Genomic DNA, 55,595 nt, shown 5'->3' with positions numbered 1-55,595 from the left:
GCCGTCGAGCCGAGGCGAAGCAGATCGAGAAGAGTCGAGAGGACACCCGTGGCGGAACTAGAATGGAACCATATTCAGGCGAGAATTCCTGATCAGGTCGAGTTCTTTCGAGGCGTTCCCGCGCGATTCACGTCGCCCTATGGGTCAATGGAGAATCGAACCCATGTGAGAAGGTCGTGGGTTCGATTCCCACAGGCGGCTCCAACACCCTGATCCACCAGGAGCCTCACCCCGAGCGGGAGTGAGGGCCTGGTGGATTCGGCGTTTTCAGGCTCTGCTCCATCGGCCGCTGACCGGCGAAGCGCCGGCTCCCATGCAGTCCGTCTGGGCGCCGCCAGGCCCGGAGCGCGTCGGCGACGGCTCGGGGAGCGGTCTGCTGCACGACGTGGTTCCGCTGGGGCACGACGACGGGCGAGCCGCGCGGCGCGCGGTCACGCAGTCGACGGCACCAGACCGCCCCTGCGATGGGGTCGTCGCCGCCGCGGACGACGAGCAGCGGCATCCGCAGGTCGCGCACGCGGTCCTCGAGTCGGTACGCCAGCATGTGCGCGGCCTGTCGCAGGTACCACCGCGGACCGCAGCGCAGGTAGTCGGAGAGCACCGTCGCGTTGACCGATGGCGGCTCGCCGAGGGTGTCGACCGCGAGCGCGACGGATTGCGCGCGAAGCGATCGGTGCCGTTCATCAGCGACCGGTCCCACGATGACGACGCCGTGCACGAGGTCGGGACGCTCCGCTGCGAGTTCGACGGCCCACTGGGCGCCCATGGAGTGGCCCACCAGGATGATCTCGTCCGCAGTCAGGGCCACCGTCGTGTCCAGGACCCCGCCGAGCGCGGCGGCCATCGCGGGGACGTCGAGATCGGTGCCGGGCTTCGGGAGGCCCCCGAACCCGGGCAGGTCGACGGAGTAGACGTCGTCGGTCCCGGCGAGCTCCTCGTGCAGGCGCGAGAAGTACCGGTGCGACATCCCGACGCCGTGGATCAGCACGTAGGCGCGCGAACTCTGTGAGGCCTGCGCCGCGGTCGAGGCGAGCACCCGGAACCGGAGGCCATGCGATCCGGACCCGCTCGGGGCGCGGGAGACGAAGAACCGCGCGGAAGTCGTGCGGCCGAACTGCGCGCGGACGTCGGGCATGTTCCCTTGTAGCATCGGCGAGCCGTCGATCTGCAGGGCTTGACAGTCTCGCTCGTGACAGGCGTTCATGCCGCCCGGGAACGCACGAACTGCGCGCCTGCAGGCGCCATCGCCCCGAAATCGAGCGTCGCCGACGGGCGCACTGCTACCGCGTTGCGGTGCGCTCGCGCAAGGCCCTGCCGGCAACGCGGGCGACGGGGATAGCGTGCGAGCATGAGAATCGTCTTCACGGGCTGGTTGGTCTTCATCGTCGCCGGGCTGGCGTACATGCTGGTGATCGGTCTCCTGGGGAGGTCGGTCTGATGCGGATACGACAGCATGCGCTGAGCATCTTCTTCGCGGTCATCTTCGTGGCGGCGCTCATCGGCCAGGCCGTCACGGGCCTCGCCCTGACCAACGAGGAGCAGGCCTCGCACGGACTCCCGCCGGTCGGCTTCGGCGAGTACCTCCTCTCCTCCCAGTTCGTCGTCGACGTGGCGGAGAACTGGCAGTCCGAGTACCTCCAGTTCTTCCTGTTCATCCTGACGACCATCTGGCTGGTGCAGCGCGGCAGCCCCGAGTCCAAGAAGCCGGGCGACGAGGGCATCGACTCCGATGAGGCGCAGCTCGTCGGCCGATTCGCCAAGCCGGACTCGCCGGCGTGGGCGAAGGCGGACGGGTGGAAGCGCTGGATCTACTCCAACTCGCTCCTCATCGTCATGGGCGCCATCTTCCTGCTCTCGTGGCTGGCGCAGTCCATCGCGGGGATGGTGGCCCTCAACGCCGAGCAGGCCGAGCACGGGCAGCCCGCCGTCGACTGGGCGGCGTACCTCGTCTCCGCGGACTTCTGGAACCGCACGCTGCAGAACTGGCAGTCGGAGTTCCTCGCGGTCGGCAGCATGGTCGCACTCTCGATCTTCCTCCGGCAACGCGGCTCGGCCGAGTCCAAGCCGGTCGGAACGCCGCACGAGCAGAGCAGCGTCGAGGCCGAGTGATCGTGACGACCATGGCCGGATGCCCTGGCCGGAAGGGATGACCGATGTCGCGCAACGTCAAGTCCATGGACTGCACCCCGTCAGCCGTCTTCGCCGTGCTCGCGGACGGCTGGCTCTACCCGACGTGGGTCGTCGGCGCGTCGCGGATGCGTGACGTCGAGGCCGCATGGCCTCAGGCGGGCAGCAGCCTCGCGCATTCCGTGGGCGTCTGGCCCGCCCTCATCGACGACGAGACCGTGAGCCTCGAGTGGGACCCGCCGCGTCGCGCGGTGTTCCGTGCCAAGGGATGGCCGATCGGCGAGGCCCGCGTCACCATCGACGTACGCCGCCACGGCGACGGATGCCTCGTCCGGATCCAGGAGGAGGCCGTCGAGGGGCCCGGGTCGTGGGTGCCCCGAGCGCTCACCGAGCCAATGCTGTACGTGCGCAACCGCGAGACGCTGCGCCGCCTGGCGTTCGTGGCGGAGGGCCGGCAGCAGAACGGCGAGTCCTGATGGCCCCGGTGGCCGTGGTGCTCGGCGGATCCGCCGGCCTCGGTCGCGCCGTCGTCCGCGAGCTGGCCGATGCGGGGTGGGACGTCGGCGTGATCGCGCGCGATGAGGCGCGGCTCGCCTCGACCGTCGCCGAGGTCGAGCAGCGCGGGCGACGTGGGCTCGCGGCATCCGTGGACGTGGCCGATGCCGAGGGCGTCGAGGACGCAGGTGCGCGTGTCCAGGCCGAGCTCGGACCCATCGACCTCTGGGTGAACGGCCCGATCGGCGCCGTGCACGGGGAGTTCCTCGACGTCGAGGCGGAGGACTTCCGACGGGTCACCGAGGTGACGTACCTGGGCCTCGTGAACGGCACGCGTGCGGCACTGCGGCGGATGGTGCCGCGCGATCGCGGCCACGTGATCCAGATCTCCTCGGCGCTCGCGCATCGCGGCATCCCGCTGCTCTCGTCGTACTGCGCGGCGAAGGCGGCGAGCCGGATCTTCACCGAGTCGGTGTCGACCGAGCTGCTCCACCACCGGAGCCGTGTCCGGCTCTCGCAGATCGACATGCCGGCGCTGAACACCCCGTTCTACAGCTGGGTGAAGAACCTCACGCCCGCGCGCTCACGCCCGGTGCCCGTCATCTTCCAGCCCGAGGTCGGCGCGCGCGCCGTCATGGCCGTGGTGCGCCGCCCGCGCCGCCGGTCCTGGGTCGGCGAGCCGACGGCGTTCGCGATCCTCGGCAATCGCATCTCGGGTCGGGTGCTCGACTGGGGCGCGGCGACGTTCGGCTATCGCGTCCAGGAGGCCAGGCGGGCGCGCGGCGCGATACTGCCCCCGAACCTGTACGCGCCATCGCCGGGCGACGTGCAGGCGCGGGGCGGCTTCGGAGCGCAGTCGCTTCCGTGGTCGCCACAGGTCTGGGCGGTCACGCACCGCCGTGCCGCGGCCGGGATCGGGGCTGCCGCCGGGGCGGTGGTCGCAGCCTGGGCGCTCGCGATCGGACCGTGGTCGCGAACGGGGGGCGCGCGGTGACGGACGCCGACGCCGTCGTCGTGGGTGCGGGCCCGAACGGGCTCGCGGCCGCGGTGACCCTCGCGCGCGCGGGGCTGCGGGTGCACGTCCTCGAGCGGGACGACACCATCGGGGGCGGTGCGCGCACGAAGGAGCTCACGCTGCCCGGATTCCGCCACGACGTGTGTTCGGCGGTGCATCCGATGGCCCTCGCATCGCGGTTCTTCCGCGAGTTCCAGTTGGGCCGACGCATCGAGCTGCGCCATCCGGAAGCCGCCTACGGGCATCCGCTCGACGGGGGCCGAGCCGCCGTCGCCTACCGCGACCTCGACCGAACGGCCGCCGGACTCGGGCGCGACGGGCCGGCGTATCGACGCCTGATGGCGCCGCTCGTGGACCGGGCGGATGGCGTCGCGGCGTTCACCGGGAGCAACCTGCTCGGAGTGCCGCCCGACCCGCTGACCGCCGTGCGATTCGGGCTGCGGGCCCTCGAGCAGGGGTCGCCGCTCTGGAACCTGCGCTTCGCCGAGGATGCCGCGCCCGCGATGCTGACCGGCGTCGCCGCGCACACGATCCTGCCGCTGCCCGGGCTCGCGCCGGCCGGCGCCGGGCTCGCGCTCGCGACCTACGCGCACGCGCGCGGCTGGCCGATCCCCGTCGGCGGCAGCCAGGCGATCGTCGACGCGCTCGCCGACGACCTCCGCGCGCACGGCGGCACGATCACCACGGGCGTCGAGGTCGCCGACCTCGCCCAACTGCCTCGGGCTCGGGCGACCGTGTTCGACGTCACCCCGAAGGCGCTGCTCGCGATCGCCGGTGACCGGATGCCGCACGCCTACGCCAGGGCGCTCGGAAGGTTCGCGTACGGCAACGGGGTCGCCAAGGTCGACTTCGCGCTCTCCGGGCCGGTGCCGTGGACCAACCCCGAGCTGCGCTCGGTGGGCACGGTGCACGTCGGCGGAACCAGGGCCGAAATCGCCCGGGCGGAGCGCGATGTCGCCCGGGGCCGGCATGCGGCATCCCCCTACGTGCTCGTCGCGCAGCCCTCGATCATCGACGGGACCCGCGCGCCCGAGGGAGCGCAGGTCCTCTGGGCGTACACGCACGTGCCGCGCGGATCGGGCCTCGACCAGCGGGAGGCCGTCACAGCGCAGCTCGAGCGGTTCGCCCCGGGGTTCCGCGACCTGATCCTCGCGGCGGCCGGCCGCACCGCGATGCAGATGGAGCAGTACGACCCCAACTACGTGCTCGGCGACATCGCATCGGGCGCGCCCACTATCGGTCAGCTGCTGCGGCGGCCCGTGGTCTCCACGGACCCGTGGCGCACCCCGATCGAAGGCGTCTTCCTCGCCTCGGCGTCGACGCCGCCCGGGCCGGGGGTGACCGGCCTCAACGGCTGGTACGCCGCGCGCAGCGCGCTGCGACATCGCTTCGGCATCCGGGCGCTGCCGAACCTCTCGCTCGACTGAACGGCGGGCCCCTACGCCGACTCGCGCCAGACGATCGCGGTCTCGACCATGATGCCGTCGACGAGGGGCTGCTCGCCGCCGAGCTGGGCGAGCACGCTCTCGGCCGCGGCCCGCCCGAGTCCGGCGGCGGGCTGCCGCACGGTCGAGAGGCCGGGGTGCGTGCGCCTGGCCCAGGCACTGTCGTCGAATCCGACGACGCCGACGTCGTCGGGGATGCTCCGGCCGGCTTCGCGGAGCGCCTCGATGGCCCCGGCGGCGACGGCGTCGGATGCCGCGAAGACGCCGTCGATCTCGGGCCGGCGGGCGAGGAGGGCGCGCATGCCGTCGACGCCGGCGGAGTAGGAGTACAGCGGGACCGACTCGACGAGGTCGCTCCGGAACCGGTCGCCGAGTGCGTCGGTGAAGCCCTGGAGCCGGTCGACGCCCGAGTCGCGGTCCAGCGCGGCGGCGATCATGCCGATGTGCCGCCGTCCGGTCGCCACGAGGCGTTCCGTGACGGCACGTGCGGAGCCGCGATTGTCGATGCCGACCCACGCCGCGGTGAGGCCGGGCGGGTGCCCGACGAATGCGGCGGGCAGTTCGAGCTGCTCGATGACGCGGGTGATGGGGTCGTCGGTGCGGGCGGAGACCATGATGAGCCCGTCCACGAAGCCACCACGGAGGAACCGGGCGACGCGTTCGGTGTCTCGCTCGGAGTCGACGACGAGGATCGTCATCTGGTAGTCCGCAGCGGAGAGCGTCGCGTTGGCGCCGAGCAGGATCTCGCCGATGTTGGGGTCTTCGACGAAGAGGGGACCGGGCTCGTGGACGATGAACGCGACGGCCTGGGTGCGCTGCATGACGAGGTTCCGGGCGGCGGTGTTCGGCACGTAGCCGACCTTCACGATCGCGGCCTCGATGGCCGCCCTGGCCTCGTCGGAGACGTAGCGCTCGCCGTTGACGACGCGGCTGACCGTGCCGCGGGAGACGCCGGCCTCGATGGCGACGTCGTGCACGGTCGCCCGCTTGCGGCGTGGTGATTGCGTCGACATGGCAACACTGTACCGGCGGCGGGCGCGCCCACGGGTTGACATTCCGAAGCCGGTCTGGATACTCTGTGCACGTTCACAGAAATCTCAGCGCGGAGACGAAACCGGCTGATCTGTGCACGTTCACAGAAATCTGAACGAAGCCGGAGAACACATGCAGCCCTCGACCACCGAGCGGCCCGACCGACGCCGCTGGCGCCACGACGGCATCGCCTTCGGCTGCGACTACAACCCCGAGCAATGGGATGCCGCGGTCTGGCCCGAGGACGTCCGGCTCATGCGCGAGGCGGGCGTGGACCTCGTCGCGATCAACATCTTCGGCTGGTCGCAGGTCAACCCGCGCAAGGGCTCGTTCGACTTCACCGCGCTCGACTCGATCATGGAACTGCTGGCGGATGCCGGAATCCGCGTGAACCTCGGCACGGCCACCGCCTCGCCGCCGCCGTGGCTGACCACGCGGCATCCCGAGATCCTCCCGGTCGCCGACGACGGCACCACCAGGTACCCCGGCGGGCGACAGGCCTGGTGCCCGTCATCGCCCGTCTTCCGGCGCTACGCGCTCGCCCTCGTCGCGCAGGTCGCCGAACGCTACGGCTCGCACGGGAACGTCGAGCTCTGGCACGTCTCGAACGAGCTCGGCTGCCACAACGCCCTCTGCCACTGCGCCGAGAGCACCGCGGCGTTCCGTCGCTGGCTCGAACGGCGCTACGGCAGCATCGAGGCGCTCAACCGTGCGTGGGGCACGAGCTTCTGGAGCCAGCGCTACGACGACTGGGCCGAGATCCTGACCCCGATGCGCACCCTCTCGACGCGCAACCCCGGGCAGGTGCTCGACTTCCACCGATTCAGCTCCGATGAGCTCCTCGACTACTACCGTGCCGAGGCCGAGGTCATCCGCGCCCGCAGCGCGGCTCCCATCACCACGAACTTCATGGTCACCGCGCACATCCGCAATCTCGATTACTTCTCCTGGGCGGCCGAGATGGACGTCGTTGCGAACGACCACTACCTCGACAACCGGCTCGCCGATCCGACCACCGAGCTCGCCTTCGCGGCGGACCTCACCCGCGGCATCGCGGCGGGGGAGCCGTGGATCCTCATGGAGACCTCCACGAGCGCCGTGAACTGGCAGCCCCACAACATCGCCAAGGCGAGGGGCGAGATGACTCGCAACGCCGTGCAGCACATCGCCCGCGGCGCCGACGGCATCTGCTTCTTCCAATGGCGTGCGTCGGCTCAGGGGTCCGAGAAGTTCCACTCCGCGCTGCTGCCGCACGCCGGCACCGACAGCGACGTCTGGCGCGAGGTCGTCGACTTCGGCGGGCTCGTCGGACGCCTCGGCGAGGTGACCGGGACGCGCGTCGTGGCCGACGCGGCCGTGCTGTTCAGCTGGGACGCGTGGTGGGCGACCGACGCCGACAACCGCCCGAGCCACGCGGTCGAGTACCTCGACCAGGTGCACGCGGCGTACGCGGCCCTCCGGGGCGCGGGTGCGACGGTCGACGTCGTGCACCCGGATGCCGACCTCACGGGGTATCGGCTCGTGGTCGTCCCCGCGCTCTACAGCGTGACGAACGCCGCCGCGGCGAACCTCGCGTCCTTCGTGGCCGACGGCGGGACGACGCTCGTGACCTTCTACAGCGGCATCGTCGACGAGAACGACCGTGTCCGCCTCGGCGGGTATCCCGGGGCGTTCACCGACCTGCTCGGCATCCGCGTCGAGGAGTTCGCCCCGCTGCGACCCGGTGCGGACGCCCGCCTGGCGTCGGGCGGGACGGCCCGGCTGTGGTCGGAGCACCTCGCGCTCACGACCGCCGAGTCGCTGGAGGCCTTCGTCGACGGCCCGGTCCCGGGTCTCCCGGCCGTGACCCGGAACGCGCACGGGACGGGTGCCGCCTGGTACCTCGCCACGCAGCCCGACCCCGCCGCATACCGCGACCTCGTCGTTCGCATCGCCGACGAGGCCGGCGTCGGCCGGCCCGCCGGCGCGGGGCCCGACCTCGAGGTCGTCCGGCGCTCGGGCGACGACCGCAGCTACCTCTTCGCCATCAACCACGGGGCGGCGCCCGCCGCGGTCGACGCGGTCGGCTTCGATCTCGTGACCTCGTCGCCCGTCGCCGGAGCGGTCACCGTGCCCGCCTACGGCATCCGCATCATCAGAGAGGAGGCGGCATGACCACCGCACCAGCCGAGATCGCCACCCGCGCGTCCGGAGACCGACCGGCGGGGCGCCGACGGATCCCGGTGCGCCACAAAGGCGCGATCGCCGTGTTCATCGTGCCGTTCGGCATCCTGTTCGTGCTCTTCTACCTGATCCCGATCCTGCAGGCGGTCTGGCAGTCGATGCTCGTCGTCGAGCGCGAGGGCACGTTCGGCGAGGCGACCGAGGTCTTCGGCGGATTCGCGCAGTACGCGCTCGTGTTCCAGAACGGGCCGTTCTGGGCATCAGTCGTCCGGGTGCTGACCTTCGGCATCGTGCAGGTGCCCGTCATGCTCGGCCTCGCGTTGCTGTTCGCACTGCTCCTCGACTCGCCGCTCGTGAAGGGCAAGCGCTTCTTCCGGCTCGCGTTCTTCGTGCCCTACGCGGTGCCGGGCGTGATCGCCGCCATCATGTGGGGCTTCATGTTCAGCCCCAATCTCTCGCCGTTCACCGCCCTCACGCAGAACGTGGACTTCCTCGGTGCGGACCTCGTGCTGTGGTCGATCGCCAACGTCGTCACGTGGGTCTTCGTCGGCTACAACATGCTGATCATCTACTCCTCGCTGCTCTCCATCCCGACCGAGCTCTACGAGGCGGCGCGGCTCGATGGCGCGAGCCAGTGGCGTATCGCCTGGTCGATCAAGATCCCGCTCGTGCGCCCGGCGATCCTGCTGACCGCGGTCTTCTCCATCATCGGCACGCTGCAGCTGCTCGCGGAGCCGCAGGTCTTCGCCTCGTTCTCGTCGGCCGTGATCAGCACCTACACGCCGAACATGACCATCTACGCCACGGCGTCGGTGCCGAACTCGAGCCTCGCGGCCGCCTTCTCGGTCGTGCTCGCGCTCGCGACGTTCGCCCTCAGCTTCACCTTCCTGAAGATCACCCAGCGCAAGGATGCCGCCGAATGACCGCAACGACCGCCATGCCCGGAGTCGTCGGGTCGAAGGGCGCCCCCCGTGCGCGGGGGCCTCGGGAGAAGCTGATGTCGCGCACCGCCGCCATGCTGGTGATGGCCGTGTTCACGCTGTACTTCCTGGTGCCGATCTGGTGGCTGCTCGTGGCCTCGACCAAGAGCCCCGGCCAGTTGCTCACGACCCCCGGGCTCTGGTTCGCCGACTTCAACTTCATCGAGAACGTCACGGCCCTCTTCGAGTACCGCGGCGGCGTCTACTGGAAGTGGCTCGGCAACAGCGTGCTCTACGCGGGCCTGGGCGGCCTCATCGGCACCCTCATCGCGGCCATGTGCGGGTACGCGCTGGCGAAGTACCGCTTCCCGGGCCGGGAGGTCATCTTCAACGTCGTGCTCGGCGGCGTCCTCGTGCCCGCAACTGCGCTCGCCCTTCCGCTCTTCCTGCTGTTCAGCACGGTCGGACTGACGAACACCTTCTGGGCGGTGTTCCTGCCGTCGATCGTGAGCCCGTTCGGCGTCTACCTGACACGCATCTTCGCCGCCGCATCCGTGCCCGACGAACTCATCGAGGCGAGCCGTATCGACGGCGCCGGCGAGGTGCGCACCTTCTTCACGGTGTCGATCCGCCTGATGTCGCCCGCCCTCGTGACGGTGTTCCTCTTCCAATTCGTGGCCATCTGGAACAACTTCTTCCTGCCGCTGATCATGCTGCGCAGCGAGGAGCTGTTCCCGGTGACGTTCGGCCTCTACACGTGGAACTCGCAGCTCAACCAGATCCCCGAGCTCCGCAGCTACGTGCTCATCGGGGCGTTGCTCTCGATCGTCCCCCTCATCGTCGCCTTCCTCGCCCTGCAGCGCTTCTGGCGCAACGGGCTCGGAGCGGGCGCGCTCAAGTAACACCCACGTCGCCCGGACTCGCCGGGCGGCATCCCCACCAAGAGAAGGATCAGTATGCAGCACACGACGAAGGCCCTCGCAGCGTTCGCGCTCGTCGGCACGCTCGCACTGGCCGGATGCTCGACGGCGAGCGGGGACGGCGGCTCAAGCGCTGCCGGCGACTGCACGCCGAGCGACGGCAAGGTCGACCTCACGTTCACCTCGTGGATCCCCGGCATCGAGGATGCCGTGCAGATGTGGAACGAGGAGAACCCCGACATCCAGGTCGCGGTGCAGACCGGGCCGAACGGCAACTCGGGCACGTACCAGAACTTCTTCAACCAGCTGAAGGCCGGCAACGCGCCCGACCTCGGCCAGATCGAGTACGACGCGCTGCCGAACTTCCGCGTCCAGGACGGCCTCGAGGACCTCGCCGCGTGCGCCGACGTCGTCGCCGCCGAGGAGCAGTTCGTGCCGTGGACCTGGGGTCAGGTCACGCTCGGCACGGACGACGAGATCTACGGCGTGCCGCAGGACTCCGGCCCCATGGGCCTGTTCTACCGCTCCGACCTCTTCGAGGCCAACGGCATCGCCGTGCCCACCACGTGGGACGAGTACAAGGAGGCCGCGAAGCAGGTGCGCGCCGCCGGCGGGTACATCACGAACTTCTCCCAGACCGACATCAACCAGTTCGCCGGATTCGTCTGGCAGGCCGACGGGCAGTGGTTCCAGAACGACGGTGACGAGTGGACCGTCGACCTGACGGGCGAGGCCTCCAAGACGGTGGCCGACTACTGGCAGGAGCTCCTCGACGAGGACCTCGTCTCGACCTACCCGGCCTGGACCGACGAGTGGAACAACGCCTACAACTCGGGCGAGGTCTGGTCGTGGAACTCCGCCGTGTGGGGCGCGAACTCCATCGCCTCCGGTGCGCCGGACACGGCGGGCAAGTGGTCGGTCGCGCTCGCGCCGCAGTGGAACTCGGGCGAGGCGAAGGCCGGCAACTGGGGCGGCTCGTCCGTCGCGGTCTTCAAGGGCAGCGAGCACGTCTACGAGGCCACGAAGTTCGCACTCTGGCTGAACACCTCCGACGAGGCGCTCACGGCGCTCAACACCTCGGCCAACATCTATCCCGCCACCGTCGCCGGCCTGGACCTGCCGTCGCTGCAGGAGGGCGTCGAGTTCTACGGCGGGCAGAAGATCTACGACGTGTTCAAGGAGGCCGCGACCCAGGTCAACCCCGACTTCGTGTGGGGACCGACGATGACGCAGACCTACGCCGACGTCGCCGACGGGTTCAAGGCGGCCGCGAGCGGCCAGGGCACGCTCTTCGAGTCCCTCGAGAACGCGCAGAAGACGACCGTCGACGCGCTGAAGGCGCAGTCGATTCCGGTCGCGGGATAATCACCGGCATGATCCATCACCTCCGTGCCGCGGGCGTCAGCGTCCTCGTCGACGCCCGCGGCGCGGGAGTGCCCGCCATCCTGCACTGGGGTCGCGATCTCGGCGACCTCGACGCCCGTTCCCTCGGGCAGATCGCGGATGCCGCCGTCACGGCCGTGCCGCCGAGCTCGATCGACCGGCCGCCCAGGCTGTCGCTCGTCCCGTCGCTGCGCGAGGGCTGGAGCGGTCGCCCGGGGGTCTCGGTGGCCGGGGACCGGCCCATCGACTTCGGCCTCGAGCTGCGCTCGGCGGATCGTGACGGCGGCCGGCTGTCGATCGAGCTGACGGATGCCGCGGCATCCGTCGATCTCGCGGTCGAGCTCGAGCTGCTGCCGGAGGGCGTGCTCCGCCTGCGGCACCGGCTCGTGAACCGGGGCGGGGCGGCGTTGCGCGTGGCATCCGCCGCTCCCGTCGTCCCCGTGCCCGACCGGGCCCGCGAGGTACTCGACTTCTCGGGGCTCTGGGCGGGCGAGCGCCGTCCGCAACGGTTCACCCCGGGTCACGGCGTCTGGTCGCGGGAGAGCCGGCACGGGCGCGGCGGGCACGACGACGCCTTCCTGCTGGTCGCCGGCACGCCGGGCTTCGGGTTCCGGGCCGGCGAGGTCTGGGCGGCGCATGTCGCGTGGAGCGGCGACCGCGCACTCTGGTTGGAGCGAAGCCCCCTCGGGAGTTCGGCGATCGGCGGCGGCGAACTGCTCGCGCCCGGTGAGCTCGAACTGGGTCCCGGCGAGCACCACGCGTCGCCGTGGCTGGTGCTCGCGTGGTCGGACGACGGCCTCGACGGAGCATCCGATCGCCTGCACCGCTGGGTGCGATCGTGGCGCCCGGCCGACCGTCCGCCCCTGACCGATCGCCCGCGGCCCGTCGTGCTGAACACCTGGGAGGCGGTCTACTTCGACCAGTCCCTGGAGGCCCTCGAGCCCCTCGTCGACGCGGCCGCCCGCGCGGGGGTCGAGCGGTTCGTGCTCGACGACGGCTGGTTCCGCGGGCGCCTCGACGACCGCGGGGCGCTCGGCGACTGGTTCGTCGACGACGAGAAGTGGCCGCACGGTCTCGGTCCGCTCATCGAGCGCGTGACCGCATCGGGCATGGACTTCGGGCTCTGGATCGAGCCCGAGATGGTCAACCGCGATTCCGACCTCGCCCGCGAGCACCCCGACTGGGTCATCCAGCCGGCGTCGGCACCGACCTGGCGCTGGCAGAACACGCTCGACCTGGCGAACCCCGCGGCCTTCGCGTACGTCCTCGAGCGGTTGGATGCGTTGTTGAGCGCGCATCCGATCGCCTTCCTCAACTGGGACCACAATCGCGACCTGCTCGCCTCGGACTCGCACCGCCAGGTCCTCGCGTACCTCCGGCTCGTCGACGCCGTGCGGTCCGCCCACCCGGGCGTCGAGATCGAGGCCTGCGCGTCCGGCGGCGCCCGCGTCGACCTCGGGATCCTGCCGCACGTCGACCGCGTCTGGACGAGCGATTCGAACGACCCGCTCGTGCGGCAGCGCGTGCAGCGCTACACGTCGCTCGTCGTGCCGCCCGAGTACCTCGGCAGCCACCTCGGCGCGGCGAGGGCGCACACCACCCAGCGCACCGCGTCGCTGTCGTTCCGCATGCTCACGGCCCTCTTCGGGTCGGCGGGCATCGAGTGGAACCTCGCCGAAGCCGCCCCCGACGAGCTCGAGGCCGTCGCCGAGTGGACCGCCCTCTACCGGCGCCTGCGCGCCCTGCTGCACTCGGGCACGGTCGTGCGAAGCGACCCGTCGGACGACGCCGTGGACGTGCACGGCGTCGTCGCCCATGATCGCGCCGGCGCCCTGTTCGCCTACGTCGTGCTCGACTCACCGCAGGCAGCGGTGCCCCCGCCGGCCCGCCTTCCGGGGCTCGACGAGGCTCGCAGCTACCTGGTCCGCCGCGTCGACGTCGGGGGACCCGTCGCGACCATCGCGGATGCGCCGCCGCCATGGTGGAGCGCCGGCGAGGTCACGCTGCCGGGTCGGGCGCTCGCCGAGTTGGGGCTGCCGATGCCGCTGCTGGCGCCCGAGAACGGGGTGCTGCTCGAGGTCTTCGCCGTCTGAGCGCCCGCGGGCGGCCCCCGTCGCCGGGCGGCCCGTGCCGCCGCTCGGCCGGACGGCCGTGCTCAGTTCAGGTCGCCCCTGACGATGGAGTCGCCCGAGTGCGCCGGCACCCCGTCGAGCGGCTCCGCCGAGACGTCGACGATCGTGAACTCGCCGAGGTCGATGTCGGCCGGCAGCGCGAACCTCCCGGAGGCGCCGTCGAGCAGGCCGAGGCTGACCAGGCCCGACGCGTCGGACCGGATGAGCCAGACCTCCTGCACCGCATCGGCCGTCGGTGCGACGTCGAGGTCGACCACGATCGAGCGTCGTCCCTCGTCGTCCTGCTCGACGATCGCGTCGCCGCTCGCATCCCAGCCCGGGAACGGGTCGAGGGTCGCGCGCGCCAGCACCTCCTGCGTCGCGGATGGGCGGGCCACGGCCAGCCCGACCGTGACGCCCGCGACGATGCCGATCACGGCGGCAGCCGCGGCCAGTGTCCACCAGCGGGCCCTGCTGGGCAGGGTGCGCACGGGACGCACTGCCGGCGCGTCGGGGTCGGACGCTGTCGTGGTCGTGGTCGGGGTCCCGGTCGGCGGGGCGGCGGATGCCTCGGGCGTGGCCTCGACCCGGCCGTCGACCTCTCGGGCCGTCGTCGCCGGGGCGAGGCGTGCGGTGATCGGATCCTCCGCGAGCGCGGGGTCGAGTCCGAGCTCTCCGTGGATGCGCTGCCACACCGAGGGGGAGGGCAGGTCCTCGTCGGCAGCCAGGCCCACAGCACCGACGGCTCCTGGGCTGCCCTGGGGGCCGCCGAGTCGGGGCGAGCCGGCGACCGCGTCTCGCGGGGCCGCACCGCCTCGCCCGGCCGCGACGATGCCGGCGAACGACTCGTAGTCGCCGCGGCACTGCGCGCAGCGCTCGAGGTGCGCGGCGACGGCGTCGCTCGGCTCCTCACCGTCGACGGCGAGGACGGCGAGCTCGTCAGGTTCGATGTGCTCCATCGTCCACCTCCCATCTGGTGCGCATGCGGATCAGGCTACGTCGGATGTGGCTCTTCACGGTGCCGATCGGCAGGTCGAGGGTCTCGGCGATCTCGCTGTGCGTCAGCTGCTCGTAGAACGCGAGCCGCATCACGTGCCGCGCCGTGGGCTCGAGCCGGTCGAGTTCCTCGACGATCATGGCGCGCTCGGCGAGGTCGTCGGGCTGCTCCGGCGGAGCGACGGATGCCTCGCTCACGAGTTCGTCCTCGAGCCGGCGATGCCGGGCACGGGCCTCGTGCGCATCGGCGATGCGATGGCGCGTGATGCCCACGATCCACGCGCCGAGCGCCGTCTTCCCGGGAAGGTAGTTGCCGCGCGATCGCCACGCCGCGAGAAAGACCTGCTGCGTGACGTCTTCCGCGTCCGCGCGGTCGCCGAGCGAGCGGAGGGCGAGCCGGAACACGAGCGCGCCCCAGCGCGCGTACGCCTCACGGAGGGCGAACTCGTCACCCTCGAGGAATGCCCTGGCGAGCGCATCCTCGCCGAGGATGCCGTCTTCACCTCGGCCCGAATCCGAAGTCGCTGTGCTCACGTCGCGGCAGTCACTCCTTCGTCGACCGACGGCGTCGTGCCGTCGTGAAGGAACCTGCGGCAGCGCGACGCCGGCTCGTGCCAGCTCTTCGATCAGCATAACGACTCACCGCGCTCATCCGGTGGGTTCCGCGGTCACGAGCACGTTGCTCAGGTACCGGCGGGCGTCGTAGTCGAAGTCTCCTCCGCAGGTGACCAGCGTCAGCCGCGGTGCCCCATCGCGTGCGAAGGCCGCGGACCAGTCGACCTGTTCCTTGGGGACGACCTCGGTCATGGTGAGCGCGTACTCGTGGGTCGTGCCGTCGGCCGTGGTCACGAGGAAGCGGGTGCCGGCCGGCGCCGCGGCGAGCCGTGCGAACGGCCCGATGTCGTACTCGAGGGAGTCGACGTGGGCCGCGACCACGACCGAGCCAGCCGCCGCGCCCGGCGCGGCCCCGAAACGGTACCAGGCCGCGATCGACGGGTTCGCGGGAAGCCCCATGGCGCCGCGGTCGTCCAAGCCCACCGCTTCGACCGCGACGTCGATGCCGAGGTCCGGCGCCTGGAATCGCACGGGTGCGGGCCCGGTGAGGGCGGGTCGGTCCTCCAGCGCGGCCGAGGACACGGGGATCTCCGGCAGCGGCGTAGCGGGCGCCTCGGCCGGCGGCGAGGTCGCCAGCCCGGTCGCCTGCAGGTCGCGGCCCGAGGCTGCCGCACTCGTGCCCTCGCCGGTGCCGCCGGTGCCGGTGCCGGTTCCGGTCCCGCATCCGCCGAGCGCGAGCACGACCGCGAGGACGGCCACCGGTACCCAAAGGGAACCGATGACCGACCTCGCTCGCATCATCGTGCTCAGTGCTCGACCCGGGCGCCCGCGCGACGCCGCAGGAGGATGGTGACGCCCGCCGCGGCGGCGAGTACCGCCGCGCCGAGGACTGCGGTCCACGATGCAGCGGACTCGGGTGCGTTGGTCGCCACCAGGCCGGCGGATCCGGCCGGGACGCCGTCGGGGCTGGAGTGCATGCCCGCGATCGCGACGGTCTGCACGGCGAGGTCGAGGTTGTCGTCCTCGAGGCTGCCCCAGGCGTACGCGATGGTGTTCGCACCCTCGGCGACCTCGACATCGGCCGGCCCGATCACGGGGTCGGTGGTCCCGGTGGCCGCGACCGACACCGACTGCGTGCCCGCCGGCAGGTCGAGCTTCTGCTCGTCGGGGTTGGCGAGGTTCGTGATGACGGGTGAGCCGCCCGCGAGGACGTCGACCGCCGGCGCCGCGGCGACGTGGCGGACCGTGAGCCGGCCCTCTCCCGCGGCGAGCGTCGCGGTGTCGTTGGTGAACAGCGTCGCGGTCGGCTCGCCGCCCTCGTCGAGGTGGGCGACGGCCGTGTAGTTGCCGCCCGCGTCGAGCGGGAGGTCGACCGGCCCGATCGCCGGCGACGAGGCATCCGTGGCATCGGAGGCCGTGATGGCGACCGCGTAGGTGCCGGCCGGCAGCTCGAGCGGGCCTGCGAGCGACCCGGGCGTGAAGTCGTCGAGCGTGAGCTCGTCGTTCACGTAGACGTCCACCGTGAGGCCGGGAACCCCGTGCAGTACGGAGAGCATCGCGGGCGATTCGGCGGCGCTCGCGGGAACGGCCGTGCCGAGTGCGACGAGCGCACCGGCGCCGATCGCGGCGGCGAGGATCTTCTTCATCGTGGTTCCTCCAGTTCTCGACCCCGTGCGGGGTGCCTGATGTGCCTTCACTCACTACTTCCGGACGGAGTCGCCGATCGGATGCAGCGGCGCCGAAGTTTTTCTCGGCCGGATCTCGAATCGGCCCGTGCCGGTGCATCCGCTCGCCCGCCGACGGCGGAAGTAGTTCGTGAGCGGCCGGTGCGATGGCATGCGCCTGCCTGGCGGATGCCGCCGGCCGCGAGTCACCAGTGAAGGAGCATCATCATGAAGAAGATCCTCGCCATCGCGGCGGCCGCCGCGGCGATCGTCATGGTCAGCGCGACCCCGGCGAACGCGACCGGTGATCAGTCCCCGGCCGGCACCGTCGTCGATGTCGCCGTCGCGGCGTCCGGGGGCGGCGTTCCCGACCAGAACCCGTACGACTACGACCTGCTCGTGCAGGCGCTCACGGCCACCGGGCTCGTGCCCGTGCTCGCCGACACGTCGCGCAGGTTCACCGTCTTCGCTCCGAACGACCGGGCGTTCCTCCGCCTCGTCACCGACCTCACCGGCGAGGCGCCGACGAGCGAGCAGGATGCGCTCGAGAAGATCACCACGGTCCTGAGCATCGACCAGATCAGCAACGTGCTGCTCTACCACGTCGTCGCCGACCGCAAGCTCGGCCCGATCCGGGTGCTCACCGCCGGTTCGCTCACGATGGCCAACGGCGGCATCGTGAAGCCGCGGGGGCTCAACCTGCGTGACGAGAACACCGCGCTGAAGGACCCGCGACTGGTCATCAAGGGGCTGAACATCCAGGGCTCGAACGGGGTCATCCACACCATCGACCGGGTGCTCGTGCCAGCCGTGCTGTAGGACGGCCACCCAGCCGGATGCCGCGGGCGGGCGGGCCCCGTCCGCGGCATCCGCATCGGGCGAGTCGGAGCCCCTCGCGCAGCGACGCGCGGGGCGCACCGGCCACGGCGGTGCTCACTAGGCTGAACCCATGACTGAACGACTGCGCTGGGGCATCCTCGCCACCGGCGGCATCTCCCACCTGTTCACGAGCGACCTCAAGGCGAACGGCTTCGACGTCCGCGCGGTCGGTTCCAGGTCGCAGGCGGGCGCCGACGCGTTCGCCGCCGAGTTCGACATCCCGAACGCGCACCCGAGCTACGAGGCGCTCGCCTGCGATCCCGAGGTCGACGCGATCTACATCGGCACGCCGCATCCGATGCACGTGGCCAACGCACGGCTCGCGCTCGAGGCCGGCAAGCACGTGCTCGTCGAGAAGCCGTTCACGCTGAACGCGGCCGAGGCGCGCGAGATCGCCGAGCTCGCGGCATCCGAGGGGCTGCTGCTGCTCGAGGCCATGTGGACGAGGTACCTGCCGCACATGGTGCGCATCCGCGAGATCATCGCGGCCGGCACGCTCGGCGAGGTGCGCTCGCTCATCGCCGACCACACCCAGAAGCTCACCGATGACCCGGCGCACCGCATCAACGCGCTCGAGCTCGGCGGCGGCGCGCTGCTCGACCTCGGCATCTACCCCGTCTCCTTCGCGTGGGACCTGTTCGGGGCGCCCAGCACCATCCAGAGCACGGCGACGTTCAAGCCCACGGGCGCCGACGCGCAGGTCGCCGTCGTCTTCGGCTACGACGGCGGGCGCATCGCGACCTCCGTCTCGGCGAGCGACCTCAAGGGTCCGAACGTCGCCACCGTGCTCGGCAGCGACGCACGCATCGACATCGACTCGGTCTGGTACACGCCCACGTCCTTCCGCGTGGTCGACCACCACGGCGACGTGCTGGAGACGTACGAGTCCGAGGTCGTCGGCCGCGGCATGCACTTCCAGGCCGAGGCCGTCGAGCGGCTCGTCGCCGAGGGCAACCTCACCGGAGACCTGCTGACCCTCGACGAGTCGGTCGCGATCATGGGCACGCTCGACGCGATCCGCGAGCAGATCGGGCTGCGCTACCCGGGCGAGTAGCGGCTCGGCGCGGGGCCTCGCACGCGCGCGCGTCGCCCCGCCGGTCCCGCGCCGGCGCCCGCGCACCGCCGGGTGCGCAGTGGCTTTTCGGCCCGTGATCAGGGTTCGCTCGGGTGCGGCACGTAGAATCCCCGGATGACCGACGAGACGGATGCCACGCGCGAGCCTCGCTCGACCCCGCATCCGCCCGACACGGAGCCGGGGCACGAGACGGTCGAGTCCGCATCGCCGGCCCCGGTCGAGGGCGGCGATCTCGAGGCCTCGGAGGCGCCGGACGGCGTCGCCGAGGGCGAGGTCGCGGCTGAGCCCGGAGCTGTGTTCGACGGTGCCGAGACCGCGTCCGTCGAGGACGTCGACGCTGCTGCCTCCGACGAGACCGTCGACGCTGCTCCGTCCGACGAGACCGTCGACGCTGCTCCCTCCGATGAGACCGTCGTCCTCGACGCAACTGCCACGCCCGCACCGGCGGCGGCGGCCGCCACCGAGCCGGCGGATCCAGCGGACGCCGTTACCGACCAGTCCGACGCCGCGGCCCCCGCCGCCGCGCCGGCCGGCCCATTCCTGCGGAGGCACCGGCGCGCGTTCGCCGTGGCCGCCGGAGCGGTCGCCTTCGCCCTGCTCGGGGTGGGCGCCGTGTTCGCCGGCACCGCCGCGAGCACCCGCGACGCCGCCCCGGTCGCGGTGATGTCCGAGACCGCGACCCCGACTCCGACGCCGACCGCCGACCCCGCGCGACCCGTGCCCGCGGCCGCCGCGGCGCCGATCAACATCCGGGTCCGCACCTGCTCGGTCGCCGACCGTGCGGCCGACCCGCGGCTCGCCAACCTGCAGGCGCAGGTCATGAACGCGGCCACCGGCGAGGTGCTCTACGACCGCGGCGGCAGCACGCCGTCGCGCACCGCGAGCGTCATGAAGGTCCTCACCTCCGCGGCCGCCCTCAACGTGCTCGGGCCCGACTATCGCACCACGACCACCGTCGTGAAGGGCGCGGAGCCGGGCAGCGCCGTGCTCGTCGGCGGTGGCGACGTCACGCTGTCGCGCACGCCCAGCGGCAGCGAGACCGTCTACCCGGGGGCCGCGCACCTCGACGACCTCGCCGCGCAGGTGCAGGCGGCCTGGGCCGCGGACCCCGCCAACCCGCCGCTGACCAAGCTCATCCTCGACGCCGGGTACTTCGGCGGCGACGAGTGGCAGGCGAGCTGGGACACGATCGAGCGCGACGACGGCTACATGTCGAACATCACGGCCCTGCAGGTCGACGGCGACCGCGACGACCCCTACGCCAATACGTCCTGGCGCAGCACGGACCCCATCGGCCGGGCCGGCCAGGCCTTCGCCGACCAGCTCGGCGGCATCGCGGCCATCGAGCGCGGCACCGCGCCCGCGGGCGCGCAGCAGCTCGGTGCCGTGAGTTCCCCGACGGTCGCGCAGCTCGTCGACAAGGCGCTCGTCGTCTCCGACAACACCGTCGCCGAGATGCTCGCGCGCCTCGTGGCCATCGAGACGGGCTCGGGCAACACGTTCGACGCGATCAACGCGGGCGTGCTGCAGGGCCTCGAGGTCTACGGCATCGACACGACCGGCATCGTCGTCGTCGACGGGTCGGGGCTCAGCGACGACAACGCCGTGCCGCCCTCGTACCTGACGCAGCTCTTCGTGAAGGTCAACGCCCGCGAGGGCAACCTCGGCGTGCTCATGGACGGGCTGCCGGTGTCGGGCGAGCGCGGCTCGCTCTCGTACAGCGACCGGTTCGCCGGCGACAACTCGGTGGCGTACGGCGCCGTCTCGGCGAAGACGGGCTGGATCAACTCGGGCTACACCCTCTCCGGCGTCATCCGGGCGCAGGACGGTTCGACGCTCACGTTCGCGATCTACGCGCTCGGCGACGTGACCGACGAGGCGAAGCAGGCCATCGATACGCTCACGACCGGCTTCTTCCTCTGCGGGGACGAACTCTCCAACGAGTAGCCGCAGTCCTTCGGCATCCCGTCGCCGATTCGCAGCAGATGCGGATGCCGCGAGCGGGCGTCGCTGGAAGAATGGACGGCACCTGCGGCATCCGGTGGCTGCGGCATCCGCCTCGGTCATCGCCCGATGCCCCGACCGACGGGAGAGAGCCATGACCCGGGCCCTGTTCATCATCGACGTGCAGAACGACTTCACCGAGGGCGGCGCGCTCGGCGTCGACGGGGGAGCGGCCGTGGCCGCGGGCATCAGCCGCCACCTCGCCGCGCACCGTGGCGACTACGCGCTGGTCGTGGCATCCCGCGACTGGCACTCCGCCGAGAACGACAACGGCGGGCACTTCGCCGTCGACGCCGAGCCCGACTTCGTCGACACGTGGCCCGCGCACTGCGTGGCCGGCACCGAGGGCGCCGAGTACCACCCCGACCTCGCGACCGACGGCATCGACGTGCACATCCGCAAGGGCCAGGGCGTGCCCGCGTACTCCATCTTCGAGGGCACGGATGACGCGGGCGCGACGATCGGCGAGGTGCTGACGGCGCACGGGGTCACCGAGGTCGACGTGGTCGGCATCGCCACCGACTACTGCGTTCGGGCCAGCGCGCTCGACGCGCTCGAGCACGGCCAGCATGTCCGCGTGCTCACCGACCTCGTCGCCGGGGTCGCGGCCGACTCGTCCGCGGCTGCGCTCGCCGAGCTCGGGCACGCGGGTGCAGAGATCGCGGCGTCGTCGGCGTCCTCGGCTTCCGCCTCGGCTCCTGCCTCGGCTCCTGGCTCGGCCTCGTCGGGCTCTGACGCCTCGGGGGCGGATGCGCCCGGACCGGGCACCTCCGGAGCGGGCGCGGGCGGACCGGGCGACTCGGGCGCCGATCCCGACGCCTCGGGGCCGCGTACGCCCGATTCCGGTGCGGCCGGGCCAGACGCGTGAGCCCCGCCGGGGCGAGCGGCGCCGTGCTCTATGCCGAGGCCGACGACGGCACGCTGGTCGGATATCGGGTCTTCGGCGAGGAACGCCTCGAGCGCGAGGCATCCGCCCTGCCGCCGGTGCTGCTCGTGCATGGCTTCGCCTCGAACGCCGAGGTGACGTGGCAGGGCACGGGCTGGGTGCGCGCCCTGACCGATGCCGGCCGCACCGTGATCACGACCGACCTGCGCGGCCACGGCGCGAGCGACAAGCCGGTCGGCGGCGACGCGTACGCGCCCGAGACCTTCGGCGCCGACCTCGTCGCCGTGCTCGACACGGCCGGCGTCGAGCAGGTCGATGCAGTCGCGTACTCGATGGGCACCCGCGTCGTCGCCGCGCTGGCGGACCTCGCGCCCGAGCGCCTGCGCCGGGTGGTCATCGGCGGCGCGGGACCCGACGAGCTCTTCGCCGCTTGGGACCTCGACGAGGTGCGCGCCCTGCTCCTGCGTGACGAACCGAGCCCGCATCCGCTCATCGAGCAGGTGCTGCGCCCGGCGATCGCGGCCGGGGCCGACCGCGAGGCGCTGCTCGGCGTCGTCGAGGGCTTCGCGGGCGCCGAGCTCCGGTTCCCGCCCGGCATCCGATCGCTGTTCGTCGTCGGCGGCGACGACCAGGTGCCGGCCGGTGCCCGCGAGCTGGCCGAGGCATGGGGGAGCGGGTTCGTGTCGATCCCCGGGCGCGACCACGTGTCGACGCTGACCTCGCGGGCGTTCAAGGACGCCGCGATCGGGTTCCTCGCCGCGGAATGACCGCCGGGCCGGCCGGCCCGGCTCTGCCGGCCTGACCGGCTCGGCTCGGGCACCGCTCCCCATGTCGCATCCGTCGTCCGCGCCCGTAGCGTGATCAACGAATCCACCGCTCGAACGGCCCGCATCGCGTGCCCGGCGAGTTGGGTTCGTCGCGGCCGTGAGGGGCTCGGCCGCTCGACAAGGAGAACCATGAAGAAGCAGTCCATCGCATTCGTCGCGCTCGCCGTCGTGTCGCTCGTCCTGACGGCCTGCGCCGCGGAGCCCGCCGATTCCGTCGCCGAGAAGTCCGATATCTCGGTCGAGGAGACCGCGAGCGCCGACCCGACCGAGGAGCCGGCCGACGAGTCCACCGGTGAGGCCGCCATCGAAGGTGAACTCCTCGAGCCGGGCCAGACCGTCGCACTGGGCGACTGGGGCACGTACGAGTACGTCGACTACGACGACAAGACCGCGGTCCTGAACACCAAGCTCGTGAGCATCGAGCCGGCGACCGAAGCCCAGGTGGAGCAGCTCGTGGCCGAGATCCCCGAGCTCAAGGGTTGGAAGGTCTCGCTCATCCGATACCAGCAGCAGAAGGTTTCGGGCGATGACATCACCTACGGCTCGAACTACACCGACTTCCGCCCCGCCGACGCGACGGGTGCGAAGGCCCAGGAGGTCAGCGTCATCGGTTGGGACGAGTGCGCGAGCGAGTCCTTCACCGAGGAGTTCAACGCCGGCACCACGGTGCTCGACCAGTGCATGATCGGGGCGTCGGTCGACGGCGGCGAGCCCATCGGCGGCATGATCTGGACGGGCAACAGCTCGGCCGACGAGAACCCGTTCAGCGACTACGAGGGCACGCCGGTCTTCTTCGAGAACTAGCGTCCGGCTGCAGCGGCGAACGCCGTCCGACGCACCTTCCGGTGCCGGGCGGCGTTCTCCATGTGCAGGCCGACGGCCCTGAGCGCACGCTCACTGCTCGCCGCCGGCGTCTGCCGGATTCGGAGATCTTCGCGACACGCCGGCTTTTGAGCTGGCATGCGCGGCGTGTCACGCAAATCTCCGAATCCGGCAGACCATGTGGCGGGTGAAGCGATCCTCCACAGTGGTCCTGACGTGCATCGAGCTCACACAACGACGGATGTGGCACCGCGAAGCTGCGATCCGGCCGGATGCTCGGCGTATGGAACCTGCCATCGACGTCGTCAGGCGCCTGGGCGGCGTATGCCGAACCCGTGATCTGCGTGAGGTCGGCCACTACCCGCGAAGTATCGCGTCCGCCGTGGCATCCGGCGCCATCGAGCGGGCCCGAATCGGCCATTTCGTGGATCCCGCGCTGCATGAGCAGACCAAGCGCGCGATTCGCGTCGGCGGGCGTGTCGCATGCGCGAGCGCGGCGATCGTGCACGGTCTGCGAGTGCTCGAGCATCCTTCGGCGCTGCACGTCTGCGTCGCTCCACACGACTCGAGGTTCCGCCGAGCGCGCGACGGGTGCGGGCGCGTCAGACCGGGCCGTGCGCCGTGGCTCACGTTGCACTGGAGCGAGATCGGCGCTGCTGGTCCACCATTGCCTCCGGTCGCGACGGTGCTCGAGCAGGTACTGGAATGTCTTCCGCCGTTGGACGCGCTGTGCATCCTCGACTCAGCGCGCGAGGCCGTGCCGTGGGCGAACACTCGCCCCAGGCTCGACGACATCGAGTTCGATGTGTTGCTGAGCCGACTGAGTCGGCGCGGGTTCGCTATCGCGGCCCGATCCTCCTCCATGAGTCAGGCCGTCGGTGAGACGGTGGCAAGAGAGCGTCTTCGCCTGGCCGGCATCATCGCGACGCCTCAGGCCGCGCTGCCCGGCGGGTTCTTCGCGGACCTCCTCATCGGCGAGCGGCTCGTCATCGAGTGCGAGGGATATGCGGCCCACGGCGACGAGGACGCCTTCGAGCGCGATCGGCAACGCAAGGCATTCCTCCGTGCGTGCGGGTACGTCGTGCTCGACTTCAGCCATCGCCAGATCGTCCACGATTGGCCGAGCGTGCTCGGCACGATCCGGTCCGTCCTGCGCCGTGGACAGTCCCTGCGCGAAACGACCTGGCCGGGCACGTGAACCACGTCGTGCCGTGGCATCCGCTGCGCGGCGCCGGCCGAGGTGCGCATGTCTGCCGGATTCGGAGATTCCGACGACACGCCGGCAGGCGAGGTCGCAGACGCGGCGTGTCACCCAAATCTCCGAATCCGGCAGACAGGGGTTCAGACGTCCACGCGCATGCAGCCGCGGCGCCTAGAGCGTGTTGCCGAGCTTGAAGCCCTTCGCCGCGTCGCCCTCCCGGGTGTACGAGAAGCCGTCGGCGCCGATCGTGACCTCCATCTCGGAGTCGTCGGTGCGGGTGACGAGCGGCTTGGGCTCGCCGTCGAGGTCGAGCACGAGGGAGGCGTCGGTGTACCAGGAGGGCACGACGGAGTTGCCCCACCAGTCGCGACGCTGGTTGTCGTGCACGTCCCACGTGACGACCGGATTGTCGGGGTCGCCGGTCCAGTAGTCCTGCGTGTAGATCTCGATGCGGTGCCCGTCGGGGTCGCGGAGGTAGAGGTAGAACGCGTTCGAGACGCCGTGCCGGCCCGGTCCGCGCTCGATGTGGTCGCTGAGGCGGAGGGCTCCGAGCTTGTCGCAGATCGCGATGATGTTGTGCTTCTCGTGGGTCGCGAAGGCGACGTGGTGCATGCGCGGGCCGTCGCCACCGGTCATGGCGGTGTCGTGCACCGTGGGCTTCCGACGCATCCAGGCGGCGTACGTGGTTCCGGCCTCGTCTTGGATGTCCTCGGTCACGCGGAACCCCAGGTCCTCCATGTACGCGACCGCGCGGGGCACGTCGGGCGTGACCTGGTTGAAGTGGTCCAGGCGCACGAGGCATCCGGGGGTCTGCAGGTCGTAGCGCCACGCCAGCCGCTCGACGTGCTCGACCTCGTGGAAGAACTCGTACGGGAATCCGAGCGGGTCCTCGACGCGCACCGAGTCGCCGATGCCCTTCGTCCATCCCGAGGTGCGGCGCTCGACGCGGCATCCGAGCTCCTCGTAGAACGCGACGGCGAGGTCCAGGTCCTCCGGGGTGCGCACCCGGTAGCTGAAGGCGGCGACCGCGGCGACGGGGCCCTTGCGCAGCACGAGGTTGTGGTGGATGAATTCCTCGAACGAGCGCAGGTAGACGGCCTCGTCGTCCTCCTCGGTGACGACGAGCCCGAGCACGTCGACGTAGAACGCGCGGGAGGCGGCGAGGTCGGTGACCACGATCTCCATGTAGGCGCAGCGCACGATGTCGGGCGCAGGGCTCGACGGCGTCGGGATGCGGTTCGCGGGGGCGGGGATCGGGTTCCGGTCGGTGACGACGGGTTCGGTCATGGGTGGTGCCTTCTCTTCGTTGAGCGGATGCTTCGGTGGGCGGATGCCTCGGGCGGATGTCTCGGTGAGCGGATGCGGTGTCGTGGTCTCGATACGGCGCCGGGGCGCCTACTCGACCGCCCGGCGTGGGCGCCGACTCGACCGCCGGGCGAGGGCGCCGACTCGACCGTCAGCGCGCGACGCCGAAGCGCGGCGAGTGCGCCTGGTCGAGCGTGATGTGCACGGCCTGCTGGTCGGTGTAGAAGTCGATGGACCGGTAGCCGCCCTCGTGTCCGAGCCCGGAGGCCTTGACACCGCCGAAGGGGGTTCGGAGGTCGCGGACGTTGTTGGAGTTCAGCCACACCATGCCGGCCTCGACGGACTGCGAGAACGTGTGCGCGCGCTTGAGGTCGTTCGTCCAGATGTAGGCCGCGAGTCCGTACTTCGTGTCGTTCGCGAGGGCGAGCGCCTCCTCGTCGGAGTCGAAGGGCGTGATCGCGACGACCGGCCCGAAGATCTCCTCCTGGAAGATGCGGGCGTCGGGTGCGACATCCGCGAACACCGTGGGAGCGACGTAGTTGCCGGTGGGCAGGCCCTCGGGGCGCCCGCCGCCGGCGACCAACCGGCCCTCGTCCTTGCCGATCTCGACGTAGGACATGACCTTCTCGTAGTGCTCGGGGTGCACGAGGGCGCCGACCTCGGTCGCGGCGTCGTGCGGGTCGCCGACGACGATGTTCTTGGCACGTTCGGCGTAGCGGGCGACGAAGTCGTCGTAGATCGGCCGCTCGACGAGGATCCGCGATCCGGCCGTGCAGCGCTCGCCGTTGAGGGAGAAGACGCCGAACACGGTCGCGTCGAGCGCTGCGTCGAGGTCCGCGTCGGCGAAGACGACGGCGGGCGACTTGCCGCCGAGCTCCATCGACAGGCCCTTGAGGAAGGGCGCGGCGTTCGCGAAGATGAGCTGCCCCGTGCGACTCTCGCCCGTGAACGAGATGAGCGGCACGTCGGGGTGCTTCACGAGCGCGTCGCCGGCCTCCTCGCCGAGCCCGTTGACGAGGTTGAAGACGCCCTGGGGGACGCCGGCCTCCTCGAAGATCGACGCCCAGAGCGAGGCCGAGAGCGGCGTGAACTCGGCGGGCTTCAGCACGACAGTGTTGCCCGTGGCGAGGGCGGGTGCGAGCTTCCAGGACTCGAGCATGAACGGGGTGTTCCACGGCGTGATGAGCCCGGCGACGCCGATCGGCTTGCGGTTGACGTAGTTCACCTGACGCCCCGGCACCTTGTAGGTATCGTCGCGCTGGGCGACGATGAGGTCGGCGAAGAACCGGAAGTTCTCGGCCGCGCGCTGCGCCTGTCCGAGCGCCTGGGTGATCGGCAGGCCCGTGTCGAAGGTCTCGAGCTCGGCGAGGCGCTGGTCGCTCGCCTCGACGAGGTCGGCGATGCGGTGCAGCACGCGCGAGCGCTGGCGCGGCAGCATCCGCGGCCACGGACCGTCGACGAAGGCGCGGCGGGCGGCGGCGACGGCGAGGTCGACATCCGCCTGCTGCCCGGCGGCCGCCCGTACGTAGGTCTCGTTCGTGACCGGGTCGAGGACGTCGAACGTCTCGCCGCCGACCGAGTCGACGAACTCGCCGTCGATGAAATGGCGGATGCGGTCGGGCAGTCCTGCGGGAACGTGGTGCGTCATGCGTGGATCTTCCGTTCGGCGGTGAGGGCGGTGAGGGTGGTGAGCGTGGCGGGGTCGGCGGAGGCGGATGCCGGCGGCGCCGCCGGCGAGGTCGATGGCGACGGATGCTGCGCCTGGTAGGCGAGCACGGCGTCGAGGGTCGCGAGCCGGTGTCCGCGGGCGGCGAGCTCGATCTCGAGCGGGGCGGCGCCGCCCTCGATGAGGTCGAGGATGCGCTCGTGCTCGTCGACGGACTCGTGGGCTCGGCCGGGCACGAAGCTGAACGAGGAGTCGCGCAGCACCTTCATGCGGTTCCAGCCCCGGTGCACGAGGTCGAGCACGTGCGGGTTCGGGCACTCCTCGAAGAGCACGGCGTGGAACTCGAGGTTCGCGAGCGTGAACGCGTGCGGGTCGAAGTCGTCGAGGCTGCGCCGCATCCGCTCGTTGACCTCGCGTGCCCGGCGCACGTGATCGGGGGTGAGCATGGGCGCCGACATCGCGGTCGCCGCGCCCTCGACGAGCGCGAGCGTCTGCATCGTGTGCAGGTACTCCGTCTCCTTGATGAGGGCGACCTGCGCGCCCACGTTGCGCTCGAAGGTGACGAGGCCCTCGGCCTCGAGCAGGCGGATCGCCTCGCGCACGGGCACGACGCTGACGTCGAGTTCGCCGGCGATCTGCCCGAGCACGAGTCGGAACCCCGGTACGTACCGGCCGTCGTCGATGCGGTCGCGGATGAAGCGGTAGGCGCGCTGCGACTTGCTCGGCTCGCTCATGCGCGCTCGTCTCCCTGCCCTCCATCGCCCGCGGCGCGCTCCGCCTCGAACCGCGCCCGCCATGCGGCGTTCATCGGGAACAGCCCGTCGACGGATGCCCCGCCGGCGACCTGCTCGGCGACCCAGGCCTCCTCGGCCTCCTGTGCCACGGCCTCGGCGACGACCTCCTCGACGAGGTGCGGCGGGATGACGATGACGCCGTCGCCGTCGCCCACGATGACGTCGCCCGGCTGCACCGCCGCCCCGCCGCAGGCGATCGTGACGTCGACCTCCCACGGCACGTGCCGACGGCCGAGCACCGAGGGGTGCGGGCCCTGGGAGAACACGGGGATCTCGAACCCGGCCACGGCGTCGAAGTCGCGCACGCCGCCGTCGGTCACGATGCCGGCGGCGCCGCGCACCTGGGCGCGGAGGGCGAGCACGTCGCCGACGGTTCCGGTGCCGCGCTCGCCGCGGGCCTCGATCACGATGACCTCGCCGGGCTCGACGGTGTCGAACGCGAGCTTCTGCGCGTTGAACCCGCCGCCGTGGTCGGCGAACAGGTCGGGACGGAACGGGATGAACCGCAGCGTCTTCGCACGTCCGACGAGGCGGTCGCCCGGGTGGTTTGCGGAGACGCCCTCGATGAAGACGTCGTGGTACCCGCGCTTGCGCAGGGCCACCGAGAGGGTGGCGACGGCGACACCGTCGATGGCGGCGCGCAGCTCGTCGGTCAGTTCGAAGGCGGGCGCGGATGCCGCGGGCGAGGCGGATGCCGCGGGCCCGCCCGCCGCGCTCGCCTGACCCGCCGCGCTCGCCTGACCCGCCGCGCTCGCCCGGCCCGCCGCGACGGCCTGGGCCAGTGCCGCTTCGGAGCCCCACGCCTCGACGCGCTGCAGGTCGTCGACGGCGGGTGCGGACCCGAAGTCGCCGAAGGCGGCCTCACCCTGTGTGATCGTGGTGACGAGGCGTCCGGTGCTGGGCGAGCCCGGGGCATCCGGTGCGTCGACCTCGACCTCGACGACGTCGCCAGGGAGCACGACGGAGGACCCGGCCGGGGTCCCGGTGAGGATCACGTCGCCGGTCTCGAGCGTCATGAGCTGCGAGAGGTCGGCGACGAGCCGGCCGAACGGGAAGAGCAGCGTGTCGCTCGTGTCGGACTGCACGAGCTCGCCGTTGACCCAGGTGCGCACGCGCCAGTCGCCCTCGCCGAGGCCGTCGGCCGGGATGAGCGCCGGGCCGATCGGGGTGAAGCCGTCGCCGCCCTTCGAGCGCACGTTCGACCCCTTGTCGGCCGCCCGCAGGTCGTAGAGCCCGAAGTCGTTCGCCGCGGTGACGGATGCCACGTGCCGCCAGCCGTCGGCGGGGGAGACCCGCCTCGCGGGATCGCCGATGACGATCGCGATCTCGCCCTCGAACGCGAGCAGCTCCGTGCCGGCCGGACGCTCGAGCGTCGCGCCGGTCGGGGCGAGCGAGGATGCCGGCTTCAGGAAGTAGCTCGGCTGGGCCGGCGTGCGTCCCCGCTGGGCGGCGCGCGACGGGTAGTTCAGGTGCACGGCGATGATCTTGCCGGGCGTGGCGATGGGGGTCATGGACATCCTTCAGTAGCTCGGCCGGGGCGCGTCGGCGTCGTCGGCGGCATCGGTCGGGCGCTGCCCGATGAAGCGGTCGGCGAGGGCCTCGGTCGAGCGCGCCAGCAGCGCGACATCCGCACCGACGATGACGAGCGACGCACCCGCGGCGACGTAGCGGTCCGCGGCGGCGGGGACGAAGGCGTTCACGCCCGAGGGGACGCCGGCGGCGGTGGCCGCCGCGATGCCCGCGAGGACCGCGCCGACGACGTCGGGGTGCTCCTGCTGCCCGAGCAGCCCCATGGAGGCGGCGAGGTCGGCCGGCCCGAAGAAGACGCCGTCGACGCCGTCGACCGCGAGGATCTCCTCGAGGTCGGCCATGGCCGTCGCCGACTCGATCTGGACGAAGACCGAGATGGTCGAGTCGGCGTCGCCGAGGTAGCCCTCGATCCGGTTCCAGCGCGAGGACCTCGCGAGCGAACTGCCCACGCCGCGCACCCCGAGCGGCGGGTAGCGCACCGCGCGGACGATGCCCGCGGCCTGCTCGGCGGTGTCGACCATGGGCACCAGCAGGTTCTGCACGCCCACGTCGAGGTAGCGCTTGAGCGTGACGGTGTCGCCGAACGGCGGACGCACGATGGGTGCGACGGGGTACGCGGCGACCGCCTGCAGTTGGGCGAGCACGGACTCGAGGTCCGCGGGCGAGTGCTCGGCGTCGATGAGCACGACGTCGAGGCCGGAGCCGGCGATGATCTCGGCGTTCGTCGCGCTGCCCGCGCACGACCAGGCTCCGACGAGGGGCCGGTCGGATGCCGCGATGCGCTCGCCGAGGGTCGGCGGCAGGGTCAGACGAATCGGCATGTCACGGCTCCCAGGTCTCGGTAGTCGGCGTGCACCGTGTCGCCGCGCTCGACCCACATGGGCCGCGTGAACGACCCGGCGAGGATGATCTCGCCCGCCTCAAGCGACTGGTCGTGCTGCGCGAGCTTGTTCGCGAGCCACGCGACCCCCATCGCCGGGTGCCCGAGCACCGCCGCGGCGACGCCCGATTCCTCGATGACCTCGTTGCGCGACAGCAGCGCCGATACCCAGCGCAGGTCGACCTCGTCGACCTTCACGGGCCGGCCGCCGAGGACCATCGCGCCCATCGCGGCGTTGTCGCTGATGGTGTCGACGATCGTGCGGCCCTCCATCTCGATGTGCGAGTTCAGGATCTCGAGGGCCGGCACGACGTACGCCGTCGCGTCGAGCACGTCGAAGATCGTGACGTTCGGTCCCGCGAGGGGCTTCGCGAGCACGAAGGCGAGCTCGACCTCGATGCGGACGTTCGAGAACCGGTCGAACTCGACGGATGCCCCGGACTGGATCACCATGTCGTCGAGGATCACGCCGTAGTCGGGCTCCGTGATGCCGGTCGCGACCTGCATGACCTTGCTGGTGAGGCCGATCTTGCGGCCCACGCGGCGGGCTCCGGCCTCGGTGCGCCGGTCGGCCCAGAGCTTCTGCACGGCGTACGCGTCGTCGACGGTCATGCCGGGATCACGCGCGGTGAGCAACGGCACGACGCTGCGGTCGCGATCGGCCGTGAGGAGTTCCTCGGCGATCGCCTCGATGCGGGAGGGGTCAAGCACGTGCGAGCTCCACTTCGTCGGGGTCTGCCTCAGATCGTATACGATCTGGCGCCACGCCGCACTCGACGGGTTGGACGATCATCGGTGCGAGGTGGCGCGCCTCGTGAGGAGGTTGGTCGCTACAGTGAGTCACTGCAGGGCGCGATTCGGGCGGTGCTCGGCTCGGGCCCTCGCCCGGCATGGCCCGGGTGGGCGGCCAGACGAGTGTGCTGTTGGAGCGGGAAGACGCAGATGATGATCGATTTCGCATTGAGCGACGCCGTCGTGGCCTACGTCGGGTTCGACGGTGAGTCCGCGGTGCCGGGGCGCCATCGAGACAGAATCGCTGATCCCGTGCTCCAAGAGCGTGTGGCCCAGGTCGTGAATCATGCCGAACTCCGAGAACCGGGGAACGAGGCGCAGGGCGTGCTCGCCTGGGCGCAGCAGCGCCGAGATGCAGTCGGCCGGGCGCATCCCGAACTCTCGGGCCGGGCACTCGACGCCATCTGCGCGCTGATCTCGTTCGAATGGCGCTGACGGATGCTCGATGCCGCAACGGAGAGGTTCGTCGACCAGGCGACCGCACTTCCGCCCGAATCGCTGGCGGAGGCATACGATCGCACGCTCGATCTCCGTTCGCAGGGGGGCAAGGAGGCGAGCGGGCTCGCCGTGCCGTCAGCATCCCAGAACTCGCAACTCGACCGTCGGATCCGCGCTGCCCTGCTCCCGAGGGCGAGCACGCTCGACGGGCATCTCATCGGGTTGCACTCCGATGCCATCGCCGCCGTCGGCATCGCGGCTCGCGCGGTCCTGCGGCGAGCCAAGCTCGCCGACGAGGCGTATGACGTTCTCGTCGAACCCTTTCGCGGCCTCGGGGTTCCCATACCCGAGCGAGCGGAGACCATCGACTGATTGCGAGAAGACGCACCCTCGTAGGCTGGAGTGGTGCTGTCCGGGAGTCGAGCGCCGTTGCCCCACGGGGAGGCGCTGGTCCTTGCGGTGTGGGTGGCGGGATTCGGCGTCGGAACGGTGGTCCACCTGATCGAGCTGCTCACCCAGGGCGCGGCCGTCTACGGCACCATGCCGGCCGGGGTCCGGGTGTTCTGGGTCTCGCTCACCATCGTCGACCCCGTCCTGGTCGTGCTGCTCCTGCTGCGGGTGCGGGCGAGCATCTGGCTGGGCTGCGCCGTCATGGTCGTCGACGTCGTCGTGAACTGGACGGCTGCTCTGACCATCCCGGGAGCCACCGGCCCCGGTCTCGTCACGCAGCCCCTCTTCCTCCTCTTCCTCCTCACCACCGCCCCGCTGCTGTGGAGGTCCTTCCGGAAACCGGCATAGCCGAGAGGCGGTCACCCGTCCCCGACCTGCAGCGGGTCGATCGGCGCCGGCCGACCGCAGGCCGTCGCCACGGCATCCGCTCAGCTGTTCACGCGGATGATCTCCTCCTGGTACGGCGCGACGACCGTGCCCGAGATGCGGCAGTCGAGCAACAGGAACGGGCGCTCGGAGGCCGGCCGCGCGGTCCACTCGGCGAGCACGTCGAGGTCGGCGAGTTCGCACACGATGACGCCCTCGGCCCCGACGGCCGACGCGAGGCCCGCGAAGGAGGCCTCGGGAATGAGCATCGGCGCACGCGCGAGGCCCTTGAGGCCGTAGAGGTTCACCTCGGCGCCGTAGGCGGCGTCGTTCCAGACGACGGCGAGGCCACGGCCGCCGGCGGAGCGGACGGCGGACTCGAGGTCGGCGAGCGCCATGAGCCCGCCGCCGTCGCCCGTCGTGAGCACGATGGTCGAGTCTGGCTTCGCGGCCGCGGCGCCCGGCACGCTCGGGAACCCGAGGCCGATCGACTGGAACGCCGTGCCGACCATGATCATGCGGTCGGGCGAGGCGACCGGCCAGTACATGTTCGCCCAGCCGATGAAGTGCCCGCCGTCGGAGACGACGACGCGGTCCTCCGGCAGGAGTTCGGCGATCCGGCGGGCCACGGCTCGCGGATCGAGCCGGCCGTCGTCGGCGAGCCCGTCGGCACGCGCGGGCGCCGGCTGCGCGCGGAGTGCGGGGATGTCGACCGACTCCCGCCACCCGGATGCCGCGGCGCCGAGCTCGTCGAGCGAGTCCGCGATCGCCCGCGCGACGACGGCGGCGTCGCCGCGGACGTAGCCTCCGACGTTCGGATGCGTCGCCGTCGGCGCCACGTCGACCTGGAAGACGCGCGTGCCCGGCGCGAACAGGTCGCCGAAGCGCATCGTGAACTGGTTGAGTGACGCCCCGAAGACGACCGCGACGTCGGCCTCGCGCACGAGCTCCATGGCGGCCTCGGCACCGAAGCCGCCCGTCACCCCGAGGTCGAACCGGCCGTCGGGGAAGACGCCGCGGCCGAGCGCCGTGGACGCCGTCACGGCTCCGGTCGCCTCGGCCAGTGCGCCGAGCGCGTCGCCGGCGCCGGCGAGCCAGGCGCCGCGGCCCGCGAGCAGCAGGGGCCGGCTCGCGCCGGCCAGCGCGGCGGCGATCTCGGCCACGACCGCGGCGCCGAACGGGCCCTTCGGGGCGAGCGGTTCGGGCAGGTGCAGGTCCGGCGCGACGCCGAGCCCGCCCGCGTCGCGGGCGGCGACGTCGTAGGGGATCGCCAGGACGACGGGCAGGCGATAGGCGAGTGCGTGCTCGATCGCGAGCACCGTCGTGGCCGCGGCATCCGTTCGCCCGACCGTGTACGTGCGGGCGCCGACGGCGGAGGCGAGGGCGATCTGGTCGACGTCCCACGGCCGGCGACCGGATGTCGGCTCGTCGCCGACCACGAGCACGAGCGGCACCCGCGCCTGGGTGGCCTCGGCGAGGGCGGTCAGCGTGTTGGTGAAGCCGGCGCCGTAGGTCGCCGTCGCCGCCGCGATGCGCCCGGACGCCCGGAAGTGCGCATCGGCGGCCACGACTCCGCCCGCCTCGTGGCGCACGGCCGTGAACGTGACGGCCGTCTCGCGCTCGAGCGCGTCGAGGAAGTACGCGTTGCCGTTGCCCATGAGGCCGAAGACGTGGTCGAGGTGGGCGGCGAGGGTGTGGGCGACGTGCGCGGACACGGTGGGCATGGCGAAGCCTTTCGAGACGGGGACGGAGTGGTGCGTTCCGTATGTGTCTCGCTCGACCCGGCGTTGGCCGCCGTCGGCTTCGTGCCCCTTTTGCGAGCACCGGCGCGCAATGGCGCCTGGACGATCGCGAGTCTACGCGACGCCGCCCGCACCCTCGAGGGTCAGATCGCGGCCTGCCTGCGGGCGAGCGGGGTGGGCTGCATCGGCTGGTCGTTCGCCGTGAGGTCGATGCCGAGGTCGCGGGCGTAGACGACGCGCGTCGCGATCGCGACGTCGTCGCCGGTCTGCGTCAGCTCGAACACGCGGCCGCCGCGCATGCGGTTGCGCTCGGCTCCCGGCAGCCCGTACGCGCCGAACCCCGTGCCGGGGGCGTAGCCGAGGAGCACGCCGTAGTAGTCGCCGACGTAGTCGTTCACGTGGTCGTGCCCGACGAAGACGCCCTTCACGTCACCGCGCTCGAGGATCGCGTTGAACATCCCGGAGTTGATGGGGCCGGGGCACTCGTCCTCGTTGCGCTCGCCGACGATGCCGTGACGGGTGCGCCCGCGCGCGGCATCCGCCTCGGTCCTCGTGTCGACGCCGCCCCACCACATGAACCGGTGCTCCCAGAGCGCGATGTGCACGAACATGAGGCCGGGGACCTTGCGGCCGAGTCGCTGCTCGAGGCGCTGCGACTCCTCGCGATACCACGCGACCTGGTCCATGCGCAGCCAGTCCCAGGCGGGGTAGCCGGCGAAGTCCTGGCCGTTGATCGAGTCGGGAGCGTAGCGGCCCGAGTCGAGCAGCCACAGCGCGAAGGCCTCACGGCGGTCGTTGGCCGAGCGGATCGGCACGATGGTGTTGCCCGTGCCGGTCACGCCGGCGATGTTCTCGGCGTTGTAGTTGAAGTCGTAGCTCCGGTAGAAGTCGAGCATCATCGCCTCGTCGACGCCCGACTGCGGCAGCGAGTCCTCGTCGTGGTTGCCGTAGGTCACCGCCCACGGGATGCCGCGGCTCTCCATCGGCCAGACGACGTTGTTGATCGCCTGCTTGACCGCGAGGCGCGTCTCGCAGCCGCCCGTGATCACGTCGCCGTTGATGAGCGCGAAGTCGGGCTTCTCGGCGTCGAGCGTCTTCTCGATGAGCTCGACGGTGCGCCGGTCGGTGAGCTCGTCGTCCTGCGTGTCGTTGAACTGGACGACCTTGAACGTGCCGTCGCCCCGGAACCGGAGCTTCGGCGCGCGGCCCGACGGGCTTCCGGCGGGCGAGCCCTTCCCTGCGGACGAGGGGCTCGCCTGGGCGGCACCGGCGGGGATGGCGGCGCCGATCGCGCCGAGCCCTCCCGCAGCCAGGATGGTTCGGCGGCTGACGCCGGACGGCTCGGTCATTCGGTGCTCCTCTGCGCTCGCGAGCCCTGGACGGCTCGACGGGTCGACGCTAGGGAGCCCGGATGTCGCGATCGGAACGGCCGGGTGAACGGTCGTGGTCCGCTGCGGCATCCGCAGGGCAGAATGGGTCGGGTGAAGACGATCCAGCTGCGCCGGTACACCCTCGTCGACGGCGAATACGACGCGTTCCTCGAATGGTGGCAGGGCGCGATGCCCGTCGTCCGGCCCGCCGCCGGGTTCGCGATCGAGTTCGCCTACGGCCTCCGCGAGTCGAACGAGTTCGTCTGGGCGGTGAGCGCCGAGGGCGACCGCGACGCGTTCCTCGCGCTCGAGCAGACCTACATGGCCTCGGAGGCGCGTGCCGCCGTGTTCGCGGGCGTGCCGCAGCGGGTCGCCGTGCACGACGTGCGGTTCGTCGACGACGCGCCGGTCGGCTGAGGCCCGACGCACCCGCCGGCTGAGCGCCGCCGCGTCGGTCGCGGGCGTTCCCGCCCGCCAGCCCGTACAGTGCGCGCTCGGCGCGGAGTCCGTACGATCGAGTCATCCCCCGAAGTGAACCGTGGCCGATGCTGCCCACCCGCTCGCGCGGCCGCGCCTGACCCTGGTCGATGACGCCTGCTCGCGTCCGCGGCCGAGAAGGAAGATCGTGAGTCTCGAGTTCGACGCCAGCCGTGCCGAGTGGATCGCCCGTGAAGAGCTCGCCGAGCGGATGATCCCGCTCATCGGCGGCCTCTACCGCGACTTCGGGGTGGTGACCTCCATCCACGGCCGCCGGCTCATCAACCGCTCGCCCGTCGAGCTCCTGAAGGCGCACCGCTTCGCGCGCCAGGCCGGTGACGTCGAGCTCGACCTGGCCGACTCCATGCGGATGCTCGAGGCCCTGCGCGAGATCGGGCCCGGCCCCGCCTCGGTCGACATCGCGCGCCTCGTGGCCCGCCACGCGGCATCCGGCGAGGACGGCGAGCGGATGCCGCTGGCCGACTTCCTGCGCCTCGAACTCGCTCCCGTCGTCGCCGCCGACGGCGAGGCGCTCCCGACCCGCGAGGGCACCGACGTCGTGCTCTACGGGTTCGGCCGCATCGGGCGCCTGCTCGCGCGCATCCTCATCGCACATGCCGGCGACGCCACCGGTCTCCGCCTGCGCGCGATCGTGGTGCGCAAGGGCGCGGCGAACGACCTCGTCAAGCGCGCGAGCCTCCTGCGCCGCGACTCGGTGCACGGCTCCTTCGCCGGCACGATCGAGGTCGACGAGGAGGCGAACACGATCCTCGCGAACGGCACGCTCATCCAGGTCATCCACGCGAACGACCCCGCCGCGATCGACTACACGGCGTACGGCATCCGCGACGCGATCGTCGTCGACAACACCGGCCGGTGGCGCGACGAGGAGGGACTCTCGCAGCACCTGCGCTCGACCGGCGTCGCCCGCGTGCTGCTGACCGCGCCCGGCAAGGGCTCGATCAAGAACATCGTGCACGGCATCAACCACGACGACATCTCCGCCGAGGACCGCATCCTCTCCGCGGCCTCGTGCACCACGAACGCGATCACGCCCGTCCTGAAGGCCGTCGACGACGCGTACGGCGTCGTGCGCGGCCACGTCGAGACCGTGCACTCGTTCACGAACGACCAGAACCTCATCGACAACTTCCACGCGGGCGATCGGCGCGGCCGCTCGGCCGCGCTCAACATGGTCATCACCGAGACCGGTGCCGCGAAGGCCGTCGCGAAGGCGCTGCCCTCGTTCGCGGGCAAGCTCACCGGCAGCGCCATCCGCGTGCCGACGCCCGACGTGTCGCTCGCGATCCTGAACCTGCGGCTCGAACGGCCCGCCGCCAAGGCGGAGCTGAACCGCTATCTCCGGCAGGTCTCGCTCACCTCGCCGCTGCGCCAGCAGGTCGACTACATCGAGTCGCCCGAGGTCGTCTCGACGGACTTCGTCGGCTCCAGCCGCGCCGGGATCGTCGACGGGCTCGCGACGATCGCCGACGGCACCGACGCGGTGCTCTACGTCTGGTACGACAACGAGTACGGCTACTCCTGCCAGGTCGTGCGCGTCATCGAGGCGATGGCGGGCACGCACCCCGTCGTGTTCCCAGCGCGCGAGCCCGTCGTGCTCGAGGCCTCGGCGGCCCTCGACGACACCGTGCTCGTCGCCGGCTGAGCCGAGCCAGTCAGACGGAGACGGTCGCCCCCGCCTGGTCGACGGATGCCGCGTGCCGAGGTCTGCCACGCGGCATCCGTGTTCCCCCTAGCCGTCGAACCTCGGAACGTCGAGTCGCACGTCCTGCACCCTGATGGCGCCGATTCCCGCCGCCGACTGCGCCGCCCTCGCCGCCTCCGCGAGCCTCACGGTGTCCGCGACCTTCACGGATTCGGCGAGCCGCACCGATTCGGCGAGCCGTGTCGCGTCGGCGAGCCTCACGGCCTCGGCGAGCTTCACCGCCTCGGCCTGCCTGGCCGCTTCGGCCACCTGCAGTCGCTCGAGCACCACGCCCTGGGTGAACTCGACCTGGAGGCGCTCGATCTCGCGGGGATCGAACTCGAACACCGGATCGGGCGTCGGCCGTTCGAACGGATCGGGCTTCACCCTGATGTCGAGTTCCTTGATGCGGCGCGTCCAGCACGAGATGACCGTCGGCAGGTCGTCGGGGTTGAATCCCTCGAACCAGCCCTCCGCCTCGAAGCGCACCTGCGCGCTCGCCGACCCGCCCTGGTCGCTCACGGTGCAGACGATGTCGGCCCCGAGTCGGATGCCGCCGGGAGAGGTGAGGCCGAGCTCGAAGGTCACGGGGTCGATGGTGTAGCCGACGGGGAACGTGGATCCGTCGAACGGCACCTGGGCGGTTCCGCCGGTGCCGCCGACGGGAACGCCCCCGATGCTCCAGCTCGCCGTGGGCGCCATCGCGGCCGGGACGCCGGCGCCGCCGAACCCCGCGGTGCTGATCGTGAAGATCTCGAGCGTCGACGTCGCATACGTGCCGCGGCGGACGGTGTCGCCGCACGGGGTCTGCTCGGTGGCCTCGGCCCCGACGGCGCCGAGCACGTCCTCGCTGCGCAGGCGTGACGCGAGGGTCACCGCCCGGGCGGCGGCACCGGCGGCCACCCGCAGGTCGACCCACTCGCGATCCGGATCGACGCCGGCGATCGTCACGGTGAGCGGGATGCCGTCCAGCGCCACGTCGGTGTCGATCGAGTTCAGCGGGACCATGCCGCGGTACCACGGGCGCACGCCGTCGCCCGCGACCTCCGTGAGCGAGTGCACCACGACGCCCTCGCGGGAGACGTCGGGGCCCAGCACGTCCAGGCCCGAGTCCCAGCCGGTTGCCGTGCGGAACTCGACGTAGACGCGCCCGGCGCCGCTCGCCGGTTCGCCGTTCGGATGCAGGACGAGCAGCGTCGGCTGGCGGCCGGAGCCCGTGCGCGCGACATCCGCCGAGGCGCTGCGGAGCCGCACGGAGACAGGACCCGACGCCGGGAAGGGGCGCTCGACCACCGAGCCGGCCATGGCCTCCGGCATCTCCTGGTGCAGGTGGGCCCGCGAGAGGTTCGGTCCGGCGGACCCGAAGGTGCCGGCGTTCGGCCAGCCCGCCACCGCGGGGATGCTGCGGGTCGGCGACGAGGTCCATCGGGGACCGGTGCCGAGCCAGCGAGAACCGAACGACGCCGAGGACATGAGGTCGTACGGGGATCCGTAGACGGGTTCGGCGATCACATTCGCGTCGCGCGGGTCCCAGTCGGCGCCGTTGTTCAGCAGGCCGTACGAGTGGTCGAAGCCGAGCACGTGGCCGACCTCGTGGGTCATGAAGGTGTGGTCCCCGGTCGCGACGGCGATCACCGCCGTGGGGAAGCCGCGCACGGTCGTGGCTCCCGCGTCGAAGTCCTGCGTCACCGTGGCGGGCTCGCCCGGCTGCCCGGCCTTCGGGTTGGCGATCTGGCGGCGACCGGGGTACATGAGCACCACGACCCCGTCGAATCCGGCGAGCGGGTCGTGATCGGGGAACTTCGCGCGCAGCGCGTCGATGGCGCGCTCGGCCTGGGCGACCCGGGAGACGTCGGCGCCGAGTTCGACGAGTACCCACGGCATCAGGGAGGAGTCGACGAAGTCCAGGTGTCCGCGGGTGGTGTCGCTCCAGTAGCGGAGCACCGAGGAGGAGCCGACCATGAGGAGGTCGATGAAGGGGCGGTCGGCCACGGCGGGTGCGGCACTCTCGTGCCTGGCCCGGATGACGGCGAGTCTCGTCTTCTTGGTCATGCCCACGATCATTCGGCGCGGGCCACCCGGCCGTATCAGGGTCGGCCCTGACGAGGTCGTGGGGCGGGCACCGAGCAGGAGCGCGGCCACCGCACCGGTCGTAGGCTTGGAGCATGAGCACCGAAGCCGTCATCGTCGACGTGATCCGCACCCCGGTCGGGCGAGGCAAGCCCGGCGGCATGCTCTCGGGCGTGCACCCGGTCGACCTGCTCGCGGGCGTGCTCGACACGCTCGTGAACCGCAACGACCTCGATCCCGGACTCGTCGACGACGTGATCGGCGGCTGCGTGAGCCAGGTGGGCGAGCAGTCCTCCAACGTCACGCGCAACGCCGTGCTCGCCGCCGGGTTCCCCGAGCACGTGCCGGGCACGACCATCGACCGGCAGTGCGGCTCGAGCCAGCAGGCGGCGACCTTCGCGGCGCAGGCCGTGCTCGCCGGGCAGGCCGAGATCGTCATCGCCTGCGGCGTCGAGTCGATGAGCCGCGTGCCCCTCGGCTCCGGTGCCGCGGGCGCCGATCCGTTCGGCTCGCGCCTCGCCGCGCGCTACCCCGATGGCCTCGTGAACCAGGGCGTCTCCGCCGAGCTCATCGCGGCGAAGTGGGGCCTCTCGCGCGACGAGCTCGACGCGTACGCCGCGCGCTCGCACGAGCGCGCGGCGGCCGCCGGGGCATCCGGGGCGTTTGCGACCGAGGTCGTGCCCGTGCCGGGCGTCGACGGCCTCGCCGACGAGACCGTGCGCCCCGGCACCACCGCCGAGGGCCTCGCCGGCCTGAACCCGGCGTTCCGGACCGACGCGCTCGCCGACCGGTTCCCCGAGCTCGACTGGCGCATCACGCCGGGCAACTCCTCGCCCCTCACCGACGGCGCCTCCGCCGCCCTCATCATGAGCGCCGACGCCGCATCCAAGCTCGGGCTCGAGCCCCGCGCACGCTTCCGCTCGTTCTCCGTCGTCGGCAGCGATCCGCTGTTCATGCTCACGGGCGTCGTCCCGGCGACCGAGCGCGTGCTCGAGCGGGCGGGCCTCACGCACGAGGACATCGACGCCTACGAGGTCAACGAGGCCTTCGCCTCCGTGCCGCTCGCGTGGCTCGCCGAGACCGGAGCGGATGCCGCGAAGCTGAACCCCCGCGGCGGCGCGATCGCGCTCGGCCACGCGCTCGGCTCGAGCGGGACCCGGCTGCTCACGACGCTCGTCAACCACCTCGAGGCGTCCGGCGGCCGCTACGGCCTGCAGACCATGTGCGAAGGCGGCGGCATGGCGAACGCCACGATCATCGAGCGACTCTGAACCGACCGGCTCCGGCCACCCACCATCCGCATCCGAAGGGACCCACCACATGCAGCTGACCGACGCAGGCGCGATCGTCACCGGAGGCGCTTCCGGCCTGGGGCGCGGCACGGCCTCCGTGCTCGCCGCCGCGGGTGTCGAGGTCGTCATCCTCGACCTCCCCGGGTCGCCGGGCGAGCAGACCGCGCACGAGCTCGGCGAGCGGGTGCGCTTCGCGCCGGCGGATGTCACGGACGAGGCTTCCGTGCAGGCCGCGATCGACCTCGTGCAGGAGCGCGCGCCCCTGCGCATCGCCGTGAGCTGCGCGGGCATCGCGACGGCCGGGCGCACGGTCGGCCGCGACGGCCCGATGGCGCTCGAGGCGTTCGAGCGCACGATCCGCATCAACCTCATCGGCACGTTCAACGTCGCGCGGCTCGCGGCGGCCGCGATGGCGGCCAACGAGCCCGTGCTCGCGCAGGCGCTGCCTGGGGTGCCTGAGACCGCGGAGCGCGGCGTCATCGTGAACACGGCGTCGGTCGCGGCCTTCGACGGGCAGATCGGGCAGGCGGCCTATTCGGCGTCGAAGGGCGGGGTCGTGGCGATGACCCTGCCGCTCGCGCGCGACCTCTCGAAGCTGCTCGTGCGCGTCGTGACGATCGCGCCGGGAATCATGCAGACGCCGATGATGGCGGGCATGCCGCCCGAGGTGCAGGCCTCGCTCGAGGAGCAGATTCCGCACCCGTCCCGCATGGGCACGCCGGCCGAGTACGCGGCGCTCGTGCGCCACGTCGTCGAGAACCCGCTGCTGAACGGCGAGACGATCCGCCTCGACGGCGCGATCCGCATGCAGCCGAAGTAGGTCGCGCCGCACGACGACGACGCGGTGAGCGGGCGGATGCCGCGGCATCCGCCCGCCCGTCCCGACGCCGTCAGACGTGGGCGCCCGCTCCCGCGCCCGCTGCAGGTTCCGCTCGGAGTTGTCGCCATTGCGCCGGATCCACGGCATTCGCCCGCGGCGGAGCGGGCGGAATTCCGCGGTAGATGGCACATTCCTACACCTTGGCCGGCATCGGCGAGTGGCCCGCCACGGCCCGCAAGCGGATCCGGATGCGGGCCGACCTGATGTCGGCGGGAGTTAGGGGCGGCGGATTCGCCGCCCCTAACTCCTCGCCCTACAGAGGCACCTTCGTGCTCGAATCCGATCGGCGCGGCCGCCGCATTGAGCTAGAAGCGCCACGTCACGCTGCGAGTGGCGGTCCCTCCACCTTGATCCAGGGGTCGATCACGGCTTGGTATACGACACCCAGCCTTCCCAAACCTTCCGGGTCGACAGGTAGTAACACCCGCTCGACCGGATGTTGGTATATCCCGAATAGGATGCCGACCTGACCGTCCCCTCCATCGCGGAGAGGCACCCGCTCTTTGTCGGTTTTTGAATCCAACTCGTCACCTGTGTGGCCGCCATCGCAGGAGCTGCAGTGACCAGTGAAGCTCCAACGAGGACAAGCCCTACAACGCTGCTGACAACCGACTTTCTCAAACGATTCATCATTCCTCCGGTTCCGGTGAGCATTCTCAGGGCGACGGTGCGCCCGCGCTCAACTTCGCACACAAAGCATCTCGATGATCGAAACTGACATGCCCCTGTAACAACCTTGAACAAACACGCTGGAGCGGTTGCCGATCCCACACGGCGACCGTTCTCGCCGACTGCCGCTACTTCTCAAGCAGCGCCGCGAGCGCGGCTAGGTCGCGCTCGAGGCTGTCCTGGACCTCGGCAGACATTCGGCGCGCCCACTCCTCTTCGCCCGGACCAACCAGCCATGCCGAGAGCTCGACGTGTGTTCCGTCGAATCCGTCGACGGCCTCGTGATGCACTGTCAGCTCCACCTCACCGAGTTCCGTCGTATCGGCGTAGACGAACCCGGGTCCGACCGCCGTGACGCGGAACGGCGCTTCCTCACCCCCGACCGCCCTCAGCACCCCGCGCGCCCCGATGCCGAAGGGCTCGGACAACCGGAAATACTCCATGCTCGGCGCCCACTCGGGGTGCGTCTCGATGGCGCACCAGCGCTCGAAGAACAGCACGGCTGGGGCGGAAGATGAGCGGCGGGTCCGGGCTATCTCGATCACGCATCCGACGCTAGCGGTGATCACCGACACGTTCGATAGGAAGGGCTCAAACGAGTCGACTCCACCCAGGGCAGTCGTAGTTCCTTGTCGCCCTTCAAGCCCGGGACCGCCCAAGCCGACCCGTGTTGGCAGCGAAGTGTGAGCTGTCACCAGCCCAACCCAGAAGCGCTCCTCATAAACCACTTCGGATGCCGGTCCATGAACGGTTGCCCGCAAACGGATCCGCTAACGGCACCCGCTTTGTGGGGGTTCGGTCGAGTTTTGTTCAGCCTGCGATAAGTCGGCGACCCGCGTCGAGTATCAGTCCAACGGACAGGACCACCAAGAATCCGGATACCAGCGCAAAGGTCCCGGTCGTCGAACTCCGAGCGCTCGTCTCGCCGACGCGGCGCGGCAGTCTCTCGAGTCGTTCCTGAGTCTCGCGCGCGCGTGTTGCGCGCGTGAAGAAGAGCCACAGCCCGAGTGCGACGCCCGCAAATCCGGCGAAGAGTTCAATGAACGTATTGATCGGTTCCAAACGGTTCAGCTCCGCACCTTGGTGTGAACAGTGAGTCGTCCGGTGCAGCAGAGCCCGCGAAGCGAGCCGGACGCATGAGCGAGCCTCTCACGCCACCTTCCGCAGGGCTAGCCGTAAGCCGATCCGCTCACGGGCACGCATCGATCACCCGCAAGGCGTCTCGGTAGGGTCGTCGTGTGAGAAAGGGTGGGTGGTCCTGGGGGTCGCGGTGTTGCTTATCGCCGGGCTAATCGTGCTCTACGTTCTCGGGCTCCTCGGCAACTCAGCCGTCTCCTAGGTGGGCGCGAGTCAGCCCGCTGGCGGATCCGCTTGCGGCCGTCCGGTCGACGGATCCCTGACCGCATCTATTTGGCGACGATGAGGCGGCGGCACCGATCAGTGCACGTTCGGCTAACCCGCAATCATCGTGCGCGGCACCCAGAACACCGGGTGCACGAGTCGCACGGCTCCGTCACTGGTTCTCAACGCCTCAGTCTCGGATGAAAAGGCAGACCCGTCGTAGAGGATTCCCTCGAACCTGACCAAGAGACTGTCGTCGGTAAACGGAGCAATCGTGAAGGAAACTGACGAAATCGACGGTGGCGCGCTCTTCGCATCCAACCAAGATTGCGAGTCGCTCAAGCACATCGGTACATCTGCCGCCTGCTCACGACAGAAGGCTTCGAAGTCGCCGTCTCCGAACGCAGTGCCGGCCCCGTCGATCACGTCGGTGACGGCGATCTTCGTTTCGTGCTCTGATGCGGGTGCAGGTTGGCTGACGCATCCCGTGAGCGCGAAGAGACCTATCAGGCAGACCGCACCAGTGACCGGACGAACGTTCATCCGTCAAAGCTAGCGGGGCCGGCCAAGCGAGAATCGCCGAGGCCGCAATGCGATCCCTCAGCAGAGCGCCTGGCTCAAGGGCGGTAGTCCTCGAACTCCCAGTGGCCGAGTCGACCGAGGCGTTCCGCGATCTCAGTCCAGGTGCCCCCTTCCAGGGGCTCCACTCTGAGTGCGAGCCAGTCTTGGAGCGCTCGCTTGTCGAACTCGTCGAGGTTGACGATTAGGTGATGCCTGCCGTCGTAGATTCCACCGGCTGCGCTGCAAGCGCGGGCTAGCCACTGGGGCGTGCAAACGGTGACTTCGAAACTCTCCTCACCGGGGCCGTCAGATGGGCCCACGATCAACCGAGCGTGGAGATAGAATTCCGTCGGCTCAGCGGAGAGACTCGCCGGATCCGGCTCGAAGGCAAGGCTTCTCAATGTCGCGCGCATGAGTCGATCGTCCCGCATGAAGCGGATGCGAGGGCAGTGACCACGCGTGCTGCTATTCAGAGCCCGGTGGCCGATCGACTACCGGGCTCAAACCCACCGTGGCTAGACGGAATCGACCGATGGGTTGCATCTATTGACTTTCGATAGGTGATCTATCGACAATCGATGCATGGATTTCGACCTTCCGCGCCCCTCTCGCAGTCTCGTCATCTTCACCCAGTCGCTCTTGGCGGTGCTGTTCTTCGTTGGTGTTGGGGCGCTCGTGCTCCTGCCCGGCATCAGTGCGGAGGTCGCGGCGAGCTTGCCTGAGTACGCGGATCTGCGCGGTCCGCTGCTCGCCTTGGCGATTGCGTTCATTGCTCTCGCGCTCGTGGCGCTCGCGATGATCTCGTTGCTCGTGCACCGCATCTACCGCGGAACGGTGCTGGCCCGCACGTCCTTGCTCTGGGTCGACGTGCTCGTCACCTCCCTCGCGTGCACTGTCGTGCTCGTGATCACCAGCTTCGTGGTAATCAGCAACGGGCAGGCCGGCAGCCCGGCGCTGGGGCTCATTCAGGTGATCGTCGTGCTCGTCCTCGTCGTGTTGACCTGCGTCACTCTCGTGCTCCGTTCGCTGCTTCGGCGCGCGATGCTGATGCGTGCCGAGCTGGAGGAGGTCATCTGATGCCGATCCGCATCTCGATCGACCGCATGCTCGTCGAGCGCCGGATGAGCGTCGGCGACTTCGCCGACGCGATCGGTATCACGCCGGCGAACGTCGCCGTACTCAAGAACGGTCGGGCGAAGGCGGTGCGATTCTCCACACTCGACGCGATCTGCCGCGTCCTCGATTGCCAACCCGGAGACCTACTTCACTACGAGGAATGAGCGGAACGAACGACCCGTTGGGCGCCCATGATGGATCCCTCACAGCGGCGGCGATCCGGCCTAGCTAGCCGCGGTCATTGCTTCCCAGCATCTCGGCCGTTTCTCGCCTCGAACTCTGAGAGCCGCTGACGCGCGGTGCGGAGCTGCCAAGATGCGAACCCGATGAGGACGGCGCCGATGACGAGCTGCAACACGAAAATCCACCCGCCGCCCGCGATCAGCTGGACCACGCCAAAAACCGTCCCTACGATGCTCAAGCCGAGCAACCCGATGCCGAAGATCCGCACGCGCTCGATCGCCATCCGCTGCATGATCAGCGAGGGCTTCGCTCCTTGATCGTCCATGATGCCCCTGCGCCTTGCCGCCTCCCGAGGGCGACGTCCAAGCAAGATCCCGGTTCGTGCCCGATGTTATGCCGCTGACAATAGCCATTTGGCTCGGTAACCGCATCAGCATCGGCCTACGCTGTCGGTGATGCCGACCGAAGGATTCGCCGTGTCCGATGAGAACACTTCTGACCACCACGTCCCGTCCGCGGAGAAGCCGAGCGTTCCCGAGCTCGAGGCTGACGAAACCATCCCGCCACGGCCGGAGGAAGAGATCGCCGACGTGCTGCGCGCCGAGCCCGACCTTGAGGACCACAGCCGGCATCCAGAGGCCTGAGCCGCTCCAGATGACGATCCCTGAGCGCTCTCGCTGCCGGGGCGTGGTGGGTGGCCCGCAGCGAAGGTAGCTGAGATTGGCTGTGGGGTAGACACTGACCTTCATGGAAGTGATTTGGGCGAGCGTCATAGCGGTGTTGGGCACACTATCCGGAGCGGCTCTCGCCTTCGCGCTACAGAGCCAGCTCAGTAAGCGTCAATTGGCGGCAGCTAGACGTGATCGACAACGAGAGGAATACATCACCGCAGCGGCTGATCTCTTGACGACGGTGACAGCGCTTATGCAGGCCGAATATAACCGCGCAAAGAAACGGATTGAGGGGGTAGCCGGCGATGCGCGTGAACAGGCAAGGCAGGATGCCTACGATCGTCGAACAGCTGCTCGCATCGCGCTGTACCGGCTCCAGCTCGTTGGTAACCCGGCGGAATATCGTTCAACGGGCGATGAGGGCGGCAAATTGATAGACCTCTGTCGACAGATCTCCGCCGGGACAGCGACAGTCACGGATGTGGAGTCCCGCCGCCAGGCGGCGCGGGCGGCACTTGACACGCTTATCGGTAGCGCGAACGCGCGTGTGAGCCAGCTATGACGGGGATCTAGCCAGCTCGGACGATTGCTGAACACCCAACGATCCAAGCGCTTCGCAGAAGGATCCGCCTGCGGAGCGTTCACCGATCGCTCAGCGGTCCGTTCGCGATAACAGCCCTAACCGATAATGAGTCGCTCAGGACCGCGATTCTTCATCGGACCTAGAGAGCCATTCATCGAAGTCGTCGATGACGTCATGTATGTCCTGTCGATCGTTCTCGGGAACTTGCCCGCTTCCTATCGCTACCTCCAGCCCGCGCACGATCGTCTGGACGGTGTCGGCATCGAGATGTCGAGTGAGCCAGAGACGAGGGTCCAACGGCGTTGCGACGAGGACCGAGGGAAGTTCCGCGGCCGCCCTTGCGAGGTACTTGGCGTCCTCCTCGTCGAGGCCTGTTGCGTCAATCGACCAGTAATCGCCCATGGCGCTCACGATGCACGCAAGGGCAAGGTTGCCGCAAGCCGATCCGCCTGCGGGCGCAAGTGACGACGATTTACTGGTGCGGAAGGATCTATCGGGAGTCTCGCCAGCCGGAATCGCCTGACGCCTCATCGACTGACCCGGTTGAAGTATCGCGGGGCGGCGCGCCATGCTGAACTATGGACGTCTCGGCCTTGGTTGCAGTGGGGTCACTTATTGTCGCCGCGCTCTCGCTCGGAGTTACTTCATTCCTTGCGGTCTTGAATCGTCGTGCTCAGATCGCAGACCGTCAGGCGCAGGTCGCCGAGGCCCACCAGACCCGGCTGTGGGAGCAGAAGGTGCCGACCATCATCGAGTACCTGATCTGGTTGGAACGTCACGCCGACGACAAGTCACTCGAGAGTTATCCCGCTCCCGATGTCGACCTGTACGTCCGGGTGACGACGTTCGGGCCCAAGGACGTGGCCACCGCGATCGCGACAGCTCGGCTGGCGTTCGCACGCCTTCGCGACGCCTCAGCCGGCTACAGGTCTGGAGGAGGGGATGCGCAATCAGTGCAAGACGCCAGCGAAGCGGCCAAATGGGAGCTCGACAAGCTTCGGACGATGCTCAAGAACGAACTCGTCCTACTCGCTCCGTTCGCCGCGGCGGCGAACCGCAGTCTCGTCAGACTAAGACCCAAGGACTAGCGTCATAACGTTCGACCGTGAGATTGGCGTGGGCGATGCGCGATCCTTCAGCGGATGTCTCGCGCGAGGATCACTCGGGGCTGTTCGTACCATCGTCGAGGTAGACGGTGGCGTAGACGTCGACCCCGAGCTCGGCAATCGCAGCAGCGAGCTCGACGGGTAACACGAAGCCGCCTTGCATGGAATCCGAGTCCGAGGACCACCAGATCCTCGCAGAACAGTCCGGCGGGAGGAGCGGAAACCGACCGACTCCAGGGCGGGCAGCCGCGACAAGATCACGTAGTGCTCGAGTGCCGGTCGTGTCGTCATCTGTGTTGAAACCGTGGTCGACGTCGATCGTCCACACGTTGTGGTCCAGCTCCCGGCCGGAGCGGCTCACGGACCCTCGAAGCTTCGTTCGCGTCGGGACCAGTCCGAGGATCTCGGAGATGAGCGTGGGGTCTGTCTGTCTCGACACGACCGTCAATGAAGCGCGCCCTGACTGAATCATGACGCGAGCCTAGATGCACTCACGACCAACATTCGGTTGTGTGGCGCCGTCCTCGCAGACGGATCCGCTTGCGCGACTATCCACCCTGTGACGATCCAAGCGACCCCTGCGATTCAGAGTGGGCGCGCTGGGCGACCCGCCCGCGGGCACGCCGCTAGTCGAACTCACTCATCAGATCGGGCGCACCGATGAACTGGCTGCAAAATATGATCGGCGTGTGAACTTCGACATGTTCGAGCCCGCTGAGCCCGCAACTGATGTCTGATGAGCGCGGCCATGGAAGTCCCGCTGCTGTCAGATCTCGACGGGCTCGCGGTGGAAGTGGGTCCTCCCGAGAGCCTCGGGTTGGCCAGCGTAACCTGCTGGGCAGATGACGGCTCGGTCGTCACCCTGAGGTGGGATGAGATCGCGAAGTCGGTTCATGTGCGGTGGACGGAGTCCGGCGAGGATCGCTTGATCGTTGAGCGAGAGGCTGTGACGAAGGTGTCAGTTCGCGAGAATTCCGGACGAGTCGAGTTCTGGGTTTGGTCGGACGGTGGAAGTCTCGGCGGACAACTCGTCGTCCGGGTCGGTGAACGCGTGCACGTCTCGGACGCTCTTCTCCGCAGATAGAGAACGTCCGCTCGAGTTTTGGGCTCACGGTCGCACTTGCGGATCCCTCAGTGCGAGGAGGTCCCGTCAGTCGGCTGAGGTGTGAAGCGCAGCACGTTCGTGTCCCTGCGGACGAATCCGACAGCCTCGTACAACCGCAGTGCTGACTCCCGCGAGGGGCGTGAGGTCAGGTCGAGCGTTCGAAGTCCACGCTCTGAAGCGAGACTCGTCAAGCGCTCGAGCAGGAGCCGCGCGACACCCCTGCCTCTCATCGTTGCGTCGACCACCACGTCCTCAACGTGCCCGCGCCAACCTGTCGGCAACGGCACGGTTACCAACGTGGCCATCCCGACGATGCGCCGGCCGTCACGAGCGACGAACAACTCGATCCCATCGTGACCGAGCATCGCCGCGATGCGCGATCGGTCGAACGCTGCCGTGGAAAGCTGACCAAGCAGCAGCTCGAGCTCGGCGGCATTGGCATCGCTCAACTCCGACAACAGCTCTATCTGCACGCTCGCCTCGCTCATGACCGAAGGCTACTGGCCAGCGTGCCATCGAGTCGCTCCGGGATCCGTGAGCGGGCTGACTGACCAACAGCGAGCCATTCCGGCGACACTGGGCCCGGGCTCACCCGTCGAATACTGCGCCGCTGGCAAAGGCCGCATCTTCGGGAAGCAGCTCGACGAGAGTCGGCGGGCAATCATCGAAGATGGTCTTGTCGGCGGAGGGCCCCGCACTCGACTGGAACTCGGCCTCAATTCCGTAGCACGTGTACACCGTGCTCGGCCCGGAGTATGTTCGGCCCTCGTCGGTCACGATATCGGGGCGCGGACCTGAAGCGATGAACACGGAGAACCCGGCCGCAGAATCGGTCGATGAGACGTCGTAGATGGCCACCCCACCGCTTCGTAGATCCAGGGCAGCCGCCGAGGCTTCCGATCCGTCCCACCGCGGGACTTCCTGCCCGTCTAGATAGGCGCCCGGCTCGCCGTCCGAAGGCTGAGAGAGGTCCCAAGACAGCGCATCCTCGAAGGACGCGATTTGCCTCCACAGCGCCCCGTCGATCCCGCTGTCATGGCCGTGATACTCAGCGCGGCAACCGGTGAGCAGAATCGGCAAAGCGGCCAACACCAGGAACGCTCGTCGGTTGGCACTCGGCGTCGTCGTCACCAAGTCACCTTCTCATCACGGTCGGTCCAGCCGCGTTGTGCCCGCCGTTCGCAAGCGGATCCGGTTGCGGACGCCGGCCGGCGGACCGTCATGCGGTCGGTTCGCGCCGCGGCTGTCGATCGGTATCAGTGGCACCTCATGAACTCCTGGGCCCATGATGAGTCCGTGATCACATCGGCCGATGAGTACAAGCGGTGGTTCGACGCGCCTCAATCGAACGAACGCGTTCGCAAACTCCGAGAGCCAGCATCGCAAGAGACCTGGGTGGACATCATCCAGCGTTTCCCTGAGTGTCGTGCCGAAGTGGCATGGAGCCGCCACACTCCAGTCGTCGTTCTCAAGATCCTCAGATGGGATGCCGACGAGCGCACGAGGTGGCGTGTTCGGACAAACGCGCGCTGGATCGACGAACACCCGGATGATGCACTTCCTTGGGAGGACGATCCTTCCGTCCCGATACAGTTCCGCCTGAGTGACCAAGAGCGACAGCTGCTCCAGTTCGGATTGACTGAATGGAGCGGTCCGGCGAAGTGCACGCATGAGTTCGCGGTCGCGATGGGCTTTCGGGACGTGGAAGATCTGTTCATTCAAGGCAACCGAATCGGTGAAGCGATCGTCGCCGGTGAGCCTTTGAGCCGAACTGACTGGACGAAAGCACTCCTGTCCACGGAGGTCGTTTTCATGAGCAACGTGATCGGCTCAGGATGGGACTGGGAAACGACCACAGGATTATCAGATGAGTCGACTCTGCAGATGATCCGCGCGCTGCAGCGCAAGATCGTCACGGGCGGCGTTATCGGCCACGTGTTCGGAACCCGAGTCGGACCTGCCGGATGGTCGGAACCAGTTCATCGTCGCTGATCGGACGTCCGCAGGCGGATCCGTCTACGGTCGTCCGGTTGCCGACCGGATTGCGGGCGGCTTGGCTTCGCGTCCCTGGGCACGTACGTTCCTGAACGTGACGATGAAATGGCTCACCCGTGAATGGGCTTCAGGCGGGCTCGATGACGACGAGTGGGACCAGCGGTGGGAGGAGTACCAGGCCCACAACGACGAGGTCCTTCCTCGACTGAGCAATGGTGCGGAGCGATTGATCCAGGAGATCAACCTGCACGACGCGCAGATCCACGCCTTCGAGCACCGAGTCGACAATGACCTCGTGATACGCGCGTTGACCGGCGACCTGCAGGTTGGTTACCAATTCATCGAGCTGACCTTCCATGACTCGCAACTCCGCCTCGAGCCAGGCTCGACCCTCGAATCGCTGCGGCTACTTCACGACGAGACAGAGATCCTCTACGACGAAGTTGACGTCGAAGCCGACGGTCGATTCGTGCACCGGGTGCTCCTCTGGCCGCAGGGCGAGTACGAGGTGGTCTTCACAAGCCTCGCCGAGCAAAGAGAACCAGCCGCCCCCAGCGCCCGTCGATGATCCCGCAACGTGCGCGCAGGGGGATCCGCCACCGCGACAAGCGGGTTCTGCCTCGTGGGGATGAATTCACCTCGCTGAAACACCCGGCTGAGCCAACATTGGGGAATGAGCGCAGCCGTGATCGTCCAGCCACCACCGACCAGTGCGATCATGTCGCTGGTGGTCGGGTGGCTCGTTCCGCTGGCGATTGGGATCTACTACGTCTACTGGCTGATGCCCAGTGCCCTCGGGATAGGAGTAGGCGGCGCGTACTCGGAACTCAGGAAATGGGTGCCCTGGTTGCTGCTGTGGGGACTCGGCTGGATTCTGGTGTCAGGAGTCGTCCTCATCCTCCAAGCTCGTCGCGTGAAAGCCGCGCCCGCACGACGTCGAGCAGTAGCTGGACTGTGCTGGGTCGTTGCAACCGTCGAACTCGGCGCGTTGATCGTCGCCGTTCCGATGAGCTCCGCCCTCTCGAAAGCCGACTTCGTTGGGTCATACCCGGCCAGTTGGCTTTGGCTCACAGGTATCTGCATCGGACTGGTCGCCCTTGTTGCGGCCCTAGTGCTTGCCGTGTCCGACACGATCGCCTCCGAAGGGCCCTCGCCGTTCGGGAGGTGACTCTCTCACCGCCCGCAAGCGGATCGCTCTAAGCGACGGCGGCATCGAATCCGTCGAGGTCAGGATGCGCGGCCGTTAGAGTGCCGATATGACCCGTCAGCATCGGTCTTCGAGTGTCTGGTGGCCACTGCTTGGTCTCGCCTTGATTGTCATTGCTGCCGTACTCGCGTTCTCGGGGGTAGGCAGTTGGTGGATATTGCCTGGCTGCCTTGGTGCAGGCCTACTTGGAGCTGGCCTCGTTACCTACCTTCGGAGTCGACGCCCTCGGCCGTGAGGTTCCCTGACCCTTGATGCGGTCAGCGATCCTGTTACGCGATCCCGTATCGCCGCTTCCTTGGATTCGACAGAATCGGAGAATGTCGAAGAAGCAGGCCCTCGGCGCTGGGGAGCAGGACGGGTCGGCTGCCCGTCGCAAGGTGGTGCTTGTGACAGGCGCTGGTCGGGGCATCGGTGAAGCGATCGCGCGGGCGTTCACCGCAGCCGGCCACTGGGTCGTCGTCACGGACGCGGTCGAGCGCCGCGCTGCGACCGTGGCATCCTCGCTCGGCGCGGAGTCCGCTGTGCTCGACGTCACCGACGGGCTGCAGTGGAAAGAGGTTGTCACGTCGACCGCGCGTCGTCACGGAGGGCTGGACGTCCTGGTCAACAACGCCGGGATCGGGTTCGCGGCGCCTCTGGGCCGCACCTCACGGACCCAGTGGGACAAGGTCCTCGCGACGAACCTCACAGGTCCGTTCCTCGGTTGCCAGGCAGTTGCGCCAGTCATGAAACGCGCTGGCAGCGGGGTGATCGTCAACGTGTCCTCGATTGACGGCATCCGGGGGCGGCAGGGTCTGCACGCCTACGCGGCGTCGAAGGCCGGGCTTCGCGGCCTCGGACGATCCCTGGCCGTGGAATTGGCCTCCAGCGGTATTCGGGTGAATACCGTCTTGCCCGGGCTCGTGCCGACATCGATGACCTCGCGCGTGGACTCGGATTCGTTCGATATCCCGCTTGGTCGCCCCGCCCGCCCCGAGGAGATCGCACACGTCGTCGCGTTTCTGGCCTCGCCCGGTGCGAGCTACGTGTCCGGGGCCGAGATCGTCGTCGACGGCGCACTCACCGCGGGGATACCCCGGCGCGACACCTGATCTCCGTTGGGTATGGATCCCTATGGCGCATGGACTCGAGCCGCCGTCACTAACCGTCTGCGCACGATTGCCCTTGACTGGTTGGTTCACCGGCGATCCGTTACGCCACACCTTCGGTTAGCATTTCGCCAGCAGATTCCGCCAGCGTTGGACGACAGGGATTGGAGCATCGAGGTGAGCGTCCCGGTGCGACAGCGTTCAACTCAGAGGCTGTGGGTGGTTCTTGCTTGGTGCGCTGCCGCGGTTGGCCTGTTCTCCGTCGCATTCACAAGTGTTTCTGCACAGCATCCGAAAGCAACCCTTGGCGTGGTGAGCGGGACAATCGGTGCGATCATCGCCGCGCTGATGACGACTGCGACTGGCCGTAGGGAGCTCAAGCCCGCGCAGTTCGTGAAGTACACAACGACTGCGCGGGTAGTTACTGTCTCCTGGTTGCTGGCAGCAGTGCTAGTGATCGGGGGAGGAGTCTTCGGCGGTCTGTTGCGCGGGGAGAGTTTTGCGTTCGGCGCCGGGTGGATTGTCGGCGCGTTTGAAGCAGAGTTGGGGACACTTGTCGGGCTAGCAAGCGTGATCCTTATCCTGGGACCCGGATATAGCGAGTATTCTGACGCACGCGCAGCTACGGAGTAGTCCCCGCCAGAGGAAATGCACGGCGTCGACGTCACCTGCGCGATATTTCGGATGCAGGTGCGGGAGAACGTGTTCAGCTGAATCTACGGTGCTGGTGTGACGTCCGCCCGTACCAGTTATGACGATGCCACCATGTGAGGCGTTCCCCTGCGTCGCAGTGTTCTTGATGAGTGTCGGTAGGCCTTGCGTCCCGGTCGCCAATCGTCCCCCGCGGACGCCGGGCCCGCCGCATCCTCGCGTAGCGTCTGCCATGGCCGGGCCTGGCCCGGACCCCGCCAGGTTCGGTTTGGATGAAATTCGAAACCGCGTCCCAACCGGAGGCGGCGGTCACCAACCCAGCCCGGGCCGGACCTCCTGCACGTGTGATGCACAAGGAGGGCACCTCTGATGTTTCGTCCCGTTCCGGACCGCTCTTGCGAGATCGAGGACTGACCATGGGAACACTCCAATACGACGGCGTACTCATCGAGTTCGATGACCGGGTCTTGGCGCACATTCAAATCGTGATCACCCAGAAAATCCGCCGCGGCGAGAGCTTCCTGATGTCGTGGCGCGACTCCGTCGATTACGGGAATGGCCACAGCGCCGTTTGGATTCATCCCGCGCAGAACCTCTTCTTCAAATTCTCAGGCGGCCGGAATCCTGCCATCAATGATCTGTGGGTCGCAGAGCTCTTCGAATCCGCGAACAGCTCCCGCGGCATGCTCGTCTCCAAGGAACCCGACGGCTCAGGCAATGGCGCTCGACTCGCAGAAGGTCACGCCGTAACGCGGCCGGTCATGCGACCACACGTCAAACCGCAACAGTGACGGCCGTCGCAACGGCCCGCAAGCCGGTCGGGCAGCGGGCGTGAGCCGACCGTCGAGTGAACTTCGCCGGCCCGATGAGAGGGTGCCCGTTTACCCCGCCCGGTGAAACCGCCCGCACAGGTACGGCGGATTCTGATGATCGACGCAACAGGACAGGTGGTTGCAGGCTATCGGAGTGCTGGTTGCGGGGTGCGGTGTTCGTGTTTCAGGCGTCGTGCTGGGGTGTCGTAGTCGAGGGTCTTCCGTGGGCG

Annotated in this window: 55 protein-coding genes and 1 pseudogene; 34 read left to right on the top strand and 22 right to left on the bottom strand. The window is 69.7% G+C overall.

Annotation, left to right across the window (positions count from 1 at the left end):
- Positions 1–226: 226 nt before the first annotated feature.
- Positions 227–1,135, bottom strand: coding sequence for an alpha/beta fold hydrolase (locus GQQ95_RS14950; RefSeq protein ID WP_157428471.1), 909 nt, complete (start codon positions 1,133–1,135; stop codon positions 227–229).
- A 302-nt stretch (positions 1,136–1,437) separates the two neighbouring features.
- Between GQQ95_RS14950 and GQQ95_RS14945 the strand changes: the two genes are divergently transcribed.
- Genes GQQ95_RS14945 through GQQ95_RS14930 form a run of 4 tightly spaced genes read left to right on the top strand, consistent with a single transcriptional unit; the run spans position 1,438 to position 5,064 of the window.
- Entirely contained in the window at positions 1,438–2,109 is a 672-nt protein-coding gene (locus GQQ95_RS14945) for a DUF6766 family protein (RefSeq protein ID WP_157428470.1), read from the top strand.
- Positions 2,110–2,153: 44 nt separating this feature from the next.
- Positions 2,154–2,603 (top strand): SRPBCC family protein, encoded by a 450-nt coding sequence (locus GQQ95_RS14940; protein ID WP_157428469.1) that lies wholly within the window; start codon positions 2,154–2,156, stop codon positions 2,601–2,603.
- A complete protein-coding gene (locus GQQ95_RS14935) occupies positions 2,603–3,616 on the top strand; it encodes an SDR family oxidoreductase (RefSeq protein ID WP_170297083.1) in 1,014 nt (337 codons plus the stop codon). The genes GQQ95_RS14940 and GQQ95_RS14935 overlap by 1 nt, the downstream gene beginning before the upstream one ends.
- Positions 3,613–5,064, top strand: a complete 1,452-nt coding sequence (locus GQQ95_RS14930) for a phytoene desaturase family protein (protein WP_157428468.1) — start codon at positions 3,613–3,615, stop codon at positions 5,062–5,064. The genes GQQ95_RS14935 and GQQ95_RS14930 overlap by 4 nt, the downstream gene beginning before the upstream one ends.
- 11 nt (positions 5,065–5,075) lie before the next feature.
- Here GQQ95_RS14930 and GQQ95_RS14925 read toward each other — a convergent pair whose 3' ends face one another.
- Positions 5,076–6,095, bottom strand: coding sequence for a LacI family DNA-binding transcriptional regulator (locus GQQ95_RS14925; RefSeq protein WP_157428467.1), 1,020 nt, complete (start codon positions 6,093–6,095; stop codon positions 5,076–5,078).
- 151 nt (positions 6,096–6,246) lie between these two features.
- Here GQQ95_RS14925 and GQQ95_RS14920 point away from each other — a divergent pair, with 151 nt between their 5' ends.
- Genes GQQ95_RS14920 through GQQ95_RS14900 form a run of 5 tightly spaced genes read left to right on the top strand, consistent with a single transcriptional unit; the run spans position 6,247 to position 13,593 of the window.
- The gene (locus GQQ95_RS14920) at positions 6,247–8,268 is read left to right on the top strand and encodes a beta-galactosidase (protein WP_157428466.1); all 2,022 of its coding nucleotides are present in this window, start codon (positions 6,247–6,249) and stop codon (positions 8,266–8,268) included.
- Positions 8,265–9,200: a carbohydrate ABC transporter permease gene (locus GQQ95_RS14915; RefSeq protein ID WP_157428465.1), complete on the top strand. Its 936-nt coding sequence runs from the start codon at positions 8,265–8,267 to the stop codon at positions 9,198–9,200. Before GQQ95_RS14920 ends, GQQ95_RS14915 begins: the two co-directional genes overlap by 4 nt.
- Positions 9,197–10,099, top strand: a complete 903-nt coding sequence (locus tag GQQ95_RS14910) for a carbohydrate ABC transporter permease (RefSeq protein ID WP_246205565.1) — start codon at positions 9,197–9,199, stop codon at positions 10,097–10,099. Before GQQ95_RS14915 ends, GQQ95_RS14910 begins: the two co-directional genes overlap by 4 nt.
- Positions 10,100–10,153: 54 nt before the next feature.
- Positions 10,154–11,482: an ABC transporter substrate-binding protein gene (locus tag GQQ95_RS14905; protein WP_157428464.1), complete on the top strand. Its 1,329-nt coding sequence runs from the start codon at positions 10,154–10,156 to the stop codon at positions 11,480–11,482.
- A gap of 8 nt (positions 11,483–11,490) precedes the next feature.
- A complete protein-coding gene (locus GQQ95_RS14900) occupies positions 11,491–13,593 on the top strand; it encodes an alpha-galactosidase (protein WP_157428463.1) in 2,103 nt (700 codons plus the stop codon).
- Between the two features lie 62 nt (positions 13,594–13,655).
- On the opposite strand, the gene GQQ95_RS14895 is transcribed toward GQQ95_RS14900, so the two are convergent.
- From GQQ95_RS14895 to GQQ95_RS14880, 4 genes are all read right to left on the bottom strand, one after another.
- Entirely contained in the window at positions 13,656–14,570 is a 915-nt protein-coding gene (locus GQQ95_RS14895) for an anti-sigma factor (RefSeq protein ID WP_157428462.1), read from the bottom strand.
- Positions 14,551–15,141, bottom strand: a complete 591-nt coding sequence (locus GQQ95_RS14890; protein WP_246205564.1) for an RNA polymerase sigma factor — start codon at positions 15,139–15,141, stop codon at positions 14,551–14,553. The genes GQQ95_RS14895 and GQQ95_RS14890 overlap by 20 nt, the downstream gene beginning before the upstream one ends.
- 114 nt (positions 15,142–15,255) lie before the next feature.
- Positions 15,256–15,921 (bottom strand): class F sortase, encoded by a 666-nt coding sequence (locus GQQ95_RS14885; RefSeq protein WP_170297082.1) that lies wholly within the window; start codon positions 15,919–15,921, stop codon positions 15,256–15,258.
- A 47-nt stretch (positions 15,922–15,968) separates the two neighbouring features.
- Positions 15,969–16,808: a DUF4397 domain-containing protein gene (locus GQQ95_RS14880; protein ID WP_157428459.1), complete on the bottom strand. Its 840-nt coding sequence runs from the start codon at positions 16,806–16,808 to the stop codon at positions 15,969–15,971.
- A gap of 246 nt (positions 16,809–17,054) precedes the next feature.
- Between GQQ95_RS14880 and GQQ95_RS14875 the strand changes: the two genes are divergently transcribed.
- From GQQ95_RS14875 to GQQ95_RS14845, 7 genes and pseudogenes are all read left to right on the top strand, one after another.
- Positions 17,055–17,645 (top strand): fasciclin domain-containing protein, encoded by a 591-nt coding sequence (locus GQQ95_RS14875; protein WP_246205562.1) that lies wholly within the window; start codon positions 17,055–17,057, stop codon positions 17,643–17,645.
- Positions 17,646–17,775: 130 nt separating this feature from the next.
- A complete protein-coding gene (locus GQQ95_RS14870) occupies positions 17,776–18,759 on the top strand; it encodes a Gfo/Idh/MocA family protein (RefSeq protein ID WP_157428457.1) in 984 nt (327 codons plus the stop codon).
- Between the two features lie 135 nt (positions 18,760–18,894).
- Positions 18,895–20,727, top strand: a complete 1,833-nt coding sequence (locus GQQ95_RS14865; protein ID WP_212275485.1) for a D-alanyl-D-alanine carboxypeptidase/D-alanyl-D-alanine-endopeptidase — start codon at positions 18,895–18,897, stop codon at positions 20,725–20,727.
- Between the two features lie 151 nt (positions 20,728–20,878).
- Positions 20,879–21,460 (top strand): annotated as a pseudogene (locus tag GQQ95_RS14860) (isochorismatase family protein); the annotation flags it as partial.
- Between the two features lie 188 nt (positions 21,461–21,648).
- Positions 21,649–22,437, top strand: a complete 789-nt coding sequence (locus GQQ95_RS14855) for an alpha/beta fold hydrolase (RefSeq protein WP_212275481.1) — start codon at positions 21,649–21,651, stop codon at positions 22,435–22,437.
- Between the two features lie 189 nt (positions 22,438–22,626).
- Complete coding sequence (locus GQQ95_RS14850; protein ID WP_157428456.1) at positions 22,627–23,301, top strand: hypothetical protein; 675 nt, start codon at positions 22,627–22,629, stop codon at positions 23,299–23,301.
- Between the two features lie 301 nt (positions 23,302–23,602).
- Positions 23,603–24,517 carry an endonuclease domain-containing protein gene (locus GQQ95_RS14845; RefSeq protein ID WP_170297081.1) on the top strand — a complete coding sequence of 305 codons (915 nt, stop codon included), beginning with the start codon at positions 23,603–23,605 and terminating at the stop codon, positions 24,515–24,517.
- Positions 24,518–24,691: 174 nt separating this feature from the next.
- On the opposite strand, the gene hpaD is transcribed toward GQQ95_RS14845, so the two are convergent.
- The 6 genes from hpaD to hpaH all read right to left on the bottom strand — a co-directional run bounded on the left by hpaD (position 24,692) and on the right by hpaH (position 31,406).
- Entirely contained in the window at positions 24,692–25,807 is a 1,116-nt protein-coding gene (hpaD, locus tag GQQ95_RS14840) for a 3,4-dihydroxyphenylacetate 2,3-dioxygenase (RefSeq protein ID WP_157428454.1), read from the bottom strand.
- 169 nt (positions 25,808–25,976) lie between these two features.
- Entirely contained in the window at positions 25,977–27,473 is a 1,497-nt protein-coding gene (gene hpaE, locus GQQ95_RS14835; protein WP_157428453.1) for a 5-carboxymethyl-2-hydroxymuconate semialdehyde dehydrogenase, read from the bottom strand.
- Positions 27,470–28,225 carry a GntR family transcriptional regulator gene (locus tag GQQ95_RS14830; RefSeq protein ID WP_157428452.1) on the bottom strand — a complete coding sequence of 252 codons (756 nt, stop codon included), beginning with the start codon at positions 28,223–28,225 and terminating at the stop codon, positions 27,470–27,472. The genes hpaE and GQQ95_RS14830 overlap by 4 nt, the downstream gene beginning before the upstream one ends.
- A complete protein-coding gene (locus GQQ95_RS14825; RefSeq protein ID WP_157428451.1) occupies positions 28,222–29,796 on the bottom strand; it encodes a fumarylacetoacetate hydrolase family protein in 1,575 nt (524 codons plus the stop codon). The genes GQQ95_RS14830 and GQQ95_RS14825 overlap by 4 nt, the downstream gene beginning before the upstream one ends.
- 9 nt (positions 29,797–29,805) lie before the next feature.
- Entirely contained in the window at positions 29,806–30,636 is an 831-nt protein-coding gene (locus GQQ95_RS14820) for an HpcH/HpaI aldolase family protein (RefSeq protein WP_157428450.1), read from the bottom strand.
- On the bottom strand, positions 30,621–31,406 hold the full coding sequence (gene hpaH, locus GQQ95_RS14815; RefSeq protein ID WP_157428449.1) for a 2-oxo-hept-4-ene-1,7-dioate hydratase: 786 nt from the start codon (positions 31,404–31,406) through the stop codon (positions 30,621–30,623). Before hpaH ends, GQQ95_RS14820 begins: the two co-directional genes overlap by 16 nt.
- 234 nt (positions 31,407–31,640) lie before the next feature.
- Here hpaH and GQQ95_RS14810 point away from each other — a divergent pair, with 234 nt between their 5' ends.
- The 3 genes from GQQ95_RS14810 to GQQ95_RS14800 are packed head-to-tail and all read left to right on the top strand — an operon-like array spanning position 31,641 to position 32,723.
- The gene (locus GQQ95_RS14810) at positions 31,641–31,922 is read left to right on the top strand and encodes a hypothetical protein (protein WP_157428448.1); all 282 of its coding nucleotides are present in this window, start codon (positions 31,641–31,643) and stop codon (positions 31,920–31,922) included.
- 3 nt (positions 31,923–31,925) lie between these two features.
- Positions 31,926–32,297, top strand: a complete 372-nt coding sequence (locus GQQ95_RS14805; RefSeq protein WP_157428447.1) for a hypothetical protein — start codon at positions 31,926–31,928, stop codon at positions 32,295–32,297.
- A 33-nt stretch (positions 32,298–32,330) separates the two neighbouring features.
- The gene (locus GQQ95_RS14800) at positions 32,331–32,723 is read left to right on the top strand and encodes a hypothetical protein (protein WP_157428446.1); all 393 of its coding nucleotides are present in this window, start codon (positions 32,331–32,333) and stop codon (positions 32,721–32,723) included.
- A gap of 80 nt (positions 32,724–32,803) precedes the next feature.
- Here the strand turns inward: GQQ95_RS14800 and GQQ95_RS14795 are convergent, their stop codons facing one another.
- Both GQQ95_RS14795 and GQQ95_RS14790 read right to left on the bottom strand, forming a co-directional pair.
- Positions 32,804–34,465: a thiamine pyrophosphate-binding protein gene (locus GQQ95_RS14795; protein WP_157428445.1), complete on the bottom strand. Its 1,662-nt coding sequence runs from the start codon at positions 34,463–34,465 to the stop codon at positions 32,804–32,806.
- Between the two features lie 161 nt (positions 34,466–34,626).
- On the bottom strand, positions 34,627–35,832 hold the full coding sequence (locus GQQ95_RS14790; RefSeq protein WP_157428444.1) for a metallophosphoesterase family protein: 1,206 nt from the start codon (positions 35,830–35,832) through the stop codon (positions 34,627–34,629).
- 132 nt (positions 35,833–35,964) lie between these two features.
- Here GQQ95_RS14790 and GQQ95_RS14785 point away from each other — a divergent pair, with 132 nt between their 5' ends.
- A complete protein-coding gene (locus tag GQQ95_RS14785) occupies positions 35,965–36,270 on the top strand; it encodes a hypothetical protein (protein ID WP_157428443.1) in 306 nt (101 codons plus the stop codon).
- 208 nt (positions 36,271–36,478) lie between these two features.
- Complete coding sequence (locus tag GQQ95_RS14780; protein ID WP_157428442.1) at positions 36,479–37,996, top strand: glyceraldehyde-3-phosphate dehydrogenase; 1,518 nt, start codon at positions 36,479–36,481, stop codon at positions 37,994–37,996.
- A gap of 87 nt (positions 37,997–38,083) precedes the next feature.
- Here the strand turns inward: GQQ95_RS14780 and GQQ95_RS14775 are convergent, their stop codons facing one another.
- Positions 38,084–40,087, bottom strand: coding sequence for a hypothetical protein (locus GQQ95_RS14775; protein WP_157428441.1), 2,004 nt, complete (start codon positions 40,085–40,087; stop codon positions 38,084–38,086).
- A 113-nt stretch (positions 40,088–40,200) separates the two neighbouring features.
- Between GQQ95_RS14775 and GQQ95_RS14770 the strand changes: the two genes are divergently transcribed.
- A complete protein-coding gene (locus GQQ95_RS14770; RefSeq protein ID WP_157428440.1) occupies positions 40,201–41,376 on the top strand; it encodes a thiolase family protein in 1,176 nt (391 codons plus the stop codon).
- Between the two features lie 49 nt (positions 41,377–41,425).
- Positions 41,426–42,217, top strand: coding sequence for an SDR family NAD(P)-dependent oxidoreductase (locus GQQ95_RS14765; RefSeq protein WP_157428439.1), 792 nt, complete (start codon positions 41,426–41,428; stop codon positions 42,215–42,217).
- 857 nt (positions 42,218–43,074) lie between these two features.
- Here GQQ95_RS14765 and GQQ95_RS14760 read toward each other — a convergent pair.
- From GQQ95_RS14760 to GQQ95_RS14750, 3 genes are all read right to left on the bottom strand, one after another.
- Positions 43,075–43,491, bottom strand: coding sequence for a hypothetical protein (locus GQQ95_RS14760; protein ID WP_157428438.1), 417 nt, complete (start codon positions 43,489–43,491; stop codon positions 43,075–43,077).
- A gap of 907 nt (positions 43,492–44,398) precedes the next feature.
- Positions 44,399–44,830, bottom strand: a complete 432-nt coding sequence (locus tag GQQ95_RS14755; RefSeq protein ID WP_157428437.1) for a hypothetical protein — start codon at positions 44,828–44,830, stop codon at positions 44,399–44,401.
- A gap of 74 nt (positions 44,831–44,904) precedes the next feature.
- Positions 44,905–45,261, bottom strand: a complete 357-nt coding sequence (locus GQQ95_RS14750; protein WP_170297080.1) for an Imm8 family immunity protein — start codon at positions 45,259–45,261, stop codon at positions 44,905–44,907.
- A 169-nt stretch (positions 45,262–45,430) separates the two neighbouring features.
- Here GQQ95_RS14750 and GQQ95_RS14745 point away from each other — a divergent pair, with 169 nt between their 5' ends.
- On the top strand, positions 45,431–45,925 hold the full coding sequence (locus tag GQQ95_RS14745) for a DUF2975 domain-containing protein (RefSeq protein WP_157428435.1): 495 nt from the start codon (positions 45,431–45,433) through the stop codon (positions 45,923–45,925).
- A complete protein-coding gene (locus GQQ95_RS14740) occupies positions 45,925–46,128 on the top strand; it encodes a helix-turn-helix domain-containing protein (RefSeq protein WP_157428434.1) in 204 nt (67 codons plus the stop codon). Before GQQ95_RS14745 ends, GQQ95_RS14740 begins: the two co-directional genes overlap by 1 nt.
- Before the next feature lie 74 nt (positions 46,129–46,202).
- On the opposite strand, the gene GQQ95_RS14735 is transcribed toward GQQ95_RS14740, so the two are convergent.
- Positions 46,203–46,472 carry a hypothetical protein gene (locus GQQ95_RS14735; RefSeq protein WP_157428433.1) on the bottom strand — a complete coding sequence of 90 codons (270 nt, stop codon included), beginning with the start codon at positions 46,470–46,472 and terminating at the stop codon, positions 46,203–46,205.
- A 130-nt stretch (positions 46,473–46,602) separates the two neighbouring features.
- Here GQQ95_RS14735 and GQQ95_RS14730 point away from each other — a divergent pair, with 130 nt between their 5' ends.
- Both GQQ95_RS14730 and GQQ95_RS14725 read left to right on the top strand, forming a co-directional pair.
- On the top strand, positions 46,603–46,791 hold the full coding sequence (locus GQQ95_RS14730; RefSeq protein ID WP_157428432.1) for a hypothetical protein: 189 nt from the start codon (positions 46,603–46,605) through the stop codon (positions 46,789–46,791).
- A gap of 103 nt (positions 46,792–46,894) precedes the next feature.
- On the top strand, positions 46,895–47,380 hold the full coding sequence (locus tag GQQ95_RS14725) for a hypothetical protein (RefSeq protein ID WP_157428431.1): 486 nt from the start codon (positions 46,895–46,897) through the stop codon (positions 47,378–47,380).
- 135 nt (positions 47,381–47,515) lie between these two features.
- On the opposite strand, the gene GQQ95_RS14720 is transcribed toward GQQ95_RS14725, so the two are convergent.
- Positions 47,516–47,803 carry a hypothetical protein gene (locus tag GQQ95_RS14720; protein WP_157428430.1) on the bottom strand — a complete coding sequence of 96 codons (288 nt, stop codon included), beginning with the start codon at positions 47,801–47,803 and terminating at the stop codon, positions 47,516–47,518.
- A gap of 176 nt (positions 47,804–47,979) precedes the next feature.
- Between GQQ95_RS14720 and GQQ95_RS14715 the strand changes: the two genes are divergently transcribed.
- Both GQQ95_RS14715 and GQQ95_RS14710 read left to right on the top strand, forming a co-directional pair.
- Positions 47,980–48,489, top strand: a complete 510-nt coding sequence (locus tag GQQ95_RS14715) for a hypothetical protein (RefSeq protein WP_157428429.1) — start codon at positions 47,980–47,982, stop codon at positions 48,487–48,489.
- 754 nt (positions 48,490–49,243) lie between these two features.
- Positions 49,244–49,591, top strand: a complete 348-nt coding sequence (locus GQQ95_RS14710) for a hypothetical protein (RefSeq protein ID WP_157428428.1) — start codon at positions 49,244–49,246, stop codon at positions 49,589–49,591.
- A gap of 47 nt (positions 49,592–49,638) precedes the next feature.
- Here the strand turns inward: GQQ95_RS14710 and GQQ95_RS14705 are convergent, their stop codons facing one another.
- Both GQQ95_RS14705 and GQQ95_RS14700 read right to left on the bottom strand, forming a co-directional pair.
- Positions 49,639–50,100, bottom strand: coding sequence for a GNAT family N-acetyltransferase (locus GQQ95_RS14705; protein ID WP_157428427.1), 462 nt, complete (start codon positions 50,098–50,100; stop codon positions 49,639–49,641).
- A gap of 100 nt (positions 50,101–50,200) precedes the next feature.
- Positions 50,201–50,746, bottom strand: coding sequence for a hypothetical protein (locus GQQ95_RS14700; RefSeq protein WP_157428426.1), 546 nt, complete (start codon positions 50,744–50,746; stop codon positions 50,201–50,203).
- Between the two features lie 162 nt (positions 50,747–50,908).
- Here GQQ95_RS14700 and GQQ95_RS19490 point away from each other — a divergent pair, with 162 nt between their 5' ends.
- The 5 genes from GQQ95_RS19490 (at position 50,909) to GQQ95_RS19485 (ending at position 55,344) form a co-directional block, all read left to right on the top strand.
- Positions 50,909–51,604, top strand: coding sequence for a hypothetical protein (locus GQQ95_RS19490; RefSeq protein WP_212275479.1), 696 nt, complete (start codon positions 50,909–50,911; stop codon positions 51,602–51,604).
- 97 nt (positions 51,605–51,701) lie between these two features.
- Positions 51,702–52,175: a hypothetical protein gene (locus tag GQQ95_RS14690; protein WP_157428425.1), complete on the top strand. Its 474-nt coding sequence runs from the start codon at positions 51,702–51,704 to the stop codon at positions 52,173–52,175.
- Positions 52,176–52,280: 105 nt separating this feature from the next.
- On the top strand, positions 52,281–52,775 hold the full coding sequence (locus GQQ95_RS14685; protein WP_157428424.1) for a hypothetical protein: 495 nt from the start codon (positions 52,281–52,283) through the stop codon (positions 52,773–52,775).
- A 356-nt stretch (positions 52,776–53,131) separates the two neighbouring features.
- Positions 53,132–53,905 carry an SDR family NAD(P)-dependent oxidoreductase gene (locus GQQ95_RS14680; protein ID WP_157428423.1) on the top strand — a complete coding sequence of 258 codons (774 nt, stop codon included), beginning with the start codon at positions 53,132–53,134 and terminating at the stop codon, positions 53,903–53,905.
- Positions 53,906–54,825: 920 nt separating this feature from the next.
- Complete coding sequence (locus GQQ95_RS19485) at positions 54,826–55,344, top strand: DUF7882 family protein (protein WP_212275477.1); 519 nt, start codon at positions 54,826–54,828, stop codon at positions 55,342–55,344.
- Positions 55,345–55,595 lie beyond the last annotated feature (251 nt).

Origin of the sequence: Agromyces salentinus (genome assembly GCF_009749395.1) — a bacterium.
GTDB classification, from domain to species: domain Bacteria; phylum Actinomycetota; class Actinomycetes; order Actinomycetales; family Microbacteriaceae; genus Agromyces; species Agromyces salentinus.
This window is presented reverse-complemented; position numbering and strand designations above follow the sequence as displayed.

What these genes read in the sequence shown, in the direction of transcription:
- GQQ95_RS14895 (WP_157428462.1), bottom strand. Translation starts at nt 14,570, where the DNA reads ATGGAGCACATCGAACCTGACGAGCTCGCCGTCCTCGCCGTCGACGGT.
- GQQ95_RS19485 (WP_212275477.1), top strand. Translation starts at nt 54,826, where the DNA reads ATGAAATTCGAAACCGCGTCCCAACCGGAGGCGGCGGTCACCAACCCA.
- GQQ95_RS14865 (WP_212275485.1), top strand. Translation starts at nt 18,895, where the DNA reads ATGACCGACGAGACGGATGCCACGCGCGAGCCTCGCTCGACCCCGCAT.
- GQQ95_RS14950 (WP_157428471.1), bottom strand. Translation starts at nt 1,135, where the DNA reads ATGCCCGACGTCCGCGCGCAGTTCGGCCGCACGACTTCCGCGCGGTTC.
- GQQ95_RS14935 (WP_170297083.1), top strand. Translation starts at nt 2,603, where the DNA reads ATGGCCCCGGTGGCCGTGGTGCTCGGCGGATCCGCCGGCCTCGGTCGC.
- GQQ95_RS14810 (WP_157428448.1), top strand. Translation starts at nt 31,641, where the DNA reads ATGATCGATTTCGCATTGAGCGACGCCGTCGTGGCCTACGTCGGGTTC.
- GQQ95_RS14750 (WP_170297080.1), bottom strand. Translation starts at nt 45,261, where the DNA reads ATGCGCGCGACATTGAGAAGCCTTGCCTTCGAGCCGGATCCGGCGAGT.
- GQQ95_RS14720 (WP_157428430.1), bottom strand. Translation starts at nt 47,803, where the DNA reads ATGGGCGATTACTGGTCGATTGACGCAACAGGCCTCGACGAGGAGGAC.
- GQQ95_RS14755 (WP_157428437.1), bottom strand. Translation starts at nt 44,830, where the DNA reads ATGAACGTTCGTCCGGTCACTGGTGCGGTCTGCCTGATAGGTCTCTTC.
- GQQ95_RS14925 (WP_157428467.1), bottom strand. Translation starts at nt 6,095, where the DNA reads ATGTCGACGCAATCACCACGCCGCAAGCGGGCGACCGTGCACGACGTC.
- hpaE (WP_157428453.1), bottom strand. Translation starts at nt 27,473, where the DNA reads ATGACGCACCACGTTCCCGCAGGACTGCCCGACCGCATCCGCCATTTC.
- GQQ95_RS14905 (WP_157428464.1), top strand. Translation starts at nt 10,154, where the DNA reads ATGCAGCACACGACGAAGGCCCTCGCAGCGTTCGCGCTCGTCGGCACG.
- GQQ95_RS14870 (WP_157428457.1), top strand. Translation starts at nt 17,776, where the DNA reads ATGACTGAACGACTGCGCTGGGGCATCCTCGCCACCGGCGGCATCTCC.
- GQQ95_RS14945 (WP_157428470.1), top strand. Translation starts at nt 1,438, where the DNA reads ATGCGGATACGACAGCATGCGCTGAGCATCTTCTTCGCGGTCATCTTC.
- GQQ95_RS14745 (WP_157428435.1), top strand. Translation starts at nt 45,431, where the DNA reads ATGGATTTCGACCTTCCGCGCCCCTCTCGCAGTCTCGTCATCTTCACC.
- GQQ95_RS14915 (WP_157428465.1), top strand. Translation starts at nt 8,265, where the DNA reads ATGACCACCGCACCAGCCGAGATCGCCACCCGCGCGTCCGGAGACCGA.
- GQQ95_RS14845 (WP_170297081.1), top strand. Translation starts at nt 23,603, where the DNA reads ATGGAACCTGCCATCGACGTCGTCAGGCGCCTGGGCGGCGTATGCCGA.
- hpaD (WP_157428454.1), bottom strand. Translation starts at nt 25,807, where the DNA reads ATGACCGAACCCGTCGTCACCGACCGGAACCCGATCCCCGCCCCCGCG.
- GQQ95_RS14685 (WP_157428424.1), top strand. Translation starts at nt 52,281, where the DNA reads ATGAGCGCAGCCGTGATCGTCCAGCCACCACCGACCAGTGCGATCATG.
- GQQ95_RS14725 (WP_157428431.1), top strand. Translation starts at nt 46,895, where the DNA reads ATGGAAGTGATTTGGGCGAGCGTCATAGCGGTGTTGGGCACACTATCC.
- GQQ95_RS14710 (WP_157428428.1), top strand. Translation starts at nt 49,244, where the DNA reads ATGAGCGCGGCCATGGAAGTCCCGCTGCTGTCAGATCTCGACGGGCTC.
- GQQ95_RS14825 (WP_157428451.1), bottom strand. Translation starts at nt 29,796, where the DNA reads ATGACCCCCATCGCCACGCCCGGCAAGATCATCGCCGTGCACCTGAAC.
- GQQ95_RS14730 (WP_157428432.1), top strand. Translation starts at nt 46,603, where the DNA reads ATGCCGACCGAAGGATTCGCCGTGTCCGATGAGAACACTTCTGACCAC.
- GQQ95_RS14735 (WP_157428433.1), bottom strand. Translation starts at nt 46,472, where the DNA reads ATGGACGATCAAGGAGCGAAGCCCTCGCTGATCATGCAGCGGATGGCG.
- GQQ95_RS14830 (WP_157428452.1), bottom strand. Translation starts at nt 28,225, where the DNA reads ATGAGCGAGCCGAGCAAGTCGCAGCGCGCCTACCGCTTCATCCGCGAC.
- GQQ95_RS14920 (WP_157428466.1), top strand. Translation starts at nt 6,247, where the DNA reads ATGCAGCCCTCGACCACCGAGCGGCCCGACCGACGCCGCTGGCGCCAC.
- GQQ95_RS14880 (WP_157428459.1), bottom strand. Translation starts at nt 16,808, where the DNA reads ATGAAGAAGATCCTCGCCGCCGCGATCGGCGCCGGTGCGCTCGTCGCA.
- GQQ95_RS14805 (WP_157428447.1), top strand. Translation starts at nt 31,926, where the DNA reads ATGCTCGATGCCGCAACGGAGAGGTTCGTCGACCAGGCGACCGCACTT.
- GQQ95_RS14770 (WP_157428440.1), top strand. Translation starts at nt 40,201, where the DNA reads ATGAGCACCGAAGCCGTCATCGTCGACGTGATCCGCACCCCGGTCGGG.
- GQQ95_RS14715 (WP_157428429.1), top strand. Translation starts at nt 47,980, where the DNA reads ATGGACGTCTCGGCCTTGGTTGCAGTGGGGTCACTTATTGTCGCCGCG.
- GQQ95_RS14900 (WP_157428463.1), top strand. Translation starts at nt 11,491, where the DNA reads ATGATCCATCACCTCCGTGCCGCGGGCGTCAGCGTCCTCGTCGACGCC.
- GQQ95_RS14850 (WP_157428456.1), top strand. Translation starts at nt 22,627, where the DNA reads ATGAAGAAGCAGTCCATCGCATTCGTCGCGCTCGCCGTCGTGTCGCTC.
- GQQ95_RS14790 (WP_157428444.1), bottom strand. Translation starts at nt 35,832, where the DNA reads ATGACCGAGCCGTCCGGCGTCAGCCGCCGAACCATCCTGGCTGCGGGA.
- GQQ95_RS14740 (WP_157428434.1), top strand. Translation starts at nt 45,925, where the DNA reads ATGCCGATCCGCATCTCGATCGACCGCATGCTCGTCGAGCGCCGGATG.
- GQQ95_RS14765 (WP_157428439.1), top strand. Translation starts at nt 41,426, where the DNA reads ATGCAGCTGACCGACGCAGGCGCGATCGTCACCGGAGGCGCTTCCGGC.
- GQQ95_RS14940 (WP_157428469.1), top strand. Translation starts at nt 2,154, where the DNA reads ATGTCGCGCAACGTCAAGTCCATGGACTGCACCCCGTCAGCCGTCTTC.
- GQQ95_RS14820 (WP_157428450.1), bottom strand. Translation starts at nt 30,636, where the DNA reads ATGCCGATTCGTCTGACCCTGCCGCCGACCCTCGGCGAGCGCATCGCG.
- GQQ95_RS14705 (WP_157428427.1), bottom strand. Translation starts at nt 50,100, where the DNA reads ATGAGCGAGGCGAGCGTGCAGATAGAGCTGTTGTCGGAGTTGAGCGAT.
- GQQ95_RS14910 (WP_246205565.1), top strand. Translation starts at nt 9,197, where the DNA reads ATGACCGCAACGACCGCCATGCCCGGAGTCGTCGGGTCGAAGGGCGCC.
- GQQ95_RS14795 (WP_157428445.1), bottom strand. Translation starts at nt 34,465, where the DNA reads ATGCCCACCGTGTCCGCGCACGTCGCCCACACCCTCGCCGCCCACCTC.
- GQQ95_RS14875 (WP_246205562.1), top strand. Translation starts at nt 17,055, where the DNA reads ATGAAGAAGATCCTCGCCATCGCGGCGGCCGCCGCGGCGATCGTCATG.
- GQQ95_RS14680 (WP_157428423.1), top strand. Translation starts at nt 53,132, where the DNA reads ATGTCGAAGAAGCAGGCCCTCGGCGCTGGGGAGCAGGACGGGTCGGCT.
- GQQ95_RS14775 (WP_157428441.1), bottom strand. Translation starts at nt 40,087, where the DNA reads ATGACCAAGAAGACGAGACTCGCCGTCATCCGGGCCAGGCACGAGAGT.